This window comes from Peribacillus sp. P4_B1 (assembly GCF_056402395.1).
In genome coordinates, this window is record NZ_JBFUHM010000027.1 from 1 (window position 1) to 57,671 (window position 57,671).

Annotated in this window: 49 protein-coding genes, 1 pseudogene, 1 riboswitch and 1 other annotated feature (1 of these 52 running past the window's edge); of the genes and pseudogenes, 12 read left to right on the forward strand and 38 right to left on the reverse strand. The window is 39.3% G+C overall.

Annotated features, from left to right (window positions below):
- Nucleotides 1–1,451: 1,451 nt before the first annotated feature.
- The 8 genes and pseudogenes from AC1DVK_RS15925 to AC1DVK_RS15960 form a co-directional block, all read right to left on the reverse strand.
- A pseudogene (locus tag AC1DVK_RS15925) lies at nt 1,452–1,895 on the reverse strand (SMI1/KNR4 family protein); the annotation flags it as partial.
- Nucleotides 1,896–2,549: 654 nt separating this feature from the next.
- Complete coding sequence (locus AC1DVK_RS15930; protein ID WP_477626879.1) at nt 2,550–3,008, reverse strand: GNAT family N-acetyltransferase; 459 nt, start codon at nt 3,006–3,008, stop codon at nt 2,550–2,552.
- Nucleotides 3,009–3,328: 320 nt separating this feature from the next.
- The gene (locus AC1DVK_RS15935; RefSeq protein WP_477626880.1) at nt 3,329–3,877 is read right to left on the reverse strand and encodes a hypothetical protein; all 549 of its coding nucleotides are present in this window, start codon (nt 3,875–3,877) and stop codon (nt 3,329–3,331) included.
- Between the two features lie 596 nt (nt 3,878–4,473).
- Nucleotides 4,474–4,716 (reverse strand): hypothetical protein, encoded by a 243-nt coding sequence (locus AC1DVK_RS15940; RefSeq protein WP_328132097.1) that lies wholly within the window; start codon nt 4,714–4,716, stop codon nt 4,474–4,476.
- A gap of 184 nt (nt 4,717–4,900) precedes the next feature.
- A complete protein-coding gene (locus tag AC1DVK_RS15945) occupies nt 4,901–5,422 on the reverse strand; it encodes a hypothetical protein (protein ID WP_477626881.1) in 522 nt (173 codons plus the stop codon).
- Between the two features lie 266 nt (nt 5,423–5,688).
- Nucleotides 5,689–7,002 (reverse strand): HAD family hydrolase, encoded by a 1,314-nt coding sequence (locus AC1DVK_RS15950; RefSeq protein ID WP_477626882.1) that lies wholly within the window; start codon nt 7,000–7,002, stop codon nt 5,689–5,691.
- A gap of 251 nt (nt 7,003–7,253) precedes the next feature.
- On the reverse strand, nt 7,254–7,961 hold the full coding sequence (locus AC1DVK_RS15955) for a DNA alkylation repair protein (RefSeq protein WP_477626883.1): 708 nt from the start codon (nt 7,959–7,961) through the stop codon (nt 7,254–7,256).
- Nucleotides 7,962–8,990: 1,029 nt separating this feature from the next.
- The gene (locus AC1DVK_RS15960; protein ID WP_477626884.1) at nt 8,991–9,557 is read right to left on the reverse strand and encodes a hypothetical protein; all 567 of its coding nucleotides are present in this window, start codon (nt 9,555–9,557) and stop codon (nt 8,991–8,993) included.
- 238 nt (nt 9,558–9,795) lie between these two features.
- On the opposite strand from AC1DVK_RS15960, the gene brnQ reads away from it, so the two are divergent.
- The gene (brnQ, locus tag AC1DVK_RS15965) at nt 9,796–11,130 is read left to right on the forward strand and encodes a branched-chain amino acid transport system II carrier protein (protein WP_061465140.1); all 1,335 of its coding nucleotides are present in this window, start codon (nt 9,796–9,798) and stop codon (nt 11,128–11,130) included.
- 159 nt (nt 11,131–11,289) lie between these two features.
- Here the strand turns inward: brnQ and AC1DVK_RS15970 are convergent, their stop codons facing one another.
- From AC1DVK_RS15970 to pdxR, 10 genes are all read right to left on the reverse strand, one after another.
- Nucleotides 11,290–11,832, reverse strand: coding sequence for a DinB family protein (locus AC1DVK_RS15970; RefSeq protein ID WP_477626885.1), 543 nt, complete (start codon nt 11,830–11,832; stop codon nt 11,290–11,292).
- A 164-nt stretch (nt 11,833–11,996) separates the two neighbouring features.
- Nucleotides 11,997–12,155: a YuzK family famiily protein gene (locus tag AC1DVK_RS15975; protein WP_472673206.1), complete on the reverse strand. Its 159-nt coding sequence runs from the start codon at nt 12,153–12,155 to the stop codon at nt 11,997–11,999.
- Nucleotides 12,156–12,392: 237 nt separating this feature from the next.
- A complete protein-coding gene (locus tag AC1DVK_RS15980) occupies nt 12,393–12,593 on the reverse strand; it encodes a hypothetical protein (RefSeq protein WP_477626886.1) in 201 nt (66 codons plus the stop codon).
- Between the two features lie 66 nt (nt 12,594–12,659).
- Nucleotides 12,660–13,535, reverse strand: a complete 876-nt coding sequence (gene sdaAA / locus AC1DVK_RS15985; RefSeq protein WP_061465143.1) for an L-serine ammonia-lyase, iron-sulfur-dependent, subunit alpha — start codon at nt 13,533–13,535, stop codon at nt 12,660–12,662.
- Between the two features lie 40 nt (nt 13,536–13,575).
- The gene (sdaAB, locus tag AC1DVK_RS15990) at nt 13,576–14,238 is read right to left on the reverse strand and encodes an L-serine ammonia-lyase, iron-sulfur-dependent subunit beta (RefSeq protein WP_061465145.1); all 663 of its coding nucleotides are present in this window, start codon (nt 14,236–14,238) and stop codon (nt 13,576–13,578) included.
- Nucleotides 14,239–14,285: 47 nt separating this feature from the next.
- A complete protein-coding gene (locus AC1DVK_RS15995; RefSeq protein ID WP_410862691.1) occupies nt 14,286–15,320 on the reverse strand; it encodes a PTS sugar transporter subunit IIC in 1,035 nt (344 codons plus the stop codon).
- Nucleotides 15,321–15,680: 360 nt separating this feature from the next.
- Nucleotides 15,681–15,920, reverse strand: coding sequence for a hypothetical protein (locus AC1DVK_RS16000; RefSeq protein ID WP_477626887.1), 240 nt, complete (start codon nt 15,918–15,920; stop codon nt 15,681–15,683).
- Between the two features lie 212 nt (nt 15,921–16,132).
- Nucleotides 16,133–20,464 (reverse strand): endonuclease, encoded by a 4,332-nt coding sequence (locus AC1DVK_RS16005; protein ID WP_477626888.1) that lies wholly within the window; start codon nt 20,462–20,464, stop codon nt 16,133–16,135.
- Nucleotides 20,465–20,517: 53 nt separating this feature from the next.
- Nucleotides 20,518–23,328 carry a bifunctional metallophosphatase/5'-nucleotidase gene (locus AC1DVK_RS16010; RefSeq protein WP_477626889.1) on the reverse strand — a complete coding sequence of 937 codons (2,811 nt, stop codon included), beginning with the start codon at nt 23,326–23,328 and terminating at the stop codon, nt 20,518–20,520.
- A gap of 466 nt (nt 23,329–23,794) precedes the next feature.
- Nucleotides 23,795–25,186 (reverse strand): MocR-like pyridoxine biosynthesis transcription factor PdxR, encoded by a 1,392-nt coding sequence (gene pdxR / locus AC1DVK_RS16015; protein ID WP_477626890.1) that lies wholly within the window; start codon nt 25,184–25,186, stop codon nt 23,795–23,797.
- A gap of 184 nt (nt 25,187–25,370) precedes the next feature.
- Here pdxR and AC1DVK_RS16020 point away from each other — a divergent pair, with 184 nt between their 5' ends.
- Entirely contained in the window at nt 25,371–26,234 is an 864-nt protein-coding gene (locus tag AC1DVK_RS16020; RefSeq protein WP_477626891.1) for a DMT family transporter, read from the forward strand.
- Between the two features lie 151 nt (nt 26,235–26,385).
- Here AC1DVK_RS16020 and AC1DVK_RS16025 read toward each other — a convergent pair whose 3' ends face one another.
- Nucleotides 26,386–27,171, reverse strand: a complete 786-nt coding sequence (locus AC1DVK_RS16025; RefSeq protein WP_477626892.1) for a PhzF family phenazine biosynthesis protein — start codon at nt 27,169–27,171, stop codon at nt 26,386–26,388.
- A gap of 384 nt (nt 27,172–27,555) precedes the next feature.
- Here AC1DVK_RS16025 and AC1DVK_RS16030 point away from each other — a divergent pair, with 384 nt between their 5' ends.
- On the forward strand, nt 27,556–28,263 hold the full coding sequence (locus AC1DVK_RS16030; protein ID WP_477626893.1) for a 4'-phosphopantetheinyl transferase family protein: 708 nt from the start codon (nt 27,556–27,558) through the stop codon (nt 28,261–28,263).
- A 161-nt stretch (nt 28,264–28,424) separates the two neighbouring features.
- On the opposite strand, the gene AC1DVK_RS16035 is transcribed toward AC1DVK_RS16030, so the two are convergent.
- Nucleotides 28,425–28,955, reverse strand: coding sequence for a GNAT family N-acetyltransferase (locus tag AC1DVK_RS16035; RefSeq protein WP_089362767.1), 531 nt, complete (start codon nt 28,953–28,955; stop codon nt 28,425–28,427).
- 371 nt (nt 28,956–29,326) lie between these two features.
- On the opposite strand from AC1DVK_RS16035, the gene AC1DVK_RS16040 reads away from it, so the two are divergent.
- Complete coding sequence (locus AC1DVK_RS16040; protein ID WP_477626894.1) at nt 29,327–29,518, forward strand: hypothetical protein; 192 nt, start codon at nt 29,327–29,329, stop codon at nt 29,516–29,518.
- Between the two features lie 129 nt (nt 29,519–29,647).
- On the opposite strand, the gene AC1DVK_RS16045 is transcribed toward AC1DVK_RS16040, so the two are convergent.
- From AC1DVK_RS16045 to AC1DVK_RS16060, 4 genes are all read right to left on the reverse strand, one after another.
- Complete coding sequence (locus tag AC1DVK_RS16045; protein WP_061465163.1) at nt 29,648–30,349, reverse strand: GntR family transcriptional regulator; 702 nt, start codon at nt 30,347–30,349, stop codon at nt 29,648–29,650.
- Nucleotides 30,350–30,654: 305 nt separating this feature from the next.
- Nucleotides 30,655–31,275: a VanZ family protein gene (locus tag AC1DVK_RS16050; RefSeq protein WP_477626895.1), complete on the reverse strand. Its 621-nt coding sequence runs from the start codon at nt 31,273–31,275 to the stop codon at nt 30,655–30,657.
- Between the two features lie 244 nt (nt 31,276–31,519).
- Nucleotides 31,520–32,536 carry an ABC transporter permease gene (locus tag AC1DVK_RS16055; protein WP_318686723.1) on the reverse strand — a complete coding sequence of 339 codons (1,017 nt, stop codon included), beginning with the start codon at nt 32,534–32,536 and terminating at the stop codon, nt 31,520–31,522.
- Nucleotides 32,533–33,258, reverse strand: a complete 726-nt coding sequence (locus tag AC1DVK_RS16060) for an ABC transporter ATP-binding protein (protein WP_477626896.1) — start codon at nt 33,256–33,258, stop codon at nt 32,533–32,535. The genes AC1DVK_RS16055 and AC1DVK_RS16060 overlap by 4 nt, the downstream gene beginning before the upstream one ends.
- A gap of 117 nt (nt 33,259–33,375) precedes the next feature.
- On the opposite strand from AC1DVK_RS16060, the gene AC1DVK_RS16065 reads away from it, so the two are divergent.
- Entirely contained in the window at nt 33,376–33,975 is a 600-nt protein-coding gene (locus AC1DVK_RS16065) for a TetR/AcrR family transcriptional regulator (protein ID WP_477626897.1), read from the forward strand.
- 68 nt (nt 33,976–34,043) lie between these two features.
- Here AC1DVK_RS16065 and AC1DVK_RS16070 read toward each other — a convergent pair whose 3' ends face one another.
- Both AC1DVK_RS16070 and AC1DVK_RS16075 read right to left on the reverse strand, forming a co-directional pair.
- Nucleotides 34,044–35,297, reverse strand: a complete 1,254-nt coding sequence (locus AC1DVK_RS16070) for an MFS transporter (RefSeq protein WP_477626911.1) — start codon at nt 35,295–35,297, stop codon at nt 34,044–34,046.
- Nucleotides 35,298–35,758: 461 nt separating this feature from the next.
- Nucleotides 35,759–35,950: a hypothetical protein gene (locus AC1DVK_RS16075; RefSeq protein ID WP_317778213.1), complete on the reverse strand. Its 192-nt coding sequence runs from the start codon at nt 35,948–35,950 to the stop codon at nt 35,759–35,761.
- Nucleotides 35,951–36,280: 330 nt separating this feature from the next.
- Nucleotides 36,281–36,423, forward strand: a riboswitch (cyclic di-AMP (ydaO/yuaA leader).
- A 142-nt stretch (nt 36,424–36,565) separates the two neighbouring features.
- On the opposite strand from AC1DVK_RS16075, the gene AC1DVK_RS16080 reads away from it, so the two are divergent.
- Together AC1DVK_RS16080 and AC1DVK_RS16085 are read left to right on the forward strand one after the other, a co-directional pair.
- A complete protein-coding gene (locus AC1DVK_RS16080; protein ID WP_477626898.1) occupies nt 36,566–37,930 on the forward strand; it encodes a TrkH family potassium uptake protein in 1,365 nt (454 codons plus the stop codon).
- Nucleotides 37,931–37,953: 23 nt separating this feature from the next.
- Nucleotides 37,954–38,610, forward strand: a complete 657-nt coding sequence (locus AC1DVK_RS16085; RefSeq protein WP_061465174.1) for a potassium channel family protein — start codon at nt 37,954–37,956, stop codon at nt 38,608–38,610.
- A 49-nt stretch (nt 38,611–38,659) separates the two neighbouring features.
- Here AC1DVK_RS16085 and AC1DVK_RS16090 read toward each other — a convergent pair whose 3' ends face one another.
- The 5 genes from AC1DVK_RS16090 to AC1DVK_RS16110 all read right to left on the reverse strand — a co-directional run bounded on the left by AC1DVK_RS16090 (nt 38,660) and on the right by AC1DVK_RS16110 (nt 43,072).
- The gene (locus AC1DVK_RS16090; protein ID WP_477626899.1) at nt 38,660–39,064 is read right to left on the reverse strand and encodes a DUF2283 domain-containing protein; all 405 of its coding nucleotides are present in this window, start codon (nt 39,062–39,064) and stop codon (nt 38,660–38,662) included.
- 138 nt (nt 39,065–39,202) lie between these two features.
- Nucleotides 39,203–40,036, reverse strand: coding sequence for an STAS domain-containing protein (locus tag AC1DVK_RS16095; protein ID WP_477626900.1), 834 nt, complete (start codon nt 40,034–40,036; stop codon nt 39,203–39,205).
- 425 nt (nt 40,037–40,461) lie between these two features.
- Nucleotides 40,462–41,166, reverse strand: a complete 705-nt coding sequence (locus AC1DVK_RS16100) for a class I SAM-dependent methyltransferase (RefSeq protein WP_477626901.1) — start codon at nt 41,164–41,166, stop codon at nt 40,462–40,464.
- A 261-nt stretch (nt 41,167–41,427) separates the two neighbouring features.
- Nucleotides 41,428–42,111 carry a class I SAM-dependent methyltransferase gene (locus AC1DVK_RS16105; RefSeq protein ID WP_317778216.1) on the reverse strand — a complete coding sequence of 228 codons (684 nt, stop codon included), beginning with the start codon at nt 42,109–42,111 and terminating at the stop codon, nt 41,428–41,430.
- A gap of 337 nt (nt 42,112–42,448) precedes the next feature.
- Nucleotides 42,449–43,072 (reverse strand): class I SAM-dependent methyltransferase, encoded by a 624-nt coding sequence (locus AC1DVK_RS16110; RefSeq protein WP_477626902.1) that lies wholly within the window; start codon nt 43,070–43,072, stop codon nt 42,449–42,451.
- Between the two features lie 403 nt (nt 43,073–43,475).
- On the opposite strand from AC1DVK_RS16110, the gene AC1DVK_RS16115 reads away from it, so the two are divergent.
- The 3 genes from AC1DVK_RS16115 (at nt 43,476) to AC1DVK_RS16125 (ending at nt 45,941) form a co-directional block, all read left to right on the forward strand.
- Entirely contained in the window at nt 43,476–43,754 is a 279-nt protein-coding gene (locus AC1DVK_RS16115; RefSeq protein WP_375166274.1) for a PadR family transcriptional regulator, read from the forward strand.
- Between the two features lie 16 nt (nt 43,755–43,770).
- Entirely contained in the window at nt 43,771–44,490 is a 720-nt protein-coding gene (locus tag AC1DVK_RS16120) for a pentapeptide repeat-containing protein (RefSeq protein ID WP_477626903.1), read from the forward strand.
- A 311-nt stretch (nt 44,491–44,801) separates the two neighbouring features.
- Nucleotides 44,802–45,052 (forward strand) — a binding site (T-box leader).
- Between the two features lie 67 nt (nt 45,053–45,119).
- Nucleotides 45,120–45,941: an ATP-grasp domain-containing protein gene (locus tag AC1DVK_RS16125; RefSeq protein ID WP_377384871.1), complete on the forward strand. Its 822-nt coding sequence runs from the start codon at nt 45,120–45,122 to the stop codon at nt 45,939–45,941.
- A gap of 283 nt (nt 45,942–46,224) precedes the next feature.
- Here the strand turns inward: AC1DVK_RS16125 and galE are convergent, their stop codons facing one another.
- From galE to AC1DVK_RS16155, 6 genes are all read right to left on the reverse strand, one after another.
- Nucleotides 46,225–47,196 carry a UDP-glucose 4-epimerase GalE gene (gene galE / locus AC1DVK_RS16130; protein ID WP_477626904.1) on the reverse strand — a complete coding sequence of 324 codons (972 nt, stop codon included), beginning with the start codon at nt 47,194–47,196 and terminating at the stop codon, nt 46,225–46,227.
- A gap of 228 nt (nt 47,197–47,424) precedes the next feature.
- Nucleotides 47,425–48,312 carry a UTP--glucose-1-phosphate uridylyltransferase GalU gene (galU, locus tag AC1DVK_RS16135; RefSeq protein ID WP_089362753.1) on the reverse strand — a complete coding sequence of 296 codons (888 nt, stop codon included), beginning with the start codon at nt 48,310–48,312 and terminating at the stop codon, nt 47,425–47,427.
- A 342-nt stretch (nt 48,313–48,654) separates the two neighbouring features.
- Nucleotides 48,655–50,397, reverse strand: coding sequence for a phospho-sugar mutase (locus AC1DVK_RS16140; RefSeq protein ID WP_477626905.1), 1,743 nt, complete (start codon nt 50,395–50,397; stop codon nt 48,655–48,657).
- 305 nt (nt 50,398–50,702) lie between these two features.
- Complete coding sequence (locus AC1DVK_RS16145) at nt 50,703–51,344, reverse strand: NAD(P)-dependent oxidoreductase (protein ID WP_477626906.1); 642 nt, start codon at nt 51,342–51,344, stop codon at nt 50,703–50,705.
- A 317-nt stretch (nt 51,345–51,661) separates the two neighbouring features.
- On the reverse strand, nt 51,662–52,072 hold the full coding sequence (locus tag AC1DVK_RS16150) for a disulfide oxidoreductase (protein WP_477626907.1): 411 nt from the start codon (nt 52,070–52,072) through the stop codon (nt 51,662–51,664).
- A 3-nt stretch (nt 52,073–52,075) separates the two neighbouring features.
- Complete coding sequence (locus AC1DVK_RS16155) at nt 52,076–52,771, reverse strand: DsbA family protein (protein WP_318686760.1); 696 nt, start codon at nt 52,769–52,771, stop codon at nt 52,076–52,078.
- A 337-nt stretch (nt 52,772–53,108) separates the two neighbouring features.
- On the opposite strand from AC1DVK_RS16155, the gene AC1DVK_RS16160 reads away from it, so the two are divergent.
- Nucleotides 53,109–53,543 (forward strand): Rrf2 family transcriptional regulator, encoded by a 435-nt coding sequence (locus AC1DVK_RS16160; RefSeq protein ID WP_061465201.1) that lies wholly within the window; start codon nt 53,109–53,111, stop codon nt 53,541–53,543.
- Between the two features lie 109 nt (nt 53,544–53,652).
- Here the strand turns inward: AC1DVK_RS16160 and AC1DVK_RS16165 are convergent, their stop codons facing one another.
- On the reverse strand, nt 53,653–56,997 hold the full coding sequence (locus AC1DVK_RS16165) for an SH3 domain-containing protein (protein WP_477626908.1): 3,345 nt from the start codon (nt 56,995–56,997) through the stop codon (nt 53,653–53,655).
- A gap of 585 nt (nt 56,998–57,582) precedes the next feature.
- Here AC1DVK_RS16165 and AC1DVK_RS16170 point away from each other — a divergent pair.
- On the forward strand, nt 57,583–57,671 hold the 5' end (the start) of the coding sequence (locus AC1DVK_RS16170) for a protein kinase family protein (RefSeq protein WP_477626912.1). 517 nt of this gene lie beyond the right edge of the window; 89 of the gene's 606 nt are visible here — the first part of the coding sequence; it begins with the start codon at nt 57,583–57,585; its stop codon lies beyond the right edge, outside the window.

The window sequence follows — 57,671 nt, forward strand, 5'->3', positions numbered from 1 at the left end:
ATAAAATATTGCTTTCTGCACGCAGGTAAGGCATCAGCCCTCTCGGTTCACTAACGTTTATGGAGCTCAATCCCTTCAACCATTTGGCTTTCGGCCCGCCACCTAACTGTCTACGCTTAAAGACTAGAGTTACCTTTAGTCCTCCAAGACTCGCTACGAGCGAATGGCTAGTTCTTACTCGGCGGGAATCCCACCCGCTATATGATACGACCTAGGCTCGGCCGCACACCTGCCCCTTTAGTTCCATAAGGAAAAGCTGCCTTAAAGACAGCTCCAATCTTCAGCTAACGCACCCGTTAGTTTAAGTAGATTTCTTCACAAACTCCACTTTTTAGTATTTCAGTTAATACAGGACAGGAATGCTGCCCCGTAGTTTATCCATTTATGAATTTCCCTAATGAATAAACCAATAAAATTAATAATTGATAAAGAGTAAAGGGGATTAGTGTAAGGAATGGGATGTACTTCATCTTATGTTGTTCTTTCCTTATCACAGCGATAATCGTACATATAATAGAAACACCATACAGGCTCAAACTACTAATTAGTAATATATCACTAAACTTAATTATTTCAATTGCAACAAATAAAAGTAATGGAGCCATAACTCCAACTATGGCTGACGTAAAACTAAACATATTTTTCTTCATTTCAATTTCTATCCTCAATTCATTTGATAATGGTGGTGGCAGCCACACATCTTGAACTATAGCACAAGTTAGCTTAATAAAATTTTCTCTGTTAATCACTCTTTTTTTTCAATAATAGATTTATTTAATCCTACTTGTCTTATGCAACTAACCTGCACCGATAGTTGCATAAAGAAAGAGCTGCCTTAAAGACAGATCTGATCAGCTAACGCACCGTTAGTTGCATAGTAAGTACTATAATATTTTTGTATTATCCCAAATTTCTTTTAAAGGCTTTCCATCCAAGGTTGCCTGTTTTAGTAGCTCCTCAGTTGTTCTAAACGATTGTAAATCGAATTCATAATCGGAGAGATGCCATTGGTTGGAATGTTCATTAATGTGATAAATGTGGTCTTGAAAAGAAAAACTGACACTGTTATCTAAACTCAAATCCCTTTGTAAATCTTCATAAGAATAGTTGAGTTTTTCGATAATCATCTCAGCATACTGTTGTACACCAATATCGGTATCATTTTTGAAAACCTCTATAAATTCTTGGATTGTTTTATCATCTAATTGATACGTTAAATAATTCCATACAATGTCAGCAATATCATTTCTTAAATATTCATTAGGATGATTACATAATTTTAATAATTGTTTACTCAACCACTCTACATCAGACTCAAATTGCGATAGATGAATTAAGGCATCCCTTATTTCCTCTACCTTATCTTGTTGTATTTGTATAAGGATTTCAAATTCCTCCTTGCTGTATTCCTTCATCTGAAGTTCAACATCATCAAAAGGTTCGGATTCTTCGGTATATAGACGTTCTAAAAATTCATCAAAATGTTCAGCTATTTTTATAATCTTTTCATCATCGTTATCTACAAAAACAATCGGAGGCTCTGAAGAAACATTGCGATAGTCAAAAGCAACCCAAGTATGTCCATCTCCATTAAACAAAATCAGTCCTTCGGGCATTTCCCATTCTTTAATTAAAGATTCGCTTTGTAATATACTATCTTTTTGACCTATGCCAAAAATATGGTCAACGTTAATATGGTCATCAGCCCACGATGTTGGAACATCAGATGGATACGAGTTAAATTTAATATATCCCCCGTTTTGATCCTTGAGGATATTTATGTACGATTGTGGTAATTTTATTTTCAGTTTTTCTTCTGCTTTTTCAACGATTTCATCAGTTAATGGTTCTAACTTGTAATAATCACAGTCCTCTTCCCAAATAATTTTCCCCACTGAAATCACTCCCTAAAAAAATAATATTTGTTGAGACATTAATTATAAATTGTTAGTTATTGATTCGTATCTCTTTGTTGAACTAAACTGCCCCGATAGTTGCATAACAAAAAAGCTGCCTTAAAGACAGCTCCGATCTTCAGCTAACGCACCCGTTAGTTGCATAACTAAACCTTGGATACTTCCCATAAACCAATAGAAAACAAAATGACCATAAGAAGGCACACTATAATATATATCGCCTTTCTTACCTTAAATGGTAGTAAAGTTATCAAAAGATAAACAAAATTACTGAAGATTCCTGCTCCACTTACTACTTCACTCTGCTCTTTATCTTGCTCTTTAGTATATCTAATGGACAATATTAATCCTGTTAGAGATAAAAGAACAAGGAAGAGAAATCCTATATCTATGCTCAATTCAATTTTCCTCTCTTATTATAGGTGGATCTCGTTCATTTATATGCACTTTTCACCACCACTTTTACAAGCTTCTGAATCTAATATATTATAACTCCTTGTTGAACTAAACTGCCCCGTTAGTGCCATAACAAAAAGGCTGCCGAAGCAACCCCTCTTTTTGAACTAAAGCACCCGTTAGTTCAACAAGAAACTCATCTTGTGTTCCTTTTATGTACTTTAAATTCTCCTTAAGTTACATACATTTTTCATACTTAAATAACAAAAGCTTTTCAGTTAGCTGAACTTCTCCTATCTTTTCATAGCCAAATTTCTCATAAAAATATTGATTTTTTTTGTTTAAATATGGAGTATATAAACGCCAAATTTTTATCAATGGAAATTCAGCCTCCATTAATTTCATTATCTTTGTTCCGAGACCATTATTTTGATATTCGTTTGCTATGAATAGTTTGTCTAATAACAGTATATTTTCTTTTTTACGGAGATCTATTCCACCGATAATGTTGTTATTTAACCATATTGTGTAATGAATATAGTGTTCTATATTTTCGATTAATTTCTTAGGTGTCTCATTTACAGGAGTTGTATCGTGGTCTTGGTATAACTTATAGTCTTCTGCAAAAGCCTTTTTTTGAATAGTCAACAACATATCTACTTCAGTTAAACTTGTTCTTTTGATGGTAATTTCCATCTATGATGCACACCCCTTATTTGAATTTCTTGTTATCTACATATTCTATACAAATTGTGAATTATCCTTGTTGAACTAACCTGCCCCGATAGTTGCATAACAAAAAAGCTGCCTTAAAGACAGCTCCGATCTTCAGCTAACGCACCCGTTTGTTTAAGTATAATTCTTCACAATCTCGTTCCCAAAAAAAGAGTTACCAAGAAGCACTTATTAAAAAGTCACGAAACGATCACTTTATTATTCCCCCATTGTTACATTTACGTCATTACACCTGAAAATAGACTATTTCTCTGACTCTAATAAGGTTTATAACGTGTTGGTTATAAAAAAGAATGAATTAAAAATAGAATTGCAAAAGCAACACCAGACCTCAAATGCCACTTCCGGTCCATCCTCTGATATCGAAATATTCCCGATATAGGAACTGGAAGCAGGACTAGCAAGGAAAGCAATCCACTTATATTATTAAAATCAAATTTGAAGCCGTGCATAAAGACAGCTACCGCATGCAAGATGATAAAAGCGATAGCGATAATCGCTGCCGGAGTATGCCATCTTCGGGCAAAGCGCAGCAAGGTGGACAACCATTTTTTCACCTTGCCTTGACCTTTCAGAATACGAAGCCTAATAACACGAAGAAGCACATAATAAGCAAGTACAAAAAATAAGGCAATTCTTGCATTGGAGCCAAAACCTTTAAATGTATGTTCGAACTGCCTGCTATGTAAAGTGGTTAATGAAAGTTGTAATAGTCCCTTAAGTTCCCAAAGCATTATCGAAGCAGAGATAATAATCGCCACGATTACCCATATACGTTCCTTTTTAGGAATCCATCCTTGTTTTTGGACCTTGATTTCCCGTGTATTCATTGATCTGTCCTCCTATAAATAAGATTAGTGTATACACTACATTTCTTCATTTTTAAATTAAAAAATAACATAACTTTTAGATTCTTAACTTGGTCATTGTCACCGAAACCCCATCTACTACTTAAGTACCCGATAGATTAAATAAAATTAAATTAATTCTGTAAGAACCTTGCATTAGGTCTCAACACTACGTTGTTCAACTAATATCCGAAAACAAACCACTTAAAGTTAAAATAACCTTTAATTTTATTTAAATACAATGTAGCACGATAAATGAATGTATTTTCTATAATAATGAATTTTTAATTATAAATTAATTGAAAAAACAGGTATGAATAAGACAAAAAAGCTAATCACTTTTAGGTCACTAGCTTTTTCACATTCAATACTAAATTAAAGTTTTTTAACCTTGATTGCGCTCACCATTAACTAAACTGCAGTTCCATAAAGAAAAAACTGCCTTAAAGAGAGTTCCGATTTTAAGCTAACGCACCCGTTAGTTCATTAAAGACTTATTGTAGAGTTGACACAAACTGTTCATTAATAGCAAAGATGAATCATTATTGTAAAAAATAAGCCTAATAGGCTTATGATAATCAGTCGCTTTTAAAAAATAGACCTGTAATATCAAAGTTTCCATCGTACCACTTATTAATAATTTCCCCAGTAGTTAAAGTAAATAAATCTTTAGCAAATTCAATCTCAAGACTATTTCCAGGAGTAATTGGATACTCTTTCATCGCGGTTTTGATTTGCAGATGATTATCGTTTTTAGCCAAAATTGGAGCCATAAGAAGAATTTGTGTTAACTTATTTTCGTCAAGATCCATAATCTTCAAAGTAAAACCTCCTTGGGTAATAAGGAGATAATACCATATTAAGGAAGTGCTTAGTAATTTCTTTATGTCACAGTTCGACTACACTTCTTATGGAACTATCCTGCCCCGTTAGTTCCATAAGGAAAGAGCTGCCTTTAAAGACAGCTCCGATCTTCAGCTAACGCACCCGTTAGTTTCAACTAAATTACTTATCCTTATTATGCAGTTCAAATGACTCTTCAGAATCATCCCATTTTACATTTACCTTTATAACTTCGCCTTCACCTACTAGTGCTCCACCTTCTGAACCTCCACTAGTTGTAAATACTTTTTCGCTAGGTGGTTCATTGTATTGCTCTGTTTTAGTTCCACTTGAAGAAGTTGTTTCATATGTGTATTCAAGGTTTTTCATGGAAGATAACTCTTCCAAAGACCCCTTGTATTTTAATGTAAATACATAGTTCTCTTTGCTAGAATGAGTTGTTTGTTTGTTATCATTTTCTCCCCATATTTCTGATGCTTCATAAGAATATACAGCTTCCCAATGTTCGCTTTCTCCTATAAATTGATAATTATGTTCAGTCGTTTCCGATTTAGTATCTTTTTTAGTCGTTTCGGCATTATTTTCTTCTTTAGAGGTTTCCGCATTATAATCTTTGTTCGATGCGTTCGTACCACAAGCTGTTAAAACCATTATTATAAATAACATAGTGAATATTTTCTTCAACTAAACTCCTCCTAAATTATAAAATTGAATTCTTTATCAATTTTACCATTTAAAGGTTTTTGGTTGAGTTTCGATTGGGAAATTTTTATTCAACTAACCTGCCCCGATAGTTCAATAAGACTTATTGTAGAGGTGATATATACTGTGACATAAAAAAAAAGACGGTTTTACCGTCTAATAGATTGCACTAGTTTTTTTAGTAAAAATAAAACTAATATAGCGAAAAGAGAAGTTAGAATTAATCCTGGAATATTGGACGAATCTTTTTATGGATTCGTCAACAATTTTTCTTCATTTGACCCAAGCTTGATCGTGTATTCAGTCGGTATCCATAAGCCTGTATTCTCATTTCTTCCTTGGAGAACATATTTCGGGTTGTTTTTGCCCATCCGTTCTGCAGCTGTTTTCGCAAGCTTGCCGATATCACCTGTTTTGAGGCGGTTGATAATTAAACCGAGTTTCAAACTCTTTATTGTCAGCATTTCATAATCTGTGCTGCTGTCTCCCGCTACGAATATCGGACCGTATCCGCCCCGCGTTTTGGAGATGGCGTGTTCGATCACTTCCACCTTACCTTCTCGAGCAGTGATCGGCCAATTGTCTTCATATTCTGCTTGAGTAATTCCTTCCTTCTTTTTTAATCTCATCCCAAAGACATTTTCCTTTGGAACGTCGTAGCCGTATTTTGGATTTGACGAAAATACCTCCACCACCTCTTCCATCGAAGCCGAAATAACAAAAACGTCAATCCCATTCTCCATAAAAGTATGCATTAAGTTTGCGATTTCCGAGGCCAGACGCAGTCCTGTTTTATAGGTAACTTGAACAGTACCGGCTTTTCCTAACATTGACCCAGGACTGATAAGCGTCACCGATGCCATTTCCGCCCCTAAATTATAATCATTTGAAGCCTCTGCAAGCTGCTGAACTTCTTCGGTCGACATGTTGGCAAATAAATAAAGCACCCATGGATATCCGATTTCAACACCGTATGTTTCCCCAATGGCTTCATACAGAAAGTACATTTTCGCTTTAAAATCTTTAAACTGATCAGTTGAATGAAGCGTTTCTAACCTCTCTTTTCCATTCATCCCATTATAGTTGGAATAAAGAAATTCGTAATCGCGCTTCAGATCCTCGGCGATTTCCTTAAGAGTTACCGCATTTCCTTGAAGGTTTTTAAACTCTTGTGAAAAGGGTCCATTCGGCACATTCTTTTTGATCACTTCATAAAACTCTTCCGGTTGCATGTTATATGCCAAGTGATCAATTTGATAAAGAAAGAGGGCCTCCTCCGTATCATTCATGATACTCGTATGATCCCAATCAAAAACAACATAAGGTTTTCGATTTGGATCGTATCCTGTACTTCCAGCACAATGCTTATCAATTAGGTTTTGAACAGACTTATAGGTGTCAGGAGCCCATTTCCCTTTATCGAGCACTTGAATACAATGGCCCTCCCTATTTTGCGGAGTCGAAACCGCTTTTCCGCTTGCAGCCGCTCCTAAGGAAGCATACAAAAACAAGCAAATAACGATCATGCCAAATAAAGCTTTTAATTTAGTTCTCTTATTCATATTATCCCTCCCTAAAAAATGCAAAAGACGCCTGCCCAATAGCTCGTTATTAGCTATTGAAACAGGCGCCATTGCCGATTGATTCTTTTATGCATAAATATTATCACGAATTTTCAAAATAATCAAATATTTATTCATGGTTCTTTTCTTAACAATTGTAACTTTATAAAAAAGGATTTCTGTGATACCTATTCAATTAAGCGCCTGTTTTGCTCAAAAATCACAAAAGAGCTACATTCATACGGCTAATTTTAACATCTTACATGTTTGCGTTTAAAACCAAGCCTTCCTTTATCAACTGCTTTTTGAATACTTTCGTAAGCATTTAAAATACTGCTTTTTTTCTTGTCCCGTTTGACTTCTACTATTCCTATTGCCTTTGCGGTCTCGACTGCCTTTTCATGGAGTGGCACATATGAAATCGCCACGGTGTATAGAAAATTATTCATAGCGGATTTCGTTTGTTCTGGCGAATCGTGAATCGTATTTTTCACAATGTCAAGCATATTGGAAATCTTGCTTTCTGAAAATTCAACGTCTAGTCGATTCCCTAAAAGCCAGCAGTAGCAACTCCAGCCCGCTGACATTCTCAGCTCTTCACCGCTTGCGATCCATTTATCTGCAACTTCTTGTGCAATATCTGACTCTGATAAAGTTACAGCCACTACAAAATCGGACAGCATATAAAAATACGCAGCATCCATCCAACGATCATAATCCGACTCAGTCATGGCTTTTGGGTCTGCAATAATGCCTGCAAAGTACATTGCATCGTAGTTCCCCGTGAAATAAAGCTCTTCAGCTAAACTTTGACTTATTTTTATTTTCTTTGCAATTGGTTTCATAGCTCCTGTAGCCACGCCAAAAAGCGGCTCATGCGCACCATTGGATATGTATATTTTTTTAGTTCGTTCCTTGCCAAGGGCTTCAAGCTCCTGCATAACCATTTCTAAATTCATCGTTTAGCACTTCCTTCTTTTTGGAGTTTTTCACCTAATATTTTACCCATCAAATATATGACCATTATCCTATAACAAACTACCATTTGTAAGCAGAACTACCGTCTAAGCATATCAGTGTTACGCAGGAATCCACTAAATGCATGTTGGCACTTTGTTCTTGAACAGATGGTAAGAAACAACGCCTTCTGTTACAGCCAAGGCTCATCCTTTTTATAAAAAGCGTTTTACCAGGTCTATTGTTGTGGTTTTTTCTAGATTTTTTGTTTTTTAATTTTCATGGGAGTTCATTAAGAATAAGGCGATGCTTCAATAAAGAAATAGGGTATATCCTTTTATGTATTACTATTAGTTCATTTATTTAATTTCATTTTAGACTTTAAATTTAAGATAAACTCGTACCCGAAAGCTACTAACAATCCAGTCCAAAAAATTACAACGGAAGTAAAAGGATCAACTCCATATATTAGAAAGTAAATATAGTTTATAAATAATAGCAACATATAGGTGTAAAAACCAAGTATTGCCCCTTTTCTCCAATTAATTGACTCTTTTATAGACATACTTCTAAAGAATTTCATTTTAACCCTCCACAATATAAATTTACCCTTGCAGTTCCATTAATGCTTAGTCACCCTAATGCGAATCTTTTTGTCATTTTCGAGTATTTGAAGTAAAGTTTGCCCACTTGCAGGAAGAAAGGCACATAAATATACGTTCAATTGAATTGGACGATATTTGGCTGTCTGTATTATGACAATTCCCCCATGCTCTGACCCACGAAAATAACCTGTTCAGATTCACAGCCAAAATGCTGCATAGACGGTCAGTAAAGTCTTCCAACGTAACTTTGGAAGATACAGTTTTATCCTTTTCATGTCCGGGTAACTCCAAGGTTAATACCTGATGTCAAGTGCCACAAAGGGACAACCCTCTCCCAGCTACACTCTCCATGTCATGCTCCATGAACTAACAAATATGTACTCATATAGTCACTCCTTTTTATCTTACGCCTCATTAAAATTTCAATTAAAGTCCACCGTCTACACCATCAATCTTTATCCCTCTACTCCAATCACGAGTGACTTTTAATTCATGATCTATGGTGGTTATCGTGACCTCTCCTTCTTTCTCATAAACTTTAGATGAATTCTCGTCATAAACTTTAAATTCCGTTGTGTATGTGTAATCTATTGTGCCGTCTTCATTTTTCCTTTGTTCTTCAAGCTTCACATCTTGCACTACAATGCTTTTATTAATTTCTTTGGCTACCAATGAAGGGATTGAATAATTACGGTTAAGAATTTGGGCATTATATTCATCTTCTGATAAATATTCTTTAACATTGTCTGCAATTTCAGCAAAGGTTGGCGGATTGGCTGGATCTTTGATGGTATATCGTGCGGTATAATAGCCTTTAAATAACTTTTCAGCCTCTTCCACTTTGACCACATTTTCCTCTTTAACAGATTTCCGCTCTGATGCCCCACCGTTTTCTTTGACTACTTCCTTGTTACATGCACTTGCCCCTATAATCAGCACAAATAAAACAATGGCCAAGAAATTTTTTATATTAGCCACCCCATTTTTATACATTTCAACTATTACCAAAATGAATTTTATTAATGGTATGAGAAGCTTTTAGTTGTTCAAAATAAGATGAGGGCAGATTACTTATCATACAAAATCAACAAAAAACAAAAAATATATTGAAATATCAATTTTATTTAGTTATAATACGATACGTTCTTAAATATTAGTTTGTATATAATTTTTAGAAAATTTAATAATTTTTCAAAATAGTAAATTTTGGTTTTTTCGTGGAGGGTTTATTTTGTCTAATAAAGTACCATTTTCATTTATAGTAGTGATTGGGTTAATGTTATTTGCCCTATTCTTCGGGGCAGGAAATCTAATTTTCCCGCCAATGCTTGGTCAGTCAGCTGGAACGAATATCTGGTCAGCTAATGCAGGCTTTCTAGTAACCGGAGTAGGATTACCGTTACTTGGTGTAATGGCACTGGGTTTTTCGGGAAAAGATGATCTACAATCATTAGCAAGCCGCGTCCATCCCGTGTTTGGTATTGTATTCACAACCGTTCTTTATTTAGCCATTGGTCCATTATTTGCAATGCCAAGAACAGGAAACGTTTCTTTTGAGATCGGTGTCAAACCATTTTTGCCGGAAGGTTTCGGGCCGCTGCCTTTACTTATTTTCACCATCATCTTTTTTACGATTTCGTGCCTTCTTTCGCTCAATCCTGCGAAATTTGTCGAAATTGTGGGGAAAATTTTAACACCCATCAAGTTAACGTTCATTGGAATCCTGGTGGTAGTCGCTTTTGTTCATCCAATTGGTGATTTTCAAGCACCTGCCAAAAGCTATACGATTCAACCATTTTTCAACGGGTTCAAAGAAGGCTATTTAACAATGGACACTCTTGCATCTTTTGTTTTTGGAATCATCATCATTAATGCCATAAAAGAAAAAGGTGCTAAAACAAAAAAACAAATAATGATCGTTTGTGGAAAAGCGACCGCAATTGCTGCCGTTATCCTTGCTACCTTTTATTCAGCTCTCTCTTATATGGGTGCTTCAAGTGTCGAGAAATTTGGACACTTGGATAATGGAGGAAATGTCTTAGCAAAAGTCTCGGATTACTATTTTGGAGCATATGGTGGGCTATTATTGGGATTGATGATCACAGTAGCTTGTATAACGACGAGCGTTGGACTCATTACATCGTGCTCGACGTACTTCCATAAATTATTTCCAAAGCTGCCTTACAAAACAATTGCAATAAGCTTATCCATATTTAGTGCAATAATTGCCAATATTGGACTAACCGAGTTAATTGCAATTTCCGTACCTGTAATGACAGCCATTTATCCATTGGCCATTGTATTGATTTTCTTAACATTTTTCCATTCCATGTTTAAAGGAAGGCCTGAAGTTTATCAAGGCAGCTTATTTTTAACATTCATCATCAGTTTAATGGATGGATTAAATGGAGCAGGGATTCACATTTCATCCATCAATGATTTTTTCACTGAAATCCTTCCAATGTACGATACAGGGCTAGGGTGGGTCATCCCTGCAATAGTCGGAGGAATCATTGGGTATGCCTTCAGCATCTTACGTCCGGGTCATAATCATCAAATTGATTAATGATATAAAATCGGTCCAGGAATAATTCCTGGACTTTTTTTTCTGTAGGCCGAATTATTTTCTTGTAGTCGAATTGTCCTCTCGACATATGTAATTTGCATATTGATTGGAAAAAAAACTGCGATAAAGGCAGCTCCGGCTATAGCTGGATAGCAGGATTTAAAATCCCATTTCTTGTATCTTCTTATTCGTTCGTAATTTCCTCAGCAATTGAAAAATTTGCCCCCTATGATGTGATTCATGTTCAATCAAATGGTAAACGACCCACTCAGGCGTGACGTCATATTGGTCAAGCACCCTCGGTTTACGCCAATCCGTTAGATTCATTGAACGGAAGTTTGAAAGAAAAACTTGACGTACTTTATTAAGGCGGTAGAAATGTTCTTCTAATGTTTGTCCTTCAATATGTGTTAGGGAGCCATCATCAGCACGGCATTCCAATGGAAACAAAGCACGGATTTCCGAATCCCATTCCGTAACAAGTACCTCCTCGTATAACCAATCTGCCTCGACCAATGCTATGTGATATAACAGCGAGCCAATCGTTTGCCTTTCATCCATTTTCGAATCGAGTGAATTTTGGCTGATTCCAGTTAATTCCGTTATAAGCGTACGGCGAACATCTTCTAAACACCATAGCCACCGCCCAATTTCTTCTTCATATTCCGGTAATGCAGATACAATTAACGCTCTTCTCTCCAACAGGATCATCCTCCTCTTCTAAAAATACATTCTATTTAAAATGTTTGCTTCCTTCTTTACATTGAAATTCCCTGTTAATAATGAAAAAAGAGCAACCTTCAGATTGCTCTTTCGTTTGTATCTGATTTTTTCGTTTTATGTTATCTGTGACAAGTAAATCGATATTAACTCCCCAAAAAAAGATTGGATCTCATCTCCTCTGATATACGCCTGCTTTGTAGATAATCCTGTTCCCGTTCTTGTTCAACCATTATGCGTTGCTCCAGTTTTTGAGCATATAGTGCATAGCCGATACCATGAGCCTGAAACATTGCTTTTTCCATTGCCGACGTGTACGTTAATTCGAGAAAATTAATGAAGAATCAATCCTTTCCAAAGTAAATTTCGTACTCATCTTATCATTGAAAATGATAACTTACAAAGTTACTACAGCTCCATATTCACTGATAGTTCAGATTTCCTGACAGCTGTTCTTATCACCGTGTACGTAAACGCCATATCCCTCCATCTTCCTTCATTTTCCTTTTTTAATTACAAAATTCTCCAAATTCTTTAAAAAATTAGGCTGTTTTCCATACTTTGTTGCTATTTACCAGGTAGTGAGTTGTGGTTGATTTCCCCTCCAGATGCTCGCTTTCCTTGGAGCGGGCGGTGAGCCTCCTCGGCATAAACGCCTGTGGGGTCTCACCTGTCCCGCTGCTCCCGCAGGAGTCTCGCACTTCCGCTCCAATCAACCTTAAATAGTTTCGTTTTAAAAACAACAATCTTTACGAAAAGAGCCAAAAATTAAAAACCCCATTAACAAATTGGTTAATGGGGCTGAATGTTTATTTATATGAACCGAATATTTCCTTTGCCAATTTACGTCCAGTCGGAGTGGCAGCAAGGCCGCCTTCTGCCGTTTCACGTAGTGCAACTGGCATGGTCAATCCTATTTTATACATGGCATCGATAACCTCGTCACATGGAATGCGGCTCGTAATGCCTGCAAGTGCCATATCAGCTGCCGTTATCGCGTTGGATGCCCCCATTGCGTTGCGTTTCACACAAGGAACTTCAACCAAACCTGCCACTGGATCACAAACCAATCCAAGCATATTTTTCAGTGTGATTGCCATCGCTTCCGCGGCTTGACTTGGTGTACCGCCGGCCAGTTCTACAATCGCAGCTGCCGCCATTCCACTTGCCGAGCCCACTTCTGCTTGGCAGCCACCAGCTGCTCCAGAAATGGAAGCATTGTTTGCTACCACGAATCCGAAGGCAGCGGAGGTGAAAAGAAATTCAATCATCTCTGCCCGGGTCGGGTTTAGTTTTTCTTTCACGGCAAACAACGTACCGGGAACCACGCCCGCAGAACCGGCAGTCGGAGTGGCACAAATCATCCCCATTGCTGCATTCACTTCGTTCGTCGCAACCGCTTTACTGACGGCATCCAATAATAAATTGCCTCCGAGTGCCTTGCCCGTCTTGATATAATTTTGCAAAAGAACGGCATCCCCGCCCGTTAGGCCTGTAACGGATTGCACCCCTTTCAGACCTCTTTCCACCGCTTGTTCCATCACCGTCAAATTCCTGTCCATCTTTTCAATGATCTGTTCTCTCGACAAGCCGGAGAATTCCATTTCTTGTAAAATCATGATTTCCGCGATTTTTACATTTTTACTTTCAGCAAGTTCAACCAACTCTGCTACATTTCGGAACATGTTTTTACCTCCTTATCTATACCAACACTTTTAAAAATTCTCATTCAACCATCCTTATGACTTGCGAAACGTTTTCCAATCCCTCAATTTCTTTCATGATATCGCCCTTGATCTTCTGATCGACTTCAATCACCATAAGGGCCATTTGACCTTTTTCTTTTCGTGAAACTTCCATATGTCCAATGTTAATTTCATGATTCGCCAATACTGTCGAAACCGAAGATATAATTCCAAACACATCGTTGTGTACAACTAAAATGGCTGGGTTTTCACCTGACAATTTAAGCTTGAACGTATTCAACTCCGTTATTTCTATTGTTCCCCCGCCAATGGAGATCCCAACAAGCTCTATTTCTTTATCCTCGTCGAACAGTCTGATTTTGACTGTATTAGGATGATCCATCACCGTATCCTCAATTGTAAAGGTAACTTCCATACCCGCTTCTTCCGCTATCGTCAATGAAGTGGGAATTCGTTCATCATCCGTATCGAAATCCAAAATCCCCCCTACGACAGCTACATCCGTACCATGTCCCCGGTAGGTTTTTGCAAAAGAACCATACAAAGAAATGATGGCTTTCTTCGGTTGTTTTCCAAATAATGTCCGTGCTACTCTGCCGATTCTGGCAGCTCCTGCTGTATGTGAACTAGAAGGTCCAATCATAACGGGACCGATTATATCGAATGCAGATCTGTATTTCATTGTTCAATGCCCCTTTTCTGGCAATAGATTTTTTTAACGGCCATTCATTATGCCGCTTTTTGCTCTTCATTCACCCTTATTTGTGAAACGGTCCTGATCTTATAATTCTTGAACACGATCGAGCCAAGGAAACCAACCGCAGCTCCCACAACTGCACATATTCCAGCTGTGATCGTCACCTTTATAGGGTCATTGAAACCGTACATAACTGCCAACCCTGCAATTGGTGTTGCCGTCCCTGTCGCATTATTCACTAAGCCAAACATGGCCACGACCACACCTGCAGCCGCTCCGCCAATGAAATTGGTTGCATACACAGGAATCGGGTTTGCAGATATGACATCCGCTTGTGTCAAAGGTTCTATCGCAACCGCAATTGTAGTACTTCTATCTCCAAATTTCAAGCGATCGAACAAAACAAAGTTCATGAAAGATGATCCAAATACGGCAAGAGCCCCGATTGCCATAGGAAGTCCCGTCAATCCAAGCATTGCTGTCAAGGCCATCGAGCTTAATGGTGCAGTGGCGACGACGGTGATGACTCCGCCAAGAATGATCCCCATTAAGATTGGATTACTGTTTGCCGTTTCCGTAATGATTCCTCCGATATTCAAAAGCGTTGCATTGACCAAAGGCGTTAAATGCTCACCAATAAACCGAACGAGCGGTGCTGCAATGATGATTGTAACGATTAAATCCAATCCAGCAGGGACTTTTTTCTCGATCACTTTCACAAGGAAAGCAACGAGATATCCTGCGAAAAATCCAGGCAGCAAACCTAAACCAGCACATGAAACACCAAGTAATAGAGCATATACAGGGGAAACCCCTAGTGCTAATGCAACAAGTGAAGCCGCTGCAACGCCTCCCATGCTACCTGCCGCATCCCCTACTTCTCCAAGGAATTTGATATTAAATAAATCCCCTCCGACATACCGCTGAAATGCTTCCACGAGAAAAGCGGCAACCGCTGCATTGGCAAGAGCACCCATTGCTTTCATCCCTTTTGGGGCTTTAAAACTGAATAAAGAAAATAAACCAAGTACCAATAATAATAAGGCCGTTCCTTTTAAAATTTCCATTAACGTCTCTCCTCTTAGTGAATAGTTAGTATACTTTGACTTAATATTTATAGGCGAACTACTAATTCATTTGCGATTTTCCGATTAAAGAACAACATCATCGGTCCTTTGTTTTCGTTCCATAGTTGGCTGTGTCTCTACGAAAAAATAAGGAGTAGAATTAAATGAATTCTTACTATATTAAGATATCTTTATTCCACCCAGAATGTAAACCCTTTCATTTTATATCTCATATTAACATATATCGGTATGCATACCTATCAAAATTTTTAAAATTTTATAGCAGAAGTAATGTTTGATTTTTCAGTATTTTGAAATAATTAAATCACCTTTTAATAATGAGTTTAACAGCTTGACCCTTTATGAAGAATATTGAAATTGAAAACGTACTGGTTCATTTGGTTTTTCTTCTCTCTGTTTTTCAATGTATTTGGGAAGCTCATCTTGATTTAATCCTGGCAATACATCAACTCCCAACTTTTTTCTAGTGAGATCACTCGCTGTTTCTGCAACATTTTGCGAGGAAAATCCTGCAAATAAGAAAAGGGATTTTCCCTTTCTTGCTTGTACACTTAAAAATGCGCGTTTGATAAAATTCATTTTTATACCTCCCTTGATATAAGGACCAATCCGGATCTATATGGAGATAAAGAGGAGTGCATTTGGAGAGTTGCGATGTTTTTACCGAACGATATAAAAGTTTTATTAAAAAATAACTTCATTTGGAAATAAAAAAGACTATAGGCAAACACGACTTTCATCGAGGTTGTCTACAGTCTGTAGTGTAGCTTGCATTCAATATAAGAGCCGATCTAACTCGCTTTTTTCACATCCATGGATTCAGCGGCCCCCCAAATTTCGGACGCCCATTCAGGATGATCGATAAATGGATTGCGATTATTCTGCCAGTCATAAATTACATCATTTCGGTGGCTCTCGAAATCGTCGACTGGATCGAGATCATTCCATTTCAAAAGTGTCGATAGCTTTCCGTGAAGCGGCTTTGGATACGTATTGACTGTATCGGACAACTCCAGATCCAACTCACCGTTTCCTTCATAACGGACGGCCATGTAAAATAACATCCGGGCTATATCGCCTTTAACATGATCCGGCGGCTCCCATGAATCTGAATCAAACTTACATTCACAGCCACTATATGTTTGACCGCCCTCGTCAAAATCAAGGTGGCCCCGTTTACCATTCACTGTCACATCAGCTGGGCGGAGGTGATGAAGGTCGGTCCCAGGGCCTTTGCTTGTTCCAAAATCACCGTGGGACTTGGCCCAAACATGTTCACGGTTCCATTGTCCGGCATTGCCTCCATTGGCGTTCTTCGAAATAGACTTTCCAGAGTAAAGCAAGATGACATTCTGTTTGTTATCCGGATCTTCATCCGTTTCTTTAAGGGCATTCCACACTTGATCATAAGATAACATCGTATGACCCTTGATTTTCGTGTGAAGAACCGATTTCAATTCCGTTCCGGTTTTTCCTGCCGCCGTTTCATAATAAGCTTCAAGCGGCTTATCATTCGATACGGTCAGCGTGAAACGGGCAACCACTTCCGATTGCTGGTCCTCGGCCTTGACTGCGACAAGGTATGTTCCAGCTTCATTTGCAGGAAGGGTTAATGTCGGGCCGGTGACTGTACCGATCGTGGATGAAAAGGTCAGTTTATCTTCATCCGGATCTGAGAAGTGCTCACTCAAATCGATAGTGACCTTGGAACCGGTTTTCACTTCAAGATTTTCCAGTTTTTTCGTTACGACGGGCGCATGATTTTCTTTAGGGTCGAAAGGAGAAGCAATTGCTTCCCCTTTTGAATCGAAAAACTTGATATTCTTAGTGTCGACACCTTCCGTTACAGACCATTTCTGAACATTTTCAGCGCCCCTGATTTCTTTTACATTGGCGTTATCAATGATGACTTCCTTCACCGCCATGCCTCCAAAATCAATGATTGCGCCTTCCTTATCCGGTTTGACAGCCACAGTTGCATTCTTCAGCCCAAGGCCTTTAAGTACAGCATAGGAACCTTTTAACCAGATACCTTCTTCGATGTTGGATGTTTCGTCAAGATCGATCAAAACACTAGGTGAAGCAATTGTAAGCCTTTTTGTTTTAACGTTTGTTAAATGATACGTTTTTTCCGGAGCAGCGGGTTCAACTCCCCCTGATTCAGTTAAAGCGGTTTGAATCAATACAGGGTCGTGATCGCTTGCCCTTCCATGCACTTCCATGAAGGATGAGTTAATATGGACAATATCGACTTTCGTGGCTGCCGCCATATTATTCGATACCAGGATATGGTCCAGTACTTGTGAATTGCCTTGATATGTGTATGAATAACGTTTTTCAAAAGGGACTTTCTCGATCATGTTAGTTAAATCTTTACCCTTTAATGTTTTAAGCGGAGCTGAAAATTCATAATCATTAAAATCTCCAAGTAAGACGATATTCGCCTTGGCATCCTGTGCCTTGATATCACTGACGAACCGATTGACGATGGAGGCAATTTGAAGCCTTTGCGTCTCACTTGAAAGGAAAGGAGGTTGGTTTCTCCCGAATAGTGGCTGATCGCCGCCCTTCGAATTAAAATGATTGGCCACCACCACTACATTTTCCCCTTTAAATTCGAATTGAGCGGCCAAAGGCTTCCGACTCGAAGTGAAGGCAGGATCTGTAGGCTCGATTCGTCCAGGATTCAATGTAAGTTTTCCATCTTTGAAGGCAACGGATTGAGTCGCCGTTCCTTTCGTTCCCTCCGTTAATTTGACACGGTCGACATTGTATAAAAAGCCTACACGGATATTCCCGCCAGGTGCCCCGCCATCACGTTTATCTTCTGGAGCGATATCGATGAATTGATATTGCGGGCCGCCCAACTCTTTTATTTTGTCGGTCAATTTCTTGGCACTTTGAGCAGAATCCGTTGTCCCGCTATCTGTTGCACCATCATTATCTTGCATTTCCGTTACGCCGATGATATCGGGTTGTTTAAGATTAGTAATGATGGATGTTGCGATCGTCTCAACTTTCGAGTTAGCGGTTTGAGTGGAGAAATTCTCGATATTATAGGAAGCGATCGATAGTTTATCGGAATCCTTCTCTAGGGAAGTCACTTCCCGAACCGTTCCGCCATCCTTTAGCGCCGGCAGCTTATTTTTATCCGTCAATACCCTATAGTTGCTATATCCATAACTGATGACACCCGTAACCGAGCCTTCAAAAGAATCACCAGTTTTCGCCACAAATGATTCATCATCCATATCGAGGGTTATTCTTTCAGGATTGAAATCCGTTTCCGTTATTTTGACACCTCTAACTGCAGTGCTCGTTTCCATATTCCCTGGGATCACGACCAATTCACCATAGTCTTGAGGAGCGACCACTTTCGGGTTATATACTTCTACGAGCATCCCTTCCAAACTCTCATAGAAATCAATGCCGTCTTCAGTCGGATTGAAGTCTGTCAATCTATCATCATCGATGTTCTCAGACGGCGGAATGACATCCTTTCCAATGACGATCGGTTCTGGCATCGCTGCAGTGCCAAGCTTTTCAATCGTCGTATTAGTCAATTCAGTTGTTGGCAGATCCGTCGTTTTCATTTCAGCGTATCCTTCGACATACCACTCAACGACTTTACCGGCCACTTTGACATGATCGCCCGCTTTTAGGCCATGCGCTTTGTTGTACACAAGTATTCCCTCGGAAGTCGTTAAGTCCTTATCCGGGTTGGGATCTTGCATGTAAAAGTTATTCGCATCTTTTACATAAGTGACGACACCTTCCACACCTGAGACGAGTTGAGTTTCATAAGATGAAAAATGATTCATCCCCTGAATGTCACGAATCTTCACTTCAGTGGTTTTGTTAACGGTATAGGCAAATGTGAAAACTTCCGATGTCTTGTCGTTGATAGCGATTGCCTTGATGACCGTATCTTTCGTTAAAATGATAGGTTCTGTGTACACAGCACTTGAAGACGTCGGAGTGGATCCATCCAGCGTATAATGGATCTTCGCTTCTTCCCAACCCGAATCAAGTGATACTTTTGTATTTTCACTTACCGTACCAGGGAAAATATCCGTGTAAACTGCTGGCTTGTTCACCAGTTCATAATCTTCAAGACCACGTGGCTTCAGTTGATACGTGTCATTGAATTGCGATGATATTCCGGTTACGGAAATGACATCCCCTTCTTTAAAGCTCTTCAGGAAATCTTCATAATTCGACCCGTTCCGGTTATCATGGCGAACGATAACAGAGTTCCCTTTAGTATCTGCCGCCTTGAATTCGAATGTTCCATATGTTCCCGATGCGGCCAATTCTGTAATGGTCGCTTTTTCAATGGTGACCAGCTCACCTTGTGTTTCCCCATTGACGCCAGCCGCGTCAATTTTTTGGATTTCAGGAAGTTCATTCCCAGAAGAAACGACTTTAAGGGAAGTTGGTTGAATTTGTAATTCCTTATTATAAGCGGATACTTGTCCGATTAAACGAACCTTATCCCCTTGCTTTACATCCTCAGGCCATGAAGAACCATATACATATAGCCCAGCCGTTTCATCTTGAATATAAAAGCCTTTTCCTCCCCAATATCCAAGCCCTGTGGTGACCACCCCATCAACCTGCACAACATCTTCCGTATTCGTGCGGGCCTCGGCGATGGATTCCAGAACCTTCACATCAGGCTGTTCAGGAGGTGTTCCTCCATCAGTGATGATTGTGTAATCCGTTGCTGATTTCAGACCTGGTACTGAAAAATATTTTTCCAGCTTCCCCGTAATCGTCACCTGTGCTTTGAGTAAATCCGGATGTTCGACTAGATTCAAAGCCGTTCGGATATTTCCGGCTGGAAGCTGAACAGGCATGATTTTCTTTACATCCTTTTCATCCGGACTATCTGCAATACCTATATTCGTACCTTCAGTAAAAGGCGATGTATGTTGATAGCTTGTACCGCTTTTAGCTGTGCCGACGATGTATCCCTTCACCGTTGCCGTTCCGCTGTTATTATTAATCGCTTCCGTTACCGTTATTGTCCCTTCCGCTTTTGCAGCGGCAGCATATGGCAAAACCGTTGATAGCACGATCAATATGGCAAAGAAAAGCTTGCATATCCCATTCTTCTTCAAGATCTCAACCCCTCCAACTTTTTACGTAGGTGCAGCAATCATTTGAATACCGCTTAAAAAATGGTTTCGCCTTTCACCGTGACACCGTTCATGCTCACGGTTTTACCGTTAAGCCCCGATAAATCCAAATTGCCTTCGACTGTAACATTTGAAAAGGCAAAGCTATCTGATGGAGTTCCTGTTAATGTAAGATTCCCTTTAACCACTGCATTTTCCAATGAAGCGATATCCGTGATATCCACAACTACATTACCTTCATGTTTTTTTGGCGCATCAGCCGTTCCGCCAAAGTCTTTAGCCAATACCAAAGTCGGGTCTGTAGAGTTTCCGGCCACATCTTTGATGCGTCCTTCAATGCTTGGATCGACAGTTTTCAGCCCGCTTACATAATCCCGTAGATTCTCCCAATCAGCGAGCCCGATATCCGTCACTCTTCCTTCTTCATAAGCCTTCTTGAAAACGGAGAATCCATCCCCGCCCTTAGCTGTAAATGCATTGGTCGCCACGACATATTCCTTCGTTGCATCCAATTCGGAATATGTTCCATCTTGTCCCAGGACTTCAACCTTTGTCACCCGATTGCCTGGTTCCTTCAAACTGTCGTAGCTGAATTTCATCCCTGATACATGCAGGAAGCCGCCATTTTCCTTAGGAGCGAGGCTTACACTATGCTCTAATGCTTCATTGATTTCTGCACCCGTAAGCTTCATCGTTGCCAGCGTATTCCCAAACGGTAAAACGGTCAGGATTTCCCCTAAAGTGATCTCACCTTGATCAATGCCAGCGCGGATGCCCCCGCCATTTTGGAAAGCAATGACCGCATCCTTATTAAATTCTTTTGCTTTTTTAAGCATTCCGTCCGTAATTAAATTTCCCAGTTCGGTTTCATTTTTACGAACACTCGGTTTCGTTGCATCTCCTGCATCACGCGGGGTTTCCAATGCCTTCACAGCTGATGCACCAGTCTTCGTTTCCTTCAGCTCCTTAATCTTCGAGGAGTATGTTTCGAGAACTTTTGCCGCTTCGGCATCATCCTGTTTTTCAGAAAGCTTAATCAGCTGTCCGGCTTGTCCGACAATCTTGCCTTCCTTATCGAAATTCACATCGATCGTTCCTAAATAGTCGCTATATTGATACCCTTGAACGATGACAGTCGGCTCTTTCGTTTTCCCTTTATCATCCTTGTCAATAACAACGGGAGCGTCTAACTGCGTATGGCTATGTCCGCCCACAATCACGTCGATGCCCTTGACCTTGGCAGCTAATGTTAAATCATTGTCATAAGCTGGATTGTCATCGTAACCAATATGGGATACGGCAACTATCTTATTAACCCCCATGCCTTTGAACGCCTTGACCGCTTTTTCGGCTTCTTTAAGATAGTTTTCAAATTCTATACTTCCAGGACTTGAGATATCTTTCGTTTCTTCAGTTGTAAGCCCAAAGAAACCCACCTTTTGACCATCCACTTGTTTTACGATTCCATTGTATATCTTCCCTTGCTCCGGCTTACTTGAAATCAAGTCCGAGAATAGTCCCTTAAATTTATCATCTTTGGAGAAGTCCACATTCGAACTGACAAATGGGAACTGTGCCCCTTTAATGAAGTCTGCCAAAGCTTGATGCCCCTCAGCGCTTGATCCCAAATCAAACTCATGATTCCCGAATGTCATGACGTCGTATTTCATTAAATTCATGAAGCGAAGATCCGCTTGGCCTTTGAATTCATTAAAATAGAGTGTTCCCGAGAATACGTCACCAGCATCAACCAAAATAGCTTGCGGCTTACTCTTACGCACTTCTTTAACAGCTGTCACCCTTTTGGCCACATTGTCCAAGTGGGCATGCGTGTCATTCGTATGCATCAAGGAAAGCGTGATTGCCTTCGCTGGATTTTTCAAAGCTTCTTCAGCAGCGGCAACTTTCTGATCCGCCAATGCTATTTTAGCTTGAAAATCCTTACGGTCAGACTCCTTGATTCCATTTAAATTGATGGCAGCTTTCGCTTTTTTAGCTGCGTTTATCTGTTCTTTCGTTTTAAGTTCCCCATTGGCAAGAGCTACATAGGCATTTACCCGTTTTGCCACTTCTTGTTTCTTTTCTGCATATACCGCATCATCATACTTGCCTTTCACTTCTTTCACATAAGCATGTATGGCTTTTCCGAGTTTGGATGTTTTGCTGACCTTTTTCAACTGCGAAGAAACGGTATTCATCCGCTTGTCTGCGGTTTTTAAATCACCTTTCGTCACCCAGTAAGCAACTTTTTCATAGTAGTACGGCACTTTCAGGTCACCGTTCAAAGCTGTTTTGGTCGATTTAGTGAATTTATCGTATAAAAGCTTTTCGATTTTCGCACCGTAAACCGTATCTTTAATGGCTTTGTCTGTCTTTTTCACAGCTTTATCCAATGCATTGTATTGATCCCTGATCTCATTTGATTTCTTGGCAATGATTGAATTCGTCAGGGCGTTAATCGATTTATCATTGGCAGCCTTTGCTTTTTCTGCCGCTTTATACCCTTTTACATATCCCTCTGAACGAGTGATGTACTTATCATAAGCTTCGATTTCTTTGTATTTGGCATCTTTTTCTTTTTTGCTTAACATTGATTTTTTAATGGTAGAGTTGATGTCTTTTTTTGCTTGTTTTGCTGACTTGATTTGTCTCTCAACAGTGGACACGGAAGCGAGTTTAGAAGAGTAGAAATAGGTGTCGAATGGTTTTTTGATAGTGGCCTTTGCCGTTTTGATTTTACTATTCAGGCTAGTGGCAGCATCTGATGGTGCAGGTGCTACTGCTACGATCGTTGTCGCAGCCATTATGGTAGCTGTTGCAATTTTTACGATTTTCTTTTTCCCCATTATAGTTAAGCCTCCCATATGTTCTATACTGATATAACATATTGCTAACATACCCATAGAGTTAACATACTTTTCAAAAAATTGAATCTAGATAAATTTAATTACTTATACACAAATCCCCCTACTTTTTTCCTCTAAAGATCCGTGTATATCCTATATTACAACAAAAAAATCCAATTTTAAAACAAATTTACAATCTAAAGTGGAATTTTAACAGAATATTATCATTATAATCACCCCAAAATACCCATTACCTTAAAGATGATATATCAATAAAATTATTCAGTAGTAAAATAGTATCACTCCTTAATAAAACCACCTTTGGTCTTTATACCTAAATTTGCAATTGACCAAAAAAGGAGAGTATCCCTTTGTTAGCTCTGGTTACTTGCAGTAGTATTATTTGATCGTTAAACCGTCTTTACTAAAGGAAAAGTAGATATCATAATCAAAACCAAAAGCTGACTTATATTATCCAAGCAGCTTTCAGTTTTTTTATGCCCTCTTGTATGTTGTCTTCGGAAACACCTGCGAATCCAATTAAGACTGTGGTTGTCGGCGGTTGTCTTTTATAAAAAAGAGAGGCAGGATAAATTTTCACGCCATGCTCTTTTGCTTTCCCAATGAGCTCTTTTTCACTAAATGGTGAGTAAACGTCAAGCAAGATATGCAACCCCGAGTTTCCTCCCCGAATCTTCACTTGTCCTCCTAATTCGCTTTGTAAGGTCTCTAATAAAATGGCTCTTTTTTTTTGGTACAGCTTTCTCATTCGGTTGATGTGTTTTTGCCATTCGCCCTTTTTTATAAATTCAGCAAGCGTCAGTTGATTGTGAGAGGACACCGTTTGCTTATATAAGGAAGTGATTTCACTGCCTTTTTCTAAAAGAGGTAACGGAAGAATCATATAGCTGATACGCATTGAAGGGAGGAGAGATTTAGAGAAAGTGCCCATATAAATGACACGGTCATGCTGGTCAAGACCTTGCAAGGAGGGGATCGGCTGTCCGCTGTATCTGAATTCGCCGTCATAATCGTCCTCGATGACAAATGATTGATTTTCTGCCGCCCATTTAAGCAGCTGCATTCTTCTGTTAATCGTCATAATCGTTCCGAGTGGAAATTGATGAGATGGCGTTACATACACAAGGCTCGGCTTCTCTTTTCGGATTTCTTGGATACAGATTCCTTCATCATCGACTGGTATGGGAAGAATCTTCATATGATTGACTTCAAAAATCTTTCTCGTTCTCGGAAAACCCGGATCTTCATACCCTATGGAAATATTCGGGCCGAAGACTTGGCACAAGATCTGCATCAGAACAGGGTTCCCAGCCCCTAAGATGACCTGTTCAGGTTGACAATTGACGCCGCGCGATTGATACAAGTATTCTGCAATGAGTGTTCTCAGCTCAAGTTCTCCTAAAACATTCCCTGGCCGATAAAGCTGTTGACCATATTGATCTAAACTACTGACCATGCTTTTTCGCCAAGCGGAAAAAGGGAAGTGGGCAGAATCCACATTGCCATAATGAAAATCAATCGATTGTTCATTCTCTTCTGTTTTTGGCTTAATGGATGAGGTGCCTGGCATTTTAACAAGGATAAAATCAGAATCATTATAATCAGCAAACCAGCCGCTTCTCGGCTTGCTCATAATGTAGCCTTCAGCAGCAAGCTGTTCGTAAGCCCGTTCTACAGTCGTTTGGCTAATTGAAAGCTGAGTGGCTAGCAACCTTTTTGAAGGGAGTTTCATTCCTTTTTGAATACGGCCCTCATGCATATTTTTTTTGAAGAGCTGATAGAGCTGTTGATAAAGGGGAATGTCTAGATTTCGATTTAAAAAAAACGTGATATCCATTTATATGATTCCTCCTAACTGGCATGGTTTTATTTAAGGAAACTGGCTGTTTATTAAAGGTCAATGTAAGTTTATAGTCATTGTAATCCATTATGAAAGGCTTAATAAGAGGATCTAGATAAAAAATTGATTTAGTCATTTAAAGTAGTTTAATCAAGAAGAAACATGATTTGGAGTGATTGTAATGAACAAAGCAGCAAATGGTTGGATGAATGGTTTTCTTGGCGTACTGATCTTTAGCGGCTCGCTACCTGCGACACGATTGGCTGTAGCGGATTTCGATCCGTTATTCCTCACCGTCTGCCGCGCTGCGATAGCTGGCGTATTGGCTGGCGCTCTCCTTTTCATCTTCCGGCAGCAACGTCCTGTCAGAAGCGATATCGTTCCTTTATTGGTGGTAGCATTTGGCGTGGTTGTTGGTTTCCCGCTGCTGACAGCCTTGGCCCTGCAATATGTCACGTCTGCGCATGCCATTATCTTCATTGGGCTTCTTCCGCTCTCGACGGCGATCTTTGGGGTACTTCGGGGGGGTGAACAGCTTCGACCCTCCTTCTGGATCTTTTCAGCTGCAGGCAGCTTCCTGGTCGCAGGCTTTGCCCTAATCCAAAATGGGGAATCATCGCCGATCGGTGATGCATTCATGCTGGCTTCCATCATCGTATGTGGTCTCGGTTATGCAGAAGGAGCTCGGCTCTCACGCAAGCTTGGGAATTGGCAGGTGATCTCTTGGGCTCTCGTTCTATCGCTTCCCCTTATGCTGCCACTCTCGTTCTATTATACGCCGGACTCGTGGGCGGACATCGGTGATCCTGCTCTCTTCAGCCTTGCTTATGTGTCTTTATTCAGCATGCTCATCGGCTTCGTGTTCTGGTACCGCGGTCTCGCCCAGGGCGGTATTGCAGCGGTTGGACAGCTACAGCTTCTTCAACCTTTTTTTGGGCTGCTCCTTGCTGCTATGATTCTAAATGAGAAAGTCAGTCCGGCACTCGTAGCTGTGAATATTGCCGTTGTACTATGCGTGGCAGCCGCCCGGCGATTCGCAAGGTAACTTATGGCTCATTTTAAAAACGAGCGGAACAGAATCCTTGCTCCGGCTCGTTTATCATTTTGCAGTGTCCGTATTTCTCATAGATTCAAAGAAATATTGACCCTCTGAGCTTGACCTCACGTTTAAAATGATTTTCATCCGTGACCAAGCGTTAAATAGTCAAGTTCCCTTCGAATACTGTCACGGCATGGCCAGAAAGTTTAACTGTGTCTTCCGCTACTTCAACCTTGACTAGCCCTCCTCTTTCCGATGCCTGATAGGCAATACAGATATTTTTATCCAGCTTGCTTTCCCAATATGGCCCCAGACAACAATGGGCAGAGCCCGTAACATAATCTTCGTCAAGGCCTTGGGCAGGGGAAAAGAAACGAGAGACGAAATCATATTCATTGAGATTCGATCGACTCGTTACAATGACACCCCGAGTCGGTAATTGGGCAATCAAATCGATATCTGGTTTTAAGTTCCTTACGATTTCCTCTGATTGAACTTCGACTAGATAATCCCATTTATTTTGACCAACATACGTAGGCACAACGCCCAAAGCCTTTATCAGTAAATCCGGGGCAGCGGTCTCCTGCTCCATTAATGACGGAAATTCCAATTGAACCATCCCATCCACGAATTTGGCAGTGAGAAGCCCGCTTTTTGTCTGATAGACAATTGCTTCATTCCTTGGTACGTATCCTTTCTCCCACAAAAAGAAAGAGCTTGCCAACGTCCCATGTCCACAAATTGGGATTTCAATCGAAGGTGTGAACCAACGCAGCTGCCATTCATCATTATGAAGGTGAATAAACGCCGTAACAGGTAAATTAACCTCTTTAGCTATTCGTTGCATCCACTCACTGTCCTTTACCCCGCTAAGAAGACAGACAGCAGCAGGGTTCCCTTTAAAAGGTTGATCTGTAAACGTATTAATAATCGTTAATTCCATGAAAAAATGCCTCCTTAAATAGTATTGCCCGTCATGCATTTCCACAATAAGCAAACTGTTAGTTATAATTATATCAAATCACATTTGGAATAGTTTACCTATTGGAGTCAGCAACCTTTGCCGAAGTTACTCTATGTATTAACACTTCTCTCTCTTTTTTTAGTTTGAAACCTTACAGTTATAGATTAAGATGAAATTATACAATTTTTTCAAGAAACGAAACATGCTATTACTTAAGGCATTCATAATAATGGGATGTAAACTAAAAAAAGAAGTTATGATACATAAGAAATAGATAATAAGGAAAAGCAGCATATCGCTTTGTTAGATGAAAATGCAGAAACTGAAAAAATCTAGTTTTGTTAGTAAAGGGAGAAATTCAAAATGGAAATTTACGCAGTTAACATTGAGGGTATTAATGAATTTAATTTTGAATACACAACATACAATCACATTTTATCAAAACAAACTCTAAGCAAAGCAAAAAATTTTAAACACTATAAAGATAGTGTTAGAACTGTAGTCGGTGAATTATTAATTCACTATATCTATCTCCAGAACCAGAAAGAGGCTTCCATCCCCCTTGTGATACGGCGAAATGAATATGGCAAACCATATTGTAATGAAGCAGCTTTCCATTTTAACGTCTCACACTCTGGCAGTTGGGTTGTTTGCATTGTCGATACTAAACGAGTGGGTATAGATATTGAACAAATGACAGATATAGACTATGAAGCTTTAATTTCATTTTTTCACTCTTTTGAAAGCCGAGAAATGAAGGAAACGACTAGTAAAAAGGATTATTTTTACAAACTCTGGACAATAAAAGAAAGTGTCATAAAAAATATCGGAAAAGGCTTAAGTATTCCATTAAACAGCTTTTACGCCCGTCAAAACCAACAAGTAACGTCGATCCATTTCGAAGAAAGCACATTGAATGACACCAAATTTCATGTGAAAATGTTTGATTTTCAAGAAAATTATAAGCTAGCAGCTTGTGCCCTTCATGATAAATTTCCTGAATCTATTAGTTTCTTAGATGCATCTAAAATTTTTTCTTTTCTCATGCACGACAGTAGACTTCCAAAATAATTAAATATCTTACAATGTAAGCCGACTAAATAACGAGCCTGCATTGTTTGTCCATCCAACATTAACAATAATAAAACACATGACTGTGGTATTTAAACTCCTCAGTCATGTGTTCATGCATAAAACCTTATTATGATGATTACGTGTCTTTCTTACATACATTATTTTTCAGGAAGAAAAGAGTAAACATTTGTATCATATACTTCACCATTTTGATACATATAGTTTTTTAGGACTCCTTCTTGTTGAAATCCCATTTTCTTAAGTAAATTGTTTGACGGTACATTTTCAATAAAAACTACAGCACCAATTCTCGTTAATCCTAGAGTTTCCGAGCCGTATAAAAGAATTTTCGAGACTGCTTCAGTCATATATCCCTTTTTCCAATGGTCAGGATGGATTTCGTAACCTATTTCCGCCCGTTTATGTTTAGGAGACCAAGCATTAAATCCAATTGTTCCTATTAACCCTTTTTCTCCTTTTCTTTCGATCCCCCACCTTATTCCTCTTTTTTCCTTTAAACTTTCAGAAAAAAAATCTACAAATCCGCTAGCTTGTTCGACGCTCTCTAATTTATCTTGACCATAAAAACGTATGACGTTAGCGTTAGAAAAACAAGAAAAAATGGCATCTGCATCCTCATGAGTTATTTCTCTCAAAATGAGTCTGTCTGTTTCTAAATTAGGAAACATTTAATATTCCTCCTATGAATTCATATATGACAAATCACTAGATAAATATTTCAATTTGCAGGTTCTTAACTTTTACTTTATCTGCGAAAAGTGTCACCAAAATAGAGGGCTACCTTCATAATTCATTGCCCTCTTACCCTAGTTTTTTCACCAAAAAATTAAATTAAAGACTGTTTAATTGGATATAAATGGAACTTTAACAATATCAAGTTTGCAGAACTTTTACAAGAACTCTTTGCGGATAAAAAAATTAAATGACAGAGTGACAGATAAGAATAGCAGTTTCTCTGATGATAAAAAGAGGAATACCCGGAATTTTGTAAATAACATCAAACCCCCTGAAGATTACAAGGCGTTCTTAACACACCATAATGGGGCAAGAATATATGAATTACTCGGGTGACGACGGTGAAAAAATAGGGGGCGGTCTTCATGTTTTTAGTTTAGATGAAATAAAAGAGGTTCAGGAAATTGACTACCTGAGTGAACATGGGATTCCGATTGCCCACCTATTGAAAAGAGAAACTTATGGAGTTTACAGATCTTTCGTCTCTAAACCTTAATTGTGTAATTTTCTTGGATCGCTACATTATTGCACAGGTGAGGTGTTTTGGAGTTGGCCCATTTATACTGCTGAATAAATAATAAGAGCGATTGCCAATTAAATGCAGTCGCTCTTTTTTCAAAGCATTTTAATTTGTCAATGTTAATAGTTTTGCGGAAGTATAATTATATTTCTCAATCGAAAAATCAAAAACGACTCCTGCTTTTAAAAACACCGTATTTTCTACAATTAAAGTCGGATCTCCTGGTTGCAAGTCCAAAAGCTTTGCATCATCATCATTTAGTTTCTCACACGAAATGATTTTATCTGCAAAACCAATATTCAGCTTCAAATCCTCGACTATATATTCATAAATGGAACCATTTGCGATTTCTTTATTTATGATGGGGATGATGTCTTTATTGAAAAAGGACTCTTCTATTACAATGGGTTCACCATTTAAGCATCTAACTCGTTTGAGGTTATAGATTTTGGTTTTCAGATTACATTTCATTTTTTCGGCCAATTTTTCATCAGCTTCTATTAAATCTAACTTCAGCACTTCACTTGTCATTTCATCCTTTTCAAACTGTTTCGTTAAGCCATTCATATTCTTCATCGAAATACAGCCAGGTCTGGAAAATTCCCTTAGGAATATCCCGCTTCCTTGAACTTGATAAATATAACCCTGTTCAGCCAATATATTGATTGCTTTTCTTATGGTATTCCTGCTGACATCGAACTTCTTCATCAACTCTTCTTCAGTAGGTAACTTAGTATTTAATGTATATGTTCCTTCTAATATTTCTTTCTCCATTTGTTCTACGACCATTCTATACTTTACACCCATATTTCCCTATACCTTCCTCTATACATAATGATTTCGAACAATAATTTAGATTAAATGTTAGGTTTTCTTTACAATAGTTTATTTTATAACGATTGTAAAGAAACCTCAGTTTCTTTTGGAACAGGCATGTTCTATCCTTAAGCCGTTCCATATTTCAAACCAAAAAAAGAGACATCAAATCGTTTAACGATAGGATGTCTCCAAATCTATTGAGTATCATAGTTATTTATAATCTTGGCGAGGAACCGCATTCCCTTTCAGGCCCCAAGTTAATTTGTTCAGCATTTTACCCCTTGAAGTGAGATTTACTGCCTCTGCACCCTTTTACTTTTTCCAGAACGGAACACTACCACACTCGTGAACAAAGGATACAGTACGTACCCCAAATAAACACCCATCATATTCAGTATCAGGTCATCGACATCCAAACTTCCGCGCCGAAAAACGAGCTGACAGATTTCAATACCTGAGATCGTTATGAATGGGTAAAGAAATTTCCTTAAAGCAGATGGCTCTTTCCCATCCCTGAACAACAAATACAGCCCGAATGGAATGAACAGACCCACATTGGCGCTAAGGTTATAAAATGACACAAGCCCGTTCATTTCGTTCGATAAATATGAAAGTATCGTAGAAAAAGGAATCAAATTATACGAATATACCTGCCCTTTTGGTCGGAAGAACAGCAAAACCAATAATGATAAACTGTAGCAAATCAAGGCTGCCTGCCACAAAAGGCGCGGAATCATCACCGTTTCACCTCGAAAATAAAGGACCGCAAACGAAACGAAAAGAAGTATACAAAACCAAACAACCATGATCACCAAAGGATTCAAATATAATAGAAGCTGAAGGAAAAGAGGTAAACCGCACAAAAACAGGGCTTGCGACAGCAAAAGGGAAAGCATGGCGGATTTTCGGGACATGTAACTCCCCCTTCTATTTCTCTCCAAATCAGTGCATATCATTATATCCTAGGACATCTTTAACAAGCCGTCAACAAACTACATACACCTGTCATTTAGAAAACTGCCGGTATGTTCGTCAAGGGGAAGTTCTTTCGAATAAATCAACCGAAACGAAGGAGGATTCGTCCTTCATCCGGCAGAACAAAAAAAGCCGGTTCCTCACTTTCCAGGAATCCGGCTTTTTTGTTTATTGATGTTCATTTTATAGTGCACGGTATTTTTTTAAACTTATAATATTGATGGTTATAAAAACGACGGAAAATGCCAGGAGAATGAGTAAATCCAGCAAAACCTCATTGAAAGTGAAACCTTTGTACATGATCCCGTTCATGGCATCCGATGCGTAATAGAGCGGCATGACCTTGCCGATTTTTTGCAGCCAGTCTGCCATGCCATCCAATGGGAAAATCCCTGTGAAGAAGACTTGCGGCACGATGACCAACGGAATGAATTGTACCATTTGGAATTCAGATGTTGCGAAACTCGATAGTAATGTACCAAGCGATAATGCAACAAGCGCGACAAGTATATTCGTTAATAAAACGAGCCAAATGGAGCCAACAAGGACGATATCCAACACATTTACAGCATATAGTACGACAATTAAGGTTTGAACGAGCGCAAATATGCCATATCCGATTACATACCCTGCTACGATTTCGTATCGTTTAATCGGGGTGGCAAGCAACCGTTCCAACGTACCACTTGTTCGCTCCTTCAAAAGTGCAATCCCTGCTATTAAAAATACAAAGAAGAACACGAAAAAGCTGACGAGCATCGGACTGAACGTATCAAAACCCTTTGTTTTGGCATCCCCGTATACATATTGTTTCTCAATTGAGGGTGTATTTTTTCCATTCCCTTGCAGCCCTTGCATCATTTGCATTTGAACGGCCTTTGCACGGTTCGGTTCGTCGTTCAATAGTGTCAGTTTTATCTTGCCATTTTCAACCTGCAGCCAGCCATCTGTATCATTTTCAATCATTTTCCCCTGTGAAAATTCCTCAGCAGCCGTTACTTGAAAATCCGCTTGTTTTAATGCTTTAACCATAGCTTCATTACTGCCTGTAACAACGATTTTCAAATCACTCGCTTCTGTATCGAAAATAAAATACATGAGCGTTAAAATGAGCAATGGAGCGAGAAAAAATAAAGCGAGCGTCCTTCGATCCCGGCGCATCTGCTGTGTAATCCGCGTAACAAGAGAGGCAATTCTCATTTTAGGCCACCTCCAATCCTTAAAAAAACATCATCAAGCGTTCCCGCTGCATATTGTGTTTTTAAAGCCGCCGGGGTTCCTGATGCGATGATTTCACCCTCACGCAGCATCGCCAGTTTATCGCATCGTTCCGCCTCATCCATCACATGTGTCGTGATGATGATCGTCTTATGATCTTCATTTCTTAAACGCTCAAGTTCCCGCCAAATGGATCGTTTCAGCAAAGGGTCCATTCCCACTGTCGGTTCATCCAAAATGAGAATCTCCGGATTTTGGATGAGTGCAACCGCCAGTGACAGACGGCGTTTCATCCCCCCGGAATAATACGCAACCCGAACGTTCAAGTCCCTCGTCAACTGTACGATTTTAGCTGCATATTGAATGCGTTCCCTTCGTTCCTTTTTCGAAAAACGGTATAGCTTCGCAAAAAACTCGAGGTTTTCAGCACCCGTCAGATCTGTATATAAAGCATCGGATTGTGCCATATAGCCGACATCCATTAACAGTGCTTCATTTGGCACTTCATGATCCAGAACCGTGACTTTACCAGCATCGGGCTTAATCAATCCGACAATCATTTTAATCAAGGTCGTCTTTCCGCATCCGGATGGACCTAACAAGCCAAAAATTCCACTTTTTTCAATATTCAGGCTCAATGGCTGAATGACCTTTTTATGATGAAAACCCTTAGCAATTCCTTCAATGGAAATCGCATTTTTCATTGTACACACATCCTCCCTCTTTAATTAACACGGTGTTGAGTGTATCATCATTCTAAGGTAGCTTTTAGTCTAATACAATCAACACATTTCGAAAAATGTTTAGTGAGGAGACATTCAATGGCGGAATTTCATGAGGATATGGTACAAAAGACGAAAAAGCAGATACAACATCATTTTATTGCACTCGTTGAAGCAGAGGGATTCTCACATGTCTCAGTGAAGAAAATTGCAGAGAGCGCCAACATTAATCGGGGCACATTCTATTTGCATTACACAGATAAATATGAATTGATGGATCACTTACAGCAGGAATTGTTAAATGAACTTCAAACTCGTATTACTGCCATTTTGCCGAAAGAGGCTTTTTTGGCTCTCCATCAACAACAACTTTACCCGCCTTTCGTAGCCATTTTTCAATTCATCAGTGAACATGCGCACGCATTAAGGGCCATTCTTGGAGATAAGGGAGATCCTTCTTTTGCCAAAAAAATAAAGCTTGTGTTCGGTGAAGTACTATTGGAGCGTTTGATCAGCCAGCATCCAGCAGCTAAAGATGAAGCATTCCGCATGTATATGCACGCCTTCATGACATCTGCGATTTTAGGCGTTATACAGGAGTGGCTGGAGAATTGCGAAGAGCAAACGGCGGAAGAAATGGCGAAAATTCATTTTCAAATCCTGAACTTCATCAGCCAATTACGGGCATTCATTCAATGAACTTTTATAAAGGCATGTTCCATTTACATGCCTTTAGGATAATAAAATGGGATACTCCCCCTTTAAACTTACATCTTTTCCCCCGCTTTGACCTCTGCCTTTCCAACCTGATAATACCTGCTCTTCGAGGCCTTCATACTAAGCATGGACAATAAAATGGATATAGCAAACATGATCATTGAACCTGAAATCACCACGAACCGAATCGAAATGAAATGAGCTGAAACACCGACAATTGCTGTAGTGATGATGATCAATAAAGCTTCTAACAAGCCAAAAACACTTCCGACCCTGCCCATGATTTCCACAGGAATATTATTTTGATAAAAGGTTTGAAAGCCTGTATTGGCAAACGCCAGAGAAAAGGCAATGATGAAAAAACCGATGGCGGCCAATGAAAAGGAATTCGAAAAGGCATAGACCATATAACCTATCGAGACAAATAAAGATCCAAGACCAATCATGTACGAGATTTGCACTTTACTGATGAATACGGCATTGACTATGGCACCCGCAATGATGCCTGCCCCGGCGATGCTTACAAGGAATCCGTAATCGCTGTCCGACAAAAGGAGTATGGCCTTGGCAAACGCTGCTTCTTGGGAATCGATGGCCGTTTCCATCACCACCATGCAGCTGAATAAGAAATAAATGAGCATGATATAGGAAGATTTCCGGCTGAAATCCAGGACGATGCCCCAATCCTTTTTCATGATGGTCCAAGACAGGTAATGACTGGATTTTCCAAGGGGATGATCCTTTTCAAGATTAGGCATGAATAGAGTGATGATACCGGATAATAATAAGGCAGCCGCGTTAATATAAATGGCTAAAACCGGTGTACCGATTAAGAAAAGGATACCCGCTATCGCTGGTCCAATCAAAAAAGCTCCAGAATCGATCAAGCTTCGTAACGAGTTAAATCGTTTCCGCTGTTCAATGGGGATTAATTTTGTTATATAAGTCCTTGATGCCGTTACAAACATGGCCTCTGCCATATTGATCACGAAGATAAGGGAATAGATGACCCAAATAGAAGAAGCCAATGGCAGCAAAGCCATGAATACCGCTCGAAATAGATCAAGTGCGATCATTAGATTCCGCTTATTGATCCGGTCGATCACGCTGCCGGCCCAAACATTCGTAAATATGGCAGCCATCGGTTTAACGATATACAGTCCAGCAACCGCCAAGGCCGAGCCAGTCATATCCAGCACGATTAAATTAAGTGCAATGAAATAAACCCAAGCACCGAAGTTGGAAATCCCGATCCCGCACAATAAAATGGAAGGATATTTCCAAGATACTAATGAATTTCTCAATGTCAACGCTTCCCCTCCTTAGAAAGAAAATATAAAAACAATAAAAAAAACCGTCCACAAGAAATGCGTCTTGGGGACGGGATCAATAGAACGGTGCCAATTAATATGTCACCATTATTAATCTTATGCCGTATTGCATTAACAGCATGCAATAACTATGCACTATAATGGGAACTCCCTTTAAGCTTCAATACATCCCCGTTACTCCTTTCCAGTTTACCAAGCGCACTGGAAAGTTGCGTTTCATTTACTTTTTTCTCATCGGAATCACATTTACCCTAAACTTTAACATTAATGGTATAATTTTGTAAATGTTATGATTTTCAAAACAAAAAAACTCATTCAAAATTAAATGAGTTTGAAAGCAAAACAAGATAGGAATTTTTCGCTCAGCGTTCCCGAATAAGACACAGGAATGACATAATTGAATACCGTTAAATGAATGTTTGGATTCAGCTGATTTACTTTAGGGAAAACAATTTTAATAACGGATTCTTTTTCTTATCCGTTATCCTTAACTCATTCATTATGATTTGGTCCTCATGATCGGCTATCCATTTCCTTAGTGCATCTTTATCCTGGCATTGTGTTAAATATGTCTGGCCACCCTTGCCTGTAGCGTTAATAACATATCTATTGAACGTCTTCTCCATAATTGCCCGCCTTTTTTATAAAATGTCTGGAACCTTTAAATACGAATGCATTGACTTTTTCTATGCTTTTCAAAAGAAAAATAGTTTATATATATTAATAACATTGATTGCCCATGACCTGTTCAGCTAGAAAGTGTTGAATCAAGTACACCGAAACTGTTATCATAATCGGATTAATCGAACCTATCATAATGTGCTAACTAATATTTGTCAATACGTTTTATCAATGTAAATAAAACGTAAATTTTCAGTTTTATTAAAGAAATATTTTTTTACAATTTAGGGGTTTACAACTGCTAAATGTTGGGAGTAGAATACGTTTATCAATTTAATATATTTCGGCCAAAACTCAAAGGAATTGAGTACGGAGGACCCAATCATTTGGGGTTAATTCTGCCATGCAGAAGGGATGAGATCAGCTCTTTCGCCATCCTACCCGTCAGCTAACTTCGTCGGCTAAAGCGAAGGAGGTCATAAGACCGCCTATTTCGGGAGCTTTTTTTGCACGCTTTTTGTGACAAAATAGCTGTTCGATGTTTACGCAGGTCTTTTTATTATGCTTAAAAAAGATTTGATAACAGGATTGATGGTTAAGATATTCATACAGTTTTACACATGTCATTTTTAGGTAGGGATGATCAATTGATAAAAGCAAAAAAATTATTCGATCCGCCAAAAATCCTTGTACTAGGCTTTGCCACCCTGATACTTATTGGGGCCTATTTGCTGACCCTGCCGATTTCTACTGAAAATGGGAATGGCCTTGCTTTTCTGGATGCTTTATTCACCTCAACCTCCGCTACATGTGTAACAGGACTTGTCGTAGTGGATACGGGAACGACCTTCACCACCTTTGGTGAATTGGTCATCTTAACACTGATTCAGATAGGCGGCTTAGGATTCATGTCATTTGCGACGTTTTTCTTTTTCCTTTTAGGCAAAAGGATTTCTTTAAAAGGCAGGTTACTCTTGCAGGAATCCTTAAATAATCTTTCCATGGCAGGTATAGTCAAGTTAGTAAAACGGCTTTTAATTTTCACGGCCATCATTGAAGCCATGGGTGCCCTTATCTTATCGATTCGCTTTTCTTTTGACATGCCAATCGGCAAAGCGATCTATTACGGGGTTTTTCATTCCATATCGAATTTCAATAATGCCGGTTTTGATTTGATGGGAGAATTCAAGAGCTTGACCCCTTATGTATCGGATCCATTCGTAACCCTTACGGTCGCCTTCCTGATCACGTTTGGCGGAATAGGTTTTATCGTGATGAATGAACTATACGAATATCGTGATACCCATCGTTTATCCGTACATACGAAGGTTGTTCTGATGACTAGCCTGACACTTACAATCGCCGGCGCAATTTTAATCTTTTTATTCGAGTTCGGTAATGCCAAGACATTGCAGCCTTTATCTTTCATGGGTAAAACGTTATCGTCTCTATTTCAATCGGTTTCACCAAGGACGGCCGGCTCCAATACGCTGAATATCCCTGATTTGACTCAACCCACATTACTGCTCATCATTTTCTTGATGTTCGTTGGGGCTTCACCCGGATCGACTGGCGGCGGGATTAAAACAACCACATTTGCGACGCTTATCGGAACGGTCTGGTCACAGATTAAAGGAAAGGGTGATGTGGTATTATTCCGTCACCGCATTATAAGTGAAACGATCTTTAAAGCATTATCCGTTACATTCATTGGCGTATTCATGGTTTCAATCATCTCCATTCTGCTGACCATCACTGAAAGCGGAAGTGACTTCTTGATGATTTTATTTGAAGCCACTTCAGCATTTGCCACCGTGGGACTTTCAATGGGTTTGACCCCCGAATTATCACCGGTTGGCCGGATGCTCATCATTTTCACGATGTTTGCAGGCCGTGTGGGTCCTTTGACTTTGGCCTTTGCCATCGCTATGAGGCGCAAACCAGATCCGTTCCGACGTCCAAAAGGGAAAATCATGATTGGTTAAACATAAATGAAGGAGTGTAAAAGATGGGAAAAAGACAATATGCCGTGATTGGTTTAGGCAGATTCGGAACCAGTGTGGCCCATAGATTATATTCGGCTGGCCAAGAGGTATTGGGTATTGATATCAGCGGGGAAAGAGTCGAGAATGCGGAACTGAGCGTTACCCATGCAGTCATTGCGGATACGACTGAAGAAGAGACATTGAAATCCATTGGAATCCGCAACTTCGATTGTGTCATCGTAGCCATCGGAATTGATATGCAATCAAGCATTTTAACTACCTTGCTTTTAAAAGAGCTTGGGGTCAAAAAGGTGATTGCCAAGGCCCTTAATAAAAATCATGGTCAGGTGCTCACTAAAGTTGGAGCCGACTGGGTCATCTATCCTGAGAGGGATATGGGAGAACGGGTCGCGAACCAGCTTCTGTCCCCTAACATGCTGAACTATATTGAACTCTCTAAAGAATACAATATCGAGGAAATCATAGTCCCTATGAGCATGAAGGGAAAAAGCCTCAGGGAGCTGGATTTACGCGCAAAATATAATATCAGCGTCATTGCCATCGTGAGTAATGGGGAAATTATCATAGCACCATCACCCGATCAGGATATCCATGAAAAAGATATGCTTTTAGTGGTTGGCAATAAAGAAGATCTTGCCGTCTTTGCAAATATTGAATAATGGTTCCCCTTCTCGTTTCCGGTTCTGGCTGTATGAAGATGAACTAAAATCAGCCGATTAAGAATGACTCATCATAGGACTTCGTATCATATATATCGATTCCTATAAATTCCCTGCAGTCAGGATCTGAAAAGAGAAACACTATTTTCTTGGCATCAGGATGAGTAACTGACCGTTTTACAAGTACATCATTCAATCTTAAGGAATAATAGCTTTCACCATCAGCTGTAATTCCTATTGTGAATGTAGGCATTTCATCAGCCAGACCTTTAATTTTCAAGGCTGTTCCACCTTCCAATTCAATTCCTATGATTGGAATGCCTATGCCGAAATCCAGAATGATATCCTCGTTAAGCAGGAGCTCGTCCGTTTTTGTAATGGTGTGCTTCAATGGTTCGGCTAAATAGATATAGCCCATACCCGCATCATCATCAAATGTCATATGCCTTTTCATAGCTCCACCTCCCTTTTCTGTAGCGGTTTCATTTTTATGTTTACCCATTCAAGAAGGCCGCTTTATGGCGGTCTTCTTGAATGGATTTTATACTTTTTTCACTAAAACGAACATTCCCCTGCCATGAATATGTATGTATTATTTAATGGTATTGATGGCTTGGGCAAGAGTGGATTTTATCATCACTTTATCAAAAGGCAGTTGAAGCTTAACAGCAGTCTTGGCTATTTCCGGCCGAAGTCCTGAAAGGGTTGTCCGGATTCCGATCAAAGTTAAGGATTCAATCAATTGTGACAGTTGGTGGGCGGATACACTATCTATTGCATGGACGCCCGATAGGTCAATGAAAAGCCTGGTGACATTTTTTTCAGCGCATTTTTGTAATGTGTTTTCAAGCAAGGACATGCCTCTCGCCGTGTCAATATCACCGATCAGGGGAAGCAACGCCGTGTTATCTTTAAGGGAAATGATAGGCGAGCTCAATTCATCGATCGTTGCCTGCTGGGCTTTCATAATTTTATTGGCATATCTATGATTCGCTTCCGTAAACCGCTCCATCACTTCACTGAGCACCTTGACCACTATCCGGTACCAGGAGTTTATTTCCTCCTGTGTATGTTGATCTCCATGCAATGCCACGAATTGATCAATATAATCCAAGTATTGCTCTTGCGTTCGAAAGAACTCCCTCAATATAAAATAGATGGGTGTGTTTAAATGCTGCTCATCCTGACCGATATCTTCAATCCACTCACCAAGATGCTCAAAGTATTCCCTTTCCTCTGTATCAAAGACCTGAAAGAAACGTAAATGGAATTCATTATTTTGTTGCTTAAGCTTTTTAATTACTTCGGGATCAGGTGAGCAATAAACCCCCGCCTTATCATCTTTATTCAATGTTGCGTACCAATCCTCAGTCAATTGTGCTGCAACACCTAATAAAAATGAATATAGTTCTTTATTTCTGTGCATAAATTCCCCACCTATTTATTTTTTTATCATCCCAATTGGTCCCAGCAATCGATAAATCATCGCTACTGGAAGACTGGAATCAGCATTGTAAGGGTATTGAAAGTTAACGATTCAATCAACAAAGTAAGCATCAAAGATCCCCCCAATGGTCCCCTCTTTCCATTTACCTTCCCAGCTATTTTTGAAACCATACAACTGCCGATTTTTAAAAAAAGGATTCTTAAAAACATTCATCGATTATTCTGGTCATTTTATTGTTATAGTTTACCATTTTTATTTTTTGTTAACAATTTCACCTTCATCCAACCCATTTTCTTTTCACTTGAAAAAAGGACCTGATCCCAGATCCTCCGTTTAGTGGCATTGAGCCGCACTATCCATAACCTTTAAACCATCCCATCACCGTTTCACCCATCTAGTGATCATTACTTTTTCATAAATAAAGCCGTCCATAAACCTTTCACCCCAAAGGTTCCATCAGATTCTTCCTTTTTCCTCATTTTACGTATTTCCACCACTTCAAATTCCTTGAAAATCATTCTAAGTTTTTCTTCAGTAAAACCTAATCCGCCTTTAAGGCTTCTTTGCCTATATACCTCCCAATCCGAGATGTCGGCACCACCTAATATGCCGCCTTCTATAAAACAAGTAAGCGAATACAATCCCTTAGGCCTTAACGCCTTTTTCACCATCTCCAAATAATTGATCCTTCGATGTGGTGCGATATGATGAAAACAACCTGAATCATATACGAAGTCATATCGCCCTTCCTCAATTTCCAACTCAAATATATTCCTTTGAATGAAGTTCACTTGGACTTTCTTTTCTGCCGCTCGTTCTTTTCCCCATTCCAGGGCTTCCTTTGAAAGATCAACCGCATCAACAGAACAGCCCTTTTGAGCAAGGTAAATAGCATTTCTTCCAGGACCGCATCCAAGCTCAAGTACCTTTCCAGACCCAAGCAGCTCACTATCAAAGTATTGAACCAAATTCTCATCAGGGAGATTTCCGAAAAAGGGAACCCCCTTTTCCCGGTCTTCATAAAAACCATTCCAGAATGCAGTTGGCTCACGCAATAACGAATCAAGCATGTTCAATAGATCTTCATAGGTTGTAATCGTCTCCGACAAAACCCATCACCTCTTCCCATTATATCCCACAATTTAATTATACCGATTTCGCCCGGCGGCCATGTAACAGCTGCATCGTTACATATGACGTAAAGCTAGCAAAGTCGCACTCAAACTGCCCTCTGATTGATAATCCAACATTACTTAATAACCGTTGATCAGCTCAATATCCATTAGAAAGGCAAGAAATGATGGACAACGGTGCTCCCATACTTACGCTCCTTGATAGAAACACCCCATTATCAACATTACGGACAGGTTCTATTTTTTAGCTGCCAAACAATAAAACTCATCTCTATTATGTATCCTGATGTCCTTGAATCCGCATTGTACCAAGCTACTTTCTATCTCCTGGATTGAATACAGTTTAAAGTCCTTCGTTTGCTCCATCATTTCCATATTGGTTTTAGATAAAAATAACATTCCATGCGGTTTTAACACTCGGTATGCTTCACATATGCCTTGATCAATATCATCCCAAAAATAAATGGTATGGACGGTGAATACTTTATCAAAAAAGTCATTTCTAAAAGGTAAGCTTTCAATATTGGCTACCTGTATATCCACCACCCCATCGTACAGATACTTCCTATTCCTCCTCATTGCTTCTTTGACCATCTTTTCGGAAATATCGACACCATAATTTCTGCCAAGAATATTCACTTGAGCCAATCTAGTTAATGTGGAGCCATTTCCCATTCCGACTTCCAGAATTTTTTCGTTTCCATTACTATTCAATAAGCCAATTGTCCAATCATTTATAGTATGGTTCCCTCTCTCCATATACCTGCCCACCCATTTGGAGAGAGGGCCTTTCGGATTTTTCAATTGACTCCCAATCCACTTCTGAAACATGCCTCCACCAGCTTCCTCAATATTATTGTTCTTTACCATCACTTTGGCAGCCATAACTATAACAATCAAAATGGCAAGACTGACAAACAAATATATCCCCCTTAGATGAAAAAAATATCCCAGCCGATTAAGAGAATCCACAACTACCTCTCTATCACCAGCAGTTCTCGATATCTCCAAGAAAATAATAATAGGGTTAAAATCATGCTATTGGCAGTAAGCATTGAAAAGATATAATCATGGCCAATCATTTGCATACTGATAAAGGATGTAATAACGACGATTAGAAAAACCAAGGAAGACTTAATTGGGATTTTCCGTTCTATACATCTATTTAAAATAATATAAGGTTATAAACCATGATGAAGAAAATAAACTTCGTTGAGCCCTTCCATTTTTCAGAATGATTTTCACACCTTTTGGGTCTTTACTCTTCCCTCCGTTTACTGATAATTATCTTTCTATACATTCCATTCAGCATGATCGATCGATTTTCTTCCATTTTCATCTTTTTTTCATGTCTACTGAACAAGTCTTCAAACCTCAAGCCAATATCTGTACCTAAAAATCTAATGATGGGTCTCAAAAGCTTTTTGGGTAATGAAAGCCGTTCATCTTTAGAGATAAACTTATCGAATATGATTATTTTCCCCTCGCCTTTTAAAACCCTGATCATTTCCTTAAGACATTCATTTGCATCAGGTACGACGGAAAGGACCAAACTTCCAACTATATAGTCAAACGATTCATTATCGAATTCCATATGCTGTGCATCCATCTCCAGGAAAGTGATCGGTCTATCCCCATATTTAACCATCGCCTTTTTTAGCATATCAGCCGAAAGGTCGATCGCCGTTATCTCAAGGTCAAGGTGCTTAATCAACTCTAAATCGGCACCCGTTCCTACGCCCACAAACAGAACCTTTGCATTGTCATGAAATGATATCTCTTCAAATATACTTTTCCTGGCTTTTAAAAAGAGGGCACTGAAGGTTTTGTCATATATTGGAGACCAAACCTTATAAATTACTTTATTCCACGAATTATTCAACATCCATACCTCCCCGGCCTCTTACATACTTCTTCTATAAAGCATACGGAATCCCTTCCAAGCGGATATGTAAAGTTCATTCAGAATGCGATGTTTCCTTCCACGATAACGGTCAGGTATGCCATATCTCTAAAAACTGTTCCCACTATTGGTTTTCTTCCTTAAATCATCATAAGATTGCTCCTGCCGTGTCCGACATTAGGTTTCCCTGTATTTCTTTCCATAATGAACAACCCTCTAAATCTAAAGGCCATACCTTTTTAAACACAGACCTTACACCTGCAACCATTTTAATAAATTACCTTGACTGTCATAGTAATACATTATAAGATATACCACAGGAGGTGAGGATTTGGTTCAACGACAGCTATCCTCTGACCTGCTTCGCGGACATGTAGATACGATGATTCTAAAACTCCTGCAAAGTGGCGATAAATACGGTTATGAAATCAGCAAACTGATATATATGAGTTCAAATGAGCAATATGAATTAAAGGAAGCGACTATGTATTCCAGTTTAAAACGTCTAGAAAAGGACGGATGCATCATCTCTTATTGGGGAGATGCTTCACAAGGCGGAAGAAGGAAATATTACAAAATCACCCCCATCGGGGAAGACACATATACGCAAAATAAAAATGATTGGGAACTTGCCAAGCAAATACTTGAACGCCTCTTGTAAGAAAGGAAGATGAAATGTGATTGAAAAACTGCAGGCACATGTTCATGGCATTTTTGCACCGTACAAAAATGCAAAAACAGCAAATGAATTGGAAGAAGAACTGCTGCAAAACTTACTCGAAAAATACAATGACCATAAAAAGAATGGCTCTAGTGAGCAGGAAGCATATAAGCTGACTGTGGATTCAATTGGAGAAGTATCAGAACTCATGGACTCACTCAATCTTCACTATAGTGAGCTTGAGYAGGCGGTAAACATGGACTATTCCAGACATCGCTTATTGGATTCCGACTTTCGTTCGGTTTCCGTGCATGACGGGAAATTCAATTCCTGTGATTTAAGCCGCTCTGATTTCAGCCATTCCGACCTGACGAACAGCACCTTTAAAAGCAGTAACTTAAATAAATGCATCTTTGAAAACGTCAATTTAACGAGCACCCTATTTAAAAGCGCGAATTTAAAAGGCGTAACTTTCAAGAACAGCATTTATAATAAGACCCATTTTAAAGGCTGTAATTTATCTGGTCTTACATTTGATGGGGAAACATTCAACCAAACCATTTTCGAGGGTTCTTCATTGAAAAAGGCATCATTTCGTGATGCCACACTCATCAATGTTCAATTCCGGATGTCCGATTTAAAGAAAATCGACTTTACTGGAGCATCGATGGATAAACTTACTTACAACTTTTTAAATGGAGCGAAGGTTGATCTTAGCAGCGTGACCATCATCTAAAGGAGGGATTTCCAATGACGTTACCGATTGCGATTGTCGTATCCACCTCAATCATTTGCGTGACCGTATTTTTGACTGCGGTCGTTTTAAAAGGAATGAGCATGGGGGAATGATTGATTAAAGAACCCTGTGCTAAGACAATACACGTCTTAGCACAGGGTTTTTACGTTTTCAATTTAAATCCATGAATTTAAGTATAGAAGTAACAATTATCCTATATTAAGAGAAATGACCATTTTCCTTGCTGGTAAAAACCAATTGATTTTATTTTCTGACTATTATACAATAACTCAAATTAACCTAATTTTATTTAACATTCCATGAAGAGAAAGAGTACGTTATAGTTTCTGTTCCAAAGAGAGCTGGTGCTTTGCTGAAAGCCAGTGTCCAGATAATAACCGAAGATCATCTCTGAGAAGTAAAGCCGAACCTTTAGTAAGCTTTACCGGTTTCCTCCGTTATAAGGGACAACATACAATTATGTTTGTAAAGGGCAGCATGTGCTTTCTAAGCATTCCATTAAACAAGAGTGGTACCGCGAGTTCCGAATCTCGTCTCTTAATGAGACGGGATTTTTGTTTTAATCCAGTTAAATCAATGAAAATAAAGGCAAAGCAGGTGAAGGTCTAATGCAGACACTATTATTCGTAACAGATTTATACTATGAAGCAAAAGGAAGAAATTATTATGAGGAGGATTTGTTCCTTACTTCGGAACTTAGGGAAGATTTTCAATTGGTCATTTGTCACCCTGAAGACACTGAAACATTTGAAAAGGACTTTGACCTAATTGTATTTCGAAATGCTGGTCCAGTAGCAAATTTTAAAGATAAGTATCAAGCATTCCGCAATAGAGCGGCTACTGGTTTGAAAACTTACAATTCATTTATTGGAAAGGCTGATATGAACGGGAAAGAATACTTAATTGAACTGACGAATGCCCAATTTCCTGTCATTCCAACTATCGATACCCTTGATTCTTTAAATAAACTTCCTAATGTAGCATTGTACATAGTGAAGCCCAAAGATGGTGCAGATTCCATCGGTTTGGAATTTGTCACGAAAGATGAATTGGGAGATAAAATCGATTCAGAATCAAAGAACCTATTGGTACAACCTTTTATCAACTTTGAGTATGAGGTTTCATTTTATTTTATCGATAAGGAATTTCAGTATGCTCTTTATGCACCAGACAAAGAGAAAAGATGGGAATTAAAGGAATATACACCAACAGAAAAAGATTTAGCCTTTGCTCAGCAATTTATTGAATGGAATAATCTTGATTGGGGGATTCAACGAGTTGATGCATGCCGGAATGAGCAAGGTGAACTTTTATTGGTTGAACTGGAAGATTTAAATCCCTATCTTTCCTTGCTGGAATTAACTGATGAGACCCGTCAGAACTTTGTAAAAGCGATGAAAAAATCAATACAGAAAGCTCTTCAAGCTTAGAATAACAAAGAAAGACTTTTAATTAAGTCGTTTCAGACTGTCGCAAAAATTCGTGAACGGACGAATAAAATTTGAGTTAGGTCGAATAACTGGGTTGCGCGGTCGAATAAACTGCGCGGGAGGTCGAAAAACTGGCTAGCCGAGATCCCACAGACGCGTGCTTTGGTGAGGCTTGGCAGACAGTCGGCGGCCGAAATCAAATGGAACGATTTTCAACTAAAAAAACTGCAGGCAAACTCGCTTTTCTTCGAGTTTGTCTACAGCCTGAAACGACTTTTAATTGTTAAACTATCTGAGATTTATGCCATTTCCATGCACTTTCAATAATCTCTTCCAAATCTATTGATGCTTTCCATCCAAGTTCTTCATATATCTTATTAGCTGAAGCAACCAGACGGGTTGGATCTCCAGGGCGACGGTCTGCATACTCTATGGTCGGCTTCACTCCTGTGACCTTTTCACAAGTGTCGATTACATCTTTAACCGAAAATCCTTTTCCATTCCCAAGATTGTAGATGGCCGTATCCTTCTTCCCGGACAATAGGGCTTGAAGCGCGATTATATGAGCTTTGGCTAAGTCCGTTACATGAATATAATCACGAATGCAAGTGCCATCTTTCGTGTCATAGTCTGTGCCAAATACGGAAATCTTCTCTCGTTGACCTAATAAATGCTGTAAAATAATAGGAATCAGATGTGTTTCAGGATCATGACTTTCACCGATTTCTGCCGAAACATGTGCTCCAGCCGCATTAAAGTAACGTAAAACGACATAGTGGAGTCCATATGCATTTGCAAAGTCACTTAAGATTTGCTCCACCATCAATTTCGAGCGGCCATATGGATTAATCGGATCAGTTGGCTGATCTTCATCAATCATATCCACATTTGGTATACCGTAAGTAGCTGCCGTTGATGAAAAAATGAAATTCCTTACATCATGCTTGAGCATGGTATTCACTAATGTAAGAGTTGCACCAACATTATTATCATAGTATTTATAAGGGTCTTGGACAGACTCACCTACCAAGCTATTAGCAGCAAAGTGCATTACAGCTTTAATGGGATATTTAAGGAATATTTCATTCAAGACCGCTTCGTCTCCTAAATTCCCTTCTACCAAGATGGCCTTCGAATCGACCAGTGAAGGAAAACCGGTTGAGAGATTATCCAGAATGACAACCTCTTCTGTATTCACTAACTCTTTTACAAGATGACTTCCAATATAGCCTGCACCGCCAACGACCAAAATCATATAATATTTACCCTTTCTTTTTAAACTGACTTCTTTACGTTATAAGTTCTCCCAACAAACCTCACGCGTCTTAAGAATTGGGCGTCCCTGGATCGCACACTTTAGCCCTTTTAGCCATAATAATCCCCTCCAGGTAGTCGTGTACAATCCAAAATTGTTCGTGATCTTAGTACACTCTCTACCTAAAGGGGATAGTATCACATAGGTGTTTTCTCTATTTAAAATGGTCTATCTGATTCCTGCTTTATGCATCTTGAGGATATTTTCCATTTCTTTTATAATGTCGTCTCTTAAATCAGGACGTTGAAGGGCAAATTCAATTGTCGTTTTCACAAAGCCATCAACAACTCCTACATCATAACGTTTTCCTTCAAAATCGTAAGCGAAGACTTTTTGGATTTCATTCAGTTTTTGGATCGCATCCGTTAACTGGATTTCACCGCCAGCCCCTGTTTCCTGCTTAGCTAAGAAATCAAATATTTCCGGTGTTAGTATGTATCTTCCCATGATGGCTAAATTGGATGGTGCCGTTCCTTGTTCTGGCTTTTCAACGAATCGGTTCACTTCGTATCTTCTGCCTTCTTGAGTAAGCGGGTCAATGATGCCGTATCTATGTGTTTCATTCTCATTTACTGGCTGCACTCCAATGATGGACGAACCTGTCGCATCATATTCGTTGATTAATTGACGTAGTGATGGCACATCGCTTTGAACGATGTCATCGCCTAAAAGGACTGCAAATGGCTCATCACCAATAAAGTTACGTGCACACCAAACAGCATGTCCAAGGCCTCTCGGTTCTTTTTGCCTAATGTAGTGGATATTAGCTAAATTCGATGGGTATTGTACCTTCTCCAATAAATCGAATTTCCCTTTTTCCCTCAAGTTATTTTCTAGTTCGTATGCATTATCAAAATGATCTTCTATCGCACGTTTATTCTTTCCCGTGACAATGATAATATCTTCGATTCCCGCTTTCACGGCTTCTTCTATAATATATTGAATAGTTGGTTTGTCCACTATTGGCAGCATTTCTTTTGGCATTGCCTTCGTAGCAGGCAAAAATCTAGTTCCCAATCCAGCTGCAGGAATTATAGCCTTTTTTACTTTTTTCATACTCTTGTTACTCCTCCATATCAACTTTAAAAATTAAACCCATAAAATTTACAGTTTTTTCTTAATCACCATATTAATAGTAACATAGTCTGGTTTTTTGTTAAAATGTTTGTATATTCAATACTTTTTATATCCTATTTATTATATACCAATTTCTTCATAATTTAAAACTTATTGGGTAAATCTTTCATCTACAACTGTTTAGACACATAAATTGACACTATTCACCGTCTCTAGCTTGGAACGGAACGTCTGATAAAGTAAACATGGCCCTTTCCCGAATGAATATCAGGAAAAGGCCTTATTTTCTTGATTATACGGCTGTCAGGTCCAAAGACTGACTTATTTAGTACTATTGATCATCCCATTAATTTTTTCCATGAAAGCATTCATGACTAGGTTCAACTTCAGCTCGGCTTCTTCCATCGTTTCACCTTGGATTCCGAAATAGAATTTGATTTTAGGTTCTGTCCCAGATGGCCGTAAGCATACCCATGTGCCATCCTCAAGGAAGTACTTAATTACATTTGATTTAGGTAAATCAATGACTTCTTCCTTATCGGTGCCCACCGTCAGCTTCATGCCGCTTTGATAATCCTCCTGCACAGTTACAGCTTTTCCGGCTATTTGCTTTGGAGAATCCTCACGGAATTGATTCAGTATCCCTTGAATCTGCCCAGCGCCTTCGATCCCCTTTAAGGTCAATGACTGGAGTCCCTCCAGGTAATATCCGTACTTTTCAAATATATTTAGCAAACCTTCATATAGGTCCATGCCCTGCTTTTTATAGTAGGCACACACTTCCACCGCAAGAACGGCAGCTTGGATCGCATCTTTATCACGGGCAAAATCCTTGATTAAATAGCCATAACTTTCTTCATACCCGAATAAGAATGTGTGCTTACCGTTTTTCTCATATTCGTTGATCTTTTCAGCGATGAATTTAAAACCCGTTAATACATCAACGGTCCCTAAGCCATATTCATTTGCGATCCTGCGGCCTATTTCAGAAGTCACTATCGTTTTTAAGACAACTCCATTGGGAGGTAAAGTGCGTTTCGATTTCTTTTCTTTTAAAAGATAATCCAATATTAGTGCACCAGTTTGGTTACCTGTAAGCACTACATATTCGCCATTCTTATTTTTAACGGCGATACCGAGCCGATCTGCATCCGGATCTGTTGCGATCAACAGGTCCGCCGATACCTCATTTCCTAATTCAATGGCCATTTCAAATGCTGCATGTTCTTCAGGGTTCGGTGATTTGACTGTCGAAAAATTGGGATCAGGCAATTCCTGCTCTTTAACAACATGTACCTTATCGTATCCCAGATCTTTTAAAGCCCGCCTAACCGACTTATTTGCTGTGCCATGAAGTGGTGTGAATACTACTGTCACATCAACTTCTTCGCTTAGATTTCTGTTTTCGGGCACAGTAAGCAACTTTTCATTATAAGCGGCATCGATTTCCTCTCCGACAATCTCAATGAGGCCCTGTGCTTTCAATGCCACTTCATCTTTTACCGAAATGGCAAGTTCATTTTCAATCGCATTCACGAATTCAATCACTTTATCAGCAGTAGCCGGAGGAAGCTGGGCACCATCTGGTCCGTACACTTTATAGCCATTATACTCAGGGGGATTATGACTTGCCGTGATAACGATCCCAGCATAGGCATTCAGTTCTCGAACGGCAAAGGATAACTCCGGCGTTGGTCTTAGCTCATCGAATAGATAAGCCTTGATCCCTTCAGTAGCCAAGGTCTTGGCTGCTTCCAAGGCAAATTCAGGTGATTTAAAACGTGAATCGTAGGCAATCGCGACACCTCTGCGTTTTGCTTCATCACCCATCGATTGCAGATAATGGGCTAATCCCAATGTTGCTTTGCGGACTGTATAAAGATTCATTCGATTGGTACCTGCCCCAATTTCCCCGCGCATACCGCCTGTGCCAAATTCCAAGTTCTTATAAAACGCATCTTCAATATGTTTTTCATCATCTTGCATCTTGTTTAGTAATGACTTCATTTCCTCATCAAGGGCTTCGAAATTCACCCATGAGTGGTAAGAACATTTATAATCCATTTTCACATTGTCCTTCTTTCTTTCTGGTTCCCTGTTGGGAAATCTAGATGTTCTGCTAAAGACTAACAGTTATCACTGAAATAAAAAAAAAGCCATTCATAGGACTTTCTTCACTATATTATCAGCAATAAATGGATATCAGTCAATATTTTAAAACATAAAAAGGTTTGTTAGGGATGGATAATCAATTGAATTTGAATGGAGGCAATAATCAGGGGATGGCGATGGATTCGGTGATCTTGGACATCAGCCCCTCCTTAAGACAGGGGCTGATGTCCACTATAATGGATCACCTTACAAACAAATTATTCAGCTTCGGCAACAACTGTAAAACGTTGATTGATGTGTTGCGGGTTTTCTATTTCATCAAGTACTGCAACCGCAAAATCGGCATAGCTTACATAACTTTCACCTTTTGAGTTTACAAGAAGGTTGTCTTTACCCAGTTTATACTCACCTGTTCTATTTCCTTGCGGATCAAAGAAGGCTGAAGGACTGATGAACGTCCATTGGATTCCAGTGGCATTATTTAAATCCTCAAGGTTCTTGGATTGATTAGATGCTGTTGCAAAGTATTCTTTCGGGAATTCAGGTGTTTCCAGTACACGTATCGTTTTCGCCTCGTCAACGAAAAGGCTTCCAGCTCCGCCAACAACGATCAGTTTAGTTTGAGGAGCCCCTTTCATGGCATCAATTAAGATTTTTCCTGCATCGACATGCAGATGTTCTTTCCCTGGTGCAGCACCAAAGGCATTCACTACCACATCAAATGCTTTAATATCTTCAGCTTTCAGATCGAATAGGTCTTTTTCCTGTACGGATGCTCCTTGAATTTGGAGTTTGGCTTGATCCCTGACAATAGCAGTAACTTCATGTCCCCTAGTCAATCCTTCTTTTAAAATCATACTTCCAGCTTTTCCGCTCGCACCAATAATACCTATTTTCATTTTCAAATTCCTCCTATATCGTTTTTGAACCCTTAATTGAATCCTTAATTGTAACTCGATTGCTTACATGTAATAATATAGGTTACAAGTCACTGATTTGTCAAATATATTTTATCCTGCCTTTTAGTCTTATGAGTCATTACGATTGGTAAGTTTCGATTTTCGATGATATATTCCGGTTTTCGATGATATATTCCGGTTTTCGATGATATATTCCGGTTTTCGATGATATATTCCGGTTTTCGTTGATATATTCCGGTTTTCGATGATAAAAAAAGCACCATTCCCTGTAGAGTTGACAAAGAATGGTGCTTTTTTCAAATATGGCGGTTCTTCCGCATTAGCAGTCCCATACAGATAGTAATGAGAGTAAAAGCAATAAAAKCCAAAAACGGAATCGTGATGAAGCCTAACCAATTAATATACTCACCGGAGCAAGGAACACCACTTTGGCACATTTCGAAATGCTGTAGTGCTGGAATTTTTTGCAGACTATAGTGATACCCTGAAACCAACATGCCCAAAATCGATAATGGGAGTATGTACCGATGGATTTTCAGGTCCTGCTCATAAAAGGCACGGCCCAATAAAATAACGAGCGGGTACATCAAGATCCTTTGATACCAACAAAAGGTACAAGGTACATAATGGAGAACCTCACTAAAATAGAGACTTCCAGCAGTGGCAATGATTGATAGGATCCACGAAAATAATAATGGCTTGTTCATCAACTATTTCTCCTTCGCTGCATCATCAACCATTTTCACTAAATCATCGATTGTATTTCCTTCAAACTTCTTGCCATTAACGAATAAGGAAGGTGTTCCAGAAACGCCTAATTCGTCGGCAATCTTCATATCCTTATTCCATTGGTCCTCAGAATTACCGGCTTTAAAAGAGGAAACGACCTTTTTCACATCTTTGTCATTTGCGATTTCTTTCAATGTATCTTCTAGGAATTTGTCCGTAAACACATCTTCCTTTTCATATTTCGGGTCATCTGGCTGCTTATCGTACAACAGCTCATGAAATTTCCAAAAGGTATCATTTCCTAATTCTTGATAAACACTTTCCGCAAATTTAGCGGATCTAATTGAATCGACGTTAATGAACGAATAATTCATGAAATAAAATTGTGCTTTTCCAGTATCAATCAATTCACTTTGTATAGAAGGAAAGAACTTCTCCTCGAATGTCTTACACACTGGACATTTATAATCACCAAATTCCACAATTTGAACAGGGGCCGATTTTTCTCCCAAATAGGGCTGTGATTTATAATCCATTTCAGATACAGCGGTATCTGTATCTTTGTCTTTCCCATTCGCTAAAAATATAAAGCCAATAATGATTACAGCGATTAACCCTATGATCCAAAACATGAATGCTGAAGATTGTTTTGGATTACCCTTTTTTTTATTAGCCATCATATACCTCCATCTGTTGTAGTTGTTTAGAAATTCCTTAAACAGCCATAATGGACACCTATAAGCACCATTAAGGCCGATTTCAGTTCCCCCTTCCTATATGCCTCTCACCTGTAACTGATTCATTTACACGTAATAATATAAGTTTCACTATGATGTTTGTCAATTACACATACCTTTTATTTTTGCTTCTTCTTAACGGCGTTACTTGACAGGGTAAAGGTTAATGGATAAATATTATTCTTGCACCCTCAATTATAACTTGTAACTACTTGAATTACATGTTAAATAATTTATACTATATAAGAATAGAGATTTTAAAGGAGAGAAAAAAGAGATGTCCATCAGTACCCGCTTTTCCGTAGGAATCCATATATTATCTCTTTTAGAAATAAATAAAGAAGGCGTTAACACTTCTGATTTTATTGCAAAAAGTGTAAACACCAACCCAGCATTAATCAGAAAAATCACCGGCATGCTGAAGAGTGCAGGTTTAGTCAACGTTCGTCCAGGTATTGCCGGAGCGACATTGGCCAAGGAATTATCGGATATTACTTTACTTGATGTTTACCAGGCTGTTAACGTTGTATCCGATAAAGAGTTATTTGGAATCCATGAAAATCCTAATCCAGCATGCACTGTTGGAAGAAATATACAAAATACGATAGAACCCATCTTTTCAGTTGCTGAACTTGCCTTGGAAAAGGCATTGGGAGTGGTAACGATCGAGGATGTCGTTAAGGATATTTTAGAAAAGGATAAAATGAAATAATCAATGCTTCATTTTATCCTTTTCGTCGATATGAAGCGTTTTTCGAGCGGGAAGTTGGTTTTAAAAGCAAAAAACACATGAGTCGGTCTCTGTGTTTTTTGCTTCTTCCTTATTTGTACTTAGGAACTTCAATCGTCAATTTATAGGAATCTAATAAACTATACAAATTATAAATCTGTTTCACTTGTTTTGTTGCCCAGCCAATGTCAGTAGCATACTGGTGTGTAGCATATCCATATTTCTCTGCAGCTATAGGATTCCATCTCATTTTGTATAGCGTGTCCTGTCCAGCAGAGATATATCCTTTGGCGATAAATTCGGCTCCGCCTATGATGGCCGCTTCCGGAGTGAACCAGCCTGCATTATATGCGTATTGAGCGCCGCTGCTTAACGCTGTTCCGTCAAAAGCCCCCACTCCATACATATTATAGACCGTTTTCCCGTTCACCTTAACTCCAGTCGCCAACGGTGAAGTGCCATTCCCGGTTTCCAGCAAAGCATGTGAAATCAGGTAGATTTCATTCACCCCATACTTTTCCCCTGCCGAAGTGAAGGTTGCAGCTTGGCCTTGTAAAATCCCTTTACCTGAAAGGATTCTATCATTCACTTCAGAAACGTTCATGTTGGTGACTTGGGAGAGCTTAACGAACTGGAACGATTTGACTGGATCATTCACAAAATTATCCGGATTGAGATTATATTCTATATCTTCCGGGCTGGCATTTACCCATGTCTTGTTATAATCCACCTCATACCAATAGTATCCGTCAGCGCCCATGACTTTTGATTTGATATTCAATGATTGATAATTGCTGACAGCACCGACTACCCAATAATTAGATCCAGCTCCGCCCCTGACACGCCATCCAGTTCCTTTTACCGTACCTTTTGTTGGATTGATTAACGTTAACCCATCCTCTCGTATGTAGGTTTTATACGTTTTATCCGTTTGACCATTCACGGCCATTTGGATTTCAACCATCTTGTCCATCGAAAGATTGTACTCTTTATCGATCCTGATTATCGATCCATTAGAACTCCCTGGAACTTCCGGCGCTTTGGCTGTTAAATATTGCGTGCTTACATATCCCGTTTTTCCATTAGCTGTGACTCTTGACCAGCCATTAGACTCAGAATATACATTTACGGCCGTATTGTTTACAAGCTTGGCAATAATCGAAGCGGAAGCTGATGCAGAAGAGCGCATATTCAGACTGGAGCCATCATTCACATTTACATATTTAACTAACGTGGTTTCTTCTTCGTCTGGATTCGGATCCGGGCTTTCCGGTACAGAACCAGGCTTCGTTTCTGATAGATATTGCGTACTGACGTAACCTTCTCCGCCATACGCTATAATTTTTGACCAGCCATTTGATTCCGAGATGACTTCTACCTCTGCACCCTTGGCCAATTTCACAATGATGGAAGCACTTTCTGACGGTTTATTCCGCATATTCAGAGAACCTGAGCTTACATTTACATATTTCGTCGTCGTTTTTTCAGGTATGATTGGATTGGGAGCCGTTCCTGGCTTCGTTGTTGAAAGATAGTTAGTACTTACATACCCATCTATTCCATTGGCCTTGATTTTCGCCCAGCCTTTGGATTCCGAATACACCGTCACTTTCGTTCCTTTTGAAAGCTTCGCGACTATGCTCGCACTTTCCGTTCCGCTTTTTCGCATATTGAGAGAACCAGAGCTTACATTTACATATTTCGTCGTCGTTTTTTCAGGTATGATTGGATTGGGAGCCGTTCCTGGCTTCGTTGTTGAAAGATAGTCAGTACTGACATACCCATCTATTCCATTGGCCTTGATCTTCGCCCAGCCTTTGGATTCCGAATACACCGTCACTTTCGTTCCTTTTGAAAGCTTCGCGACTATACTGGCACTTTCCGTTCCGCTTTTTCGCATATTGAGGGAACCTGAGCTTACATTTACATATTTCGTCGTCGTTTTTTCAGGTATGATTGGATTGGGAGCCGTTCCTGGCTTCGTTGTTGAAAGATAGTCAGTACTGACATACCCATCTATTCCATTGGCTTTAATTTTCGCCCAGCCTTTGGATTCCGAGTACACCGTCACTTGTGTGCCCCTTGTCAGCTTTGCGACTATACTGGCACTTTCCGTTCCGCTTTTTCGCATATTGAGGGAACCTGAGCTTACATTTACATATTTCGTCGTCGTTTTTTCAGGTATGATTGGATTGGGAGCCGTTCCTGGCTTCGTTGTTGAAAGATAGTCAGTACTGACATACCCATCTATTCCATTGGCTTTAATTTTCGCCCATCCTTTGGATTCCGAATACACCGTCACTTTCGTTCCTTTTGAAAGCTTCGCGACTATGCTCGCACTTTCCGTTCCGCTTTTTCGCATATTAAGTGAACCTGTACTGACATTCACATATTTTGTTGTCGTTTTTTGAGGTGTGGCTATTGTGGTTCCCGATCCTGGCTTTGCAGCAGACAGATACTTGGTATTGACATATCCGTCTTTTCCGTTGGCTTTAATTTTCGCCCAGCCTTTGGATTCCGAATACACCGTTACCTGTGTGCCCCTTGTCAGCTTTGCGACTACGCTTGCACTTTCTATACCGCTTTTTCGCATATTAAGTGAACCTGTACTGACCTTCACATATTTCGTTGTCGTTTTAACGGTTTCCGCAGCTTTGGTTACCGTTCCAGGTTTTGTCGTCGATAGATACTTGGTACTGACATATCCATCTATTCCATTGGCTTTAATTTTCGCCCAGCCTTTGGATTCCGAGTACACCGTCACTTGTGTGCCCCTTGTCAGCTTTGCGACTATACTGGCACTTTCCGTTCCGCTTTTTCGCATATTAAGTGAACCTGTACTGACATTCACATATTTTGTTGTCGTTTTAACGGTTGCTGCAGCTTTGGTTACCGTACCAGGTTTTGTCGTCGATAAATACTTGGTACTGACATATCCGTCTTTTCCATTGGCTTTAATTTTCGCCCAGCCTTTGGATTCCGAATACACCGTTACCTGTGTACCTTTTGCCAGCTTGGCGACTACGCTTGCACTTTCTATACCACTTTTTCGCATATTAAGTGAGCCCGTGCTGACATTCACATATTTCGTTGTCGTTTTAATGGCTACTGCTGCTTTAGTTAAAGTTCCTGGCTTCGTTGCCGATAAATAATTGGTACTGACATATCCATCTTTTCCATTGGCTCTGATCTTCGCCCAGCCTTTGGATTCCGAATACACCGTTACCTGTGTGCCTTTTGCCAGCTTGGCGACTACGCTTGCACTTTCAGTACCTGTTTTTCTCATATTGAGCGAGCCGGAATTTACATGGACGAACATGACACCTGTTTCAATATTGGCCTGTTCTGCATGTAGTGGAGCTGCAGATATTTTTTCTTCGAAAGCAACTGTAGACAACACTGCAAAACAGAAAGTTGGTAAAATTAATTTCTTCATCTCATTCTCCCTACTAAAGAATTATATTTTTAACATTTATTTAAATATCGGTTAAAATAAGTATTATGTTATAGGTATTTATCCTCATTCATTAAAAACATACCATATTCCTTTAAATCTATAGAGGGATCGATGAATTTGTAACAAAATAGTAAACTAATAGACATATTTGCAACGAAAATTCATTTCCTAAGTTTCTAAGAGGATGCACAAGTTTGTCGTCGAAATAAAGTATATTGAAATATTTATTCAGTTAATTAATTTATGGGGACGAACATCTTCCTGAATATACCGAATATACATAAAGGGTAAGCATACAATCCGAATATTTGACGGATTGAGGCAATAATCTATATACTCACTATATATACTTATATGAATCCTTCTGTTAAGGGGAGTAGCTATACAATAAAGTCGTCAATACAGGATTTAATCCTCGGCTTTATTGGCAACTGATCTTAGTTGTTTGCAAGACCTTGCCGATTATTTGGTGAGGTCTTTTAATTTTTAAAAGACGGTATAACCAACAATCGGTTATACCGTCTTTTTTTGATTCGAAAAAAATTCACAATAGAGGTGAAAAGTATGCAGAACTATTATGAATTAGCTCAAAGCGTTAAGATTTCCGATGATAAAAAGCATATATTGCTTGATGCCGACCAATCTTTATCACT

Coding starts and splice junctions, on each gene's coding strand:
- AC1DVK_RS15930 (WP_477626879.1), bottom strand. CDS start 3,008: ATGGAAATTACCATCAAAAGAACAAGTTTAACTGAAGTAGATATGTTG.
- AC1DVK_RS15935 (WP_477626880.1), bottom strand. CDS start 3,877: ATGAATACACGGGAAATCAAGGTCCAAAAACAAGGATGGATTCCTAAA.
- AC1DVK_RS15950 (WP_477626882.1), bottom strand. CDS start 7,002: ATGAATAAGAGAACTAAATTAAAAGCTTTATTTGGCATGATCGTTATT.
- AC1DVK_RS15955 (WP_477626883.1), bottom strand. CDS start 7,961: ATGAATTTAGAAATGGTTATGCAGGAGCTTGAAGCCCTTGGCAAGGAA.
- AC1DVK_RS15960 (WP_477626884.1), bottom strand. CDS start 9,557: ATGTATAAAAATGGGGTGGCTAATATAAAAAATTTCTTGGCCATTGTT.
- AC1DVK_RS15975 (WP_472673206.1), bottom strand. CDS start 12,155: ATGGAAAAAGCAATGTTTCAGGCTCATGGTATCGGCTATGCACTATAT.
- sdaAA (WP_061465143.1), bottom strand. CDS start 13,535: ATGTTCCGAAATGTAGCAGAGTTGGTTGAACTTGCTGAAAGTAAAAAT.
- sdaAB (WP_061465145.1), bottom strand. CDS start 14,238: ATGAAATACAGATCTGCATTCGATATAATCGGTCCCGTTATGATTGGA.
- AC1DVK_RS15995 (WP_410862691.1), bottom strand. CDS start 15,320: ATGGAAATTTTAAAAGGAACGGCCTTATTATTATTGGTACTTGGTTTA.
- AC1DVK_RS16000 (WP_477626887.1), bottom strand. CDS start 15,920: ATGAATTTTATCAAACGCGCATTTTTAAGTGTACAAGCAAGAAAGGGA.
- AC1DVK_RS16010 (WP_477626889.1), bottom strand. CDS start 23,328: ATGGGGAAAAAGAAAATCGTAAAAATTGCAACAGCTACCATAATGGCT.
- pdxR (WP_477626890.1), bottom strand. CDS start 25,186: ATGGATATCACGTTTTTTTTAAATCGAAATCTAGACATTCCCCTTTAT.
- AC1DVK_RS16020 (WP_477626891.1), top strand. CDS start 25,371: ATGAACAAAGCAGCAAATGGTTGGATGAATGGTTTTCTTGGCGTACTG.
- AC1DVK_RS16025 (WP_477626892.1), bottom strand. CDS start 27,171: ATGGAATTAACGATTATTAATACGTTTACAGATCAACCTTTTAAAGGG.
- AC1DVK_RS16030 (WP_477626893.1), top strand. CDS start 27,556: ATGGAAATTTACGCAGTTAACATTGAGGGTATTAATGAATTTAATTTT.
- AC1DVK_RS16035 (WP_089362767.1), bottom strand. CDS start 28,955: ATGTTTCCTAATTTAGAAACAGACAGACTCATTTTGAGAGAAATAACT.
- AC1DVK_RS16040 (WP_477626894.1), top strand. CDS start 29,327: ATGGGGCAAGAATATATGAATTACTCGGGTGACGACGGTGAAAAAATA.
- AC1DVK_RS16045 (WP_061465163.1), bottom strand. CDS start 30,349: ATGGGTGTAAAGTATAGAATGGTCGTAGAACAAATGGAGAAAGAAATA.
- AC1DVK_RS16050 (WP_477626895.1), bottom strand. CDS start 31,275: ATGTCCCGAAAATCCGCCATGCTTTCCCTTTTGCTGTCGCAAGCCCTG.
- AC1DVK_RS16055 (WP_318686723.1), bottom strand. CDS start 32,536: ATGAGAATTGCCTCTCTTGTTACGCGGATTACACAGCAGATGCGCCGG.
- AC1DVK_RS16060 (WP_477626896.1), bottom strand. CDS start 33,258: ATGAAAAATGCGATTTCCATTGAAGGAATTGCTAAGGGTTTTCATCAT.
- AC1DVK_RS16065 (WP_477626897.1), top strand. CDS start 33,376: ATGGCGGAATTTCATGAGGATATGGTACAAAAGACGAAAAAGCAGATA.
- AC1DVK_RS16075 (WP_317778213.1), bottom strand. CDS start 35,950: ATGGAGAAGACGTTCAATAGATATGTTATTAACGCTACAGGCAAGGGT.
- AC1DVK_RS16080 (WP_477626898.1), top strand. CDS start 36,566: ATGTCATTTTTAGGTAGGGATGATCAATTGATAAAAGCAAAAAAATTA.
- AC1DVK_RS16085 (WP_061465174.1), top strand. CDS start 37,954: ATGGGAAAAAGACAATATGCCGTGATTGGTTTAGGCAGATTCGGAACC.
- AC1DVK_RS16090 (WP_477626899.1), bottom strand. CDS start 39,064: ATGAAAAGGCATATGACATTTGATGATGATGCGGGTATGGGCTATATC.
- AC1DVK_RS16095 (WP_477626900.1), bottom strand. CDS start 40,036: ATGCACAGAAATAAAGAACTATATTCATTTTTATTAGGTGTTGCAGCA.
- AC1DVK_RS16115 (WP_375166274.1), top strand. CDS start 43,476: ATGATTCTAAAACTCCTGCAAAGTGGCGATAAATACGGTTATGAAATC.
- AC1DVK_RS16125 (WP_377384871.1), top strand. CDS start 45,120: ATGCAGACACTATTATTCGTAACAGATTTATACTATGAAGCAAAAGGA.
- galE (WP_477626904.1), bottom strand. CDS start 47,196: ATGATTTTGGTCGTTGGCGGTGCAGGCTATATTGGAAGTCATCTTGTA.
- galU (WP_089362753.1), bottom strand. CDS start 48,312: ATGAAAAAAGTAAAAAAGGCTATAATTCCTGCAGCTGGATTGGGAACT.
- AC1DVK_RS16140 (WP_477626905.1), bottom strand. CDS start 50,397: ATGGATTATAAATGTTCTTACCACTCATGGGTGAATTTCGAAGCCCTT.
- AC1DVK_RS16145 (WP_477626906.1), bottom strand. CDS start 51,344: ATGAAAATAGGTATTATTGGTGCGAGCGGAAAAGCTGGAAGTATGATT.
- AC1DVK_RS16155 (WP_318686760.1), bottom strand. CDS start 52,771: ATGGCTAATAAAAAAAAGGGTAATCCAAAACAATCTTCAGCATTCATG.
- AC1DVK_RS16160 (WP_061465201.1), top strand. CDS start 53,109: ATGTCCATCAGTACCCGCTTTTCCGTAGGAATCCATATATTATCTCTT.
- AC1DVK_RS16165 (WP_477626908.1), bottom strand. CDS start 56,997: ATGAAGAAATTAATTTTACCAACTTTCTGTTTTGCAGTGTTGTCTACA.